The 53,507-nt window shown below is 61.4% G+C and carries 45 protein-coding genes (1 of these 45 only partly in view); 18 read left to right on the forward strand and 27 right to left on the reverse strand.

Annotation, left to right across the window (positions count from 1 at the left end; genetic code table 11):
• Together BK665_RS26495 and BK665_RS26500 are read left to right on the forward strand one after the other, a co-directional pair.
• Nucleotides 1-11,913, forward strand: partial view of a non-ribosomal peptide synthetase gene (locus tag BK665_RS26495; RefSeq protein ID WP_123409493.1) — the 3' portion only. Its footprint begins 1,071 nt before the window's first position; the window shows 11,913 of its 12,984 coding nt (coding positions 1,072-12,984); its start codon lies off the left edge, out of view; the stop codon is at nt 11,911-11,913.
• Between the two features lie 171 nt (nt 11,914-12,084).
• Nucleotides 12,085-12,897, forward strand: coding sequence for an alpha/beta fold hydrolase (locus tag BK665_RS26500; protein WP_123409494.1), 813 nt, complete (start codon nt 12,085-12,087; stop codon nt 12,895-12,897).
• Between the two features lie 127 nt (nt 12,898-13,024).
• Here the strand turns inward: BK665_RS26500 and dsbG are convergent, their stop codons facing one another.
• The 6 genes from dsbG to BK665_RS26530 all read right to left on the reverse strand — a co-directional run bounded on the left by dsbG (nt 13,025) and on the right by BK665_RS26530 (nt 19,197).
• Nucleotides 13,025-13,795, reverse strand: a complete 771-nt coding sequence (gene dsbG / locus BK665_RS26505; protein WP_123409495.1) for a thiol:disulfide interchange protein DsbG — start codon at nt 13,793-13,795, stop codon at nt 13,025-13,027.
• Nucleotides 13,771-14,622, reverse strand: a complete 852-nt coding sequence (locus tag BK665_RS26510; protein ID WP_123409496.1) for a TlpA disulfide reductase family protein — start codon at nt 14,620-14,622, stop codon at nt 13,771-13,773. Before BK665_RS26510 ends, dsbG begins: the two co-directional genes overlap by 25 nt.
• Nucleotides 14,622-16,352, reverse strand: a complete 1,731-nt coding sequence (dsbD, locus tag BK665_RS26515; protein ID WP_123409497.1) for a protein-disulfide reductase DsbD — start codon at nt 16,350-16,352, stop codon at nt 14,622-14,624. The genes BK665_RS26510 and dsbD overlap by 1 nt, the downstream gene beginning before the upstream one ends.
• A 130-nt stretch (nt 16,353-16,482) precedes the next feature.
• Nucleotides 16,483-17,424, reverse strand: a complete 942-nt coding sequence (locus BK665_RS26520; RefSeq protein WP_123409498.1) for an SEL1-like repeat protein — start codon at nt 17,422-17,424, stop codon at nt 16,483-16,485.
• Between the two features lie 103 nt (nt 17,425-17,527).
• Complete coding sequence (locus BK665_RS26525) at nt 17,528-18,235, reverse strand: hypothetical protein (protein ID WP_123409499.1); 708 nt, start codon at nt 18,233-18,235, stop codon at nt 17,528-17,530.
• 44 nt (nt 18,236-18,279) lie between these two features.
• On the reverse strand, nt 18,280-19,197 hold the full coding sequence (locus BK665_RS26530) for a hypothetical protein (RefSeq protein WP_311198556.1): 918 nt from the start codon (nt 19,195-19,197) through the stop codon (nt 18,280-18,282).
• 55 nt (nt 19,198-19,252) lie between these two features.
• Here BK665_RS26530 and BK665_RS26535 point away from each other — a divergent pair, with 55 nt between their 5' ends.
• From BK665_RS26535 to BK665_RS26555, 5 genes are all read left to right on the forward strand, one after another.
• Entirely contained in the window at nt 19,253-19,933 is a 681-nt protein-coding gene (locus BK665_RS26535) for a response regulator (protein WP_123409501.1), read from the forward strand.
• On the forward strand, nt 19,930-21,255 hold the full coding sequence (locus BK665_RS26540; protein WP_123409502.1) for an ATP-binding protein: 1,326 nt from the start codon (nt 19,930-19,932) through the stop codon (nt 21,253-21,255). The genes BK665_RS26535 and BK665_RS26540 overlap by 4 nt, the downstream gene beginning before the upstream one ends.
• 217 nt (nt 21,256-21,472) lie before the next feature.
• Nucleotides 21,473-21,958 (forward strand): GNAT family N-acetyltransferase, encoded by a 486-nt coding sequence (locus tag BK665_RS26545; RefSeq protein ID WP_123409503.1) that lies wholly within the window; start codon nt 21,473-21,475, stop codon nt 21,956-21,958.
• A 143-nt stretch (nt 21,959-22,101) separates the two neighbouring features.
• Nucleotides 22,102-23,514 carry an aspartate aminotransferase family protein gene (locus BK665_RS26550; RefSeq protein WP_123409504.1) on the forward strand — a complete coding sequence of 471 codons (1,413 nt, stop codon included), beginning with the start codon at nt 22,102-22,104 and terminating at the stop codon, nt 23,512-23,514.
• 82 nt (nt 23,515-23,596) lie between these two features.
• Nucleotides 23,597-23,824, forward strand: coding sequence for an MbtH family protein (locus BK665_RS26555; protein ID WP_123409505.1), 228 nt, complete (start codon nt 23,597-23,599; stop codon nt 23,822-23,824).
• Nucleotides 23,825-24,001: 177 nt separating this feature from the next.
• Here the strand turns inward: BK665_RS26555 and BK665_RS26560 are convergent, their stop codons facing one another.
• Genes BK665_RS26560 through BK665_RS26595 form a run of 8 tightly spaced genes read right to left on the reverse strand, consistent with a single transcriptional unit; the run spans nt 24,002 to nt 30,310 of the window.
• The gene (locus BK665_RS26560; RefSeq protein ID WP_123409506.1) at nt 24,002-24,973 is read right to left on the reverse strand and encodes a metal ABC transporter substrate-binding protein; all 972 of its coding nucleotides are present in this window, start codon (nt 24,971-24,973) and stop codon (nt 24,002-24,004) included.
• Nucleotides 24,974-25,873: a metal ABC transporter permease gene (locus BK665_RS26565; RefSeq protein WP_054052155.1), complete on the reverse strand. Its 900-nt coding sequence runs from the start codon at nt 25,871-25,873 to the stop codon at nt 24,974-24,976.
• Nucleotides 25,873-26,715 carry a metal ABC transporter ATP-binding protein gene (locus BK665_RS26570; protein WP_123409507.1) on the reverse strand — a complete coding sequence of 281 codons (843 nt, stop codon included), beginning with the start codon at nt 26,713-26,715 and terminating at the stop codon, nt 25,873-25,875. The genes BK665_RS26565 and BK665_RS26570 overlap by 1 nt, the downstream gene beginning before the upstream one ends.
• Nucleotides 26,712-27,638: a metal ABC transporter substrate-binding protein gene (locus BK665_RS26575; RefSeq protein WP_123409508.1), complete on the reverse strand. Its 927-nt coding sequence runs from the start codon at nt 27,636-27,638 to the stop codon at nt 26,712-26,714. The genes BK665_RS26570 and BK665_RS26575 overlap by 4 nt, the downstream gene beginning before the upstream one ends.
• A gap of 35 nt (nt 27,639-27,673) precedes the next feature.
• Nucleotides 27,674-28,246, reverse strand: coding sequence for a DUF6162 family protein (locus BK665_RS26580; protein ID WP_123409509.1), 573 nt, complete (start codon nt 28,244-28,246; stop codon nt 27,674-27,676).
• Between the two features lie 2 nt (nt 28,247-28,248).
• Nucleotides 28,249-28,578: a hypothetical protein gene (locus BK665_RS26585; RefSeq protein ID WP_123409510.1), complete on the reverse strand. Its 330-nt coding sequence runs from the start codon at nt 28,576-28,578 to the stop codon at nt 28,249-28,251.
• Complete coding sequence (locus tag BK665_RS26590; protein WP_123409511.1) at nt 28,575-29,117, reverse strand: PA2404 family protein; 543 nt, start codon at nt 29,115-29,117, stop codon at nt 28,575-28,577. The genes BK665_RS26585 and BK665_RS26590 overlap by 4 nt, the downstream gene beginning before the upstream one ends.
• Nucleotides 29,114-30,310 carry a PepSY-associated TM helix domain-containing protein gene (locus tag BK665_RS26595; RefSeq protein ID WP_123409512.1) on the reverse strand — a complete coding sequence of 399 codons (1,197 nt, stop codon included), beginning with the start codon at nt 30,308-30,310 and terminating at the stop codon, nt 29,114-29,116. The genes BK665_RS26590 and BK665_RS26595 overlap by 4 nt, the downstream gene beginning before the upstream one ends.
• Nucleotides 30,311-30,720: 410 nt before the next feature.
• On the opposite strand from BK665_RS26595, the gene leuC reads away from it, so the two are divergent.
• Together leuC and leuD are read left to right on the forward strand one after the other, a co-directional pair.
• Nucleotides 30,721-32,142 carry a 3-isopropylmalate dehydratase large subunit gene (gene leuC / locus BK665_RS26600; RefSeq protein ID WP_123409513.1) on the forward strand — a complete coding sequence of 474 codons (1,422 nt, stop codon included), beginning with the start codon at nt 30,721-30,723 and terminating at the stop codon, nt 32,140-32,142.
• Nucleotides 32,139-32,753 carry a 3-isopropylmalate dehydratase small subunit gene (gene leuD / locus BK665_RS26605; RefSeq protein ID WP_123409514.1) on the forward strand — a complete coding sequence of 205 codons (615 nt, stop codon included), beginning with the start codon at nt 32,139-32,141 and terminating at the stop codon, nt 32,751-32,753. The genes leuC and leuD overlap by 4 nt, the downstream gene beginning before the upstream one ends.
• A 124-nt stretch (nt 32,754-32,877) precedes the next feature.
• Here leuD and BK665_RS26610 read toward each other — a convergent pair whose 3' ends face one another.
• The 4 genes from BK665_RS26610 to BK665_RS26630 all read right to left on the reverse strand — a co-directional run bounded on the left by BK665_RS26610 (nt 32,878) and on the right by BK665_RS26630 (nt 36,795).
• Nucleotides 32,878-33,828 carry a LysR substrate-binding domain-containing protein gene (locus BK665_RS26610; protein WP_123409515.1) on the reverse strand — a complete coding sequence of 317 codons (951 nt, stop codon included), beginning with the start codon at nt 33,826-33,828 and terminating at the stop codon, nt 32,878-32,880.
• 20 nt (nt 33,829-33,848) lie between these two features.
• Entirely contained in the window at nt 33,849-35,147 is a 1,299-nt protein-coding gene (gene dctA, locus BK665_RS26615; protein ID WP_123409516.1) for a C4-dicarboxylate transporter DctA, read from the reverse strand.
• A gap of 97 nt (nt 35,148-35,244) precedes the next feature.
• Nucleotides 35,245-36,120: an alpha/beta fold hydrolase gene (locus BK665_RS26620; protein ID WP_123409517.1), complete on the reverse strand. Its 876-nt coding sequence runs from the start codon at nt 36,118-36,120 to the stop codon at nt 35,245-35,247.
• 216 nt (nt 36,121-36,336) lie between these two features.
• Nucleotides 36,337-36,795, reverse strand: a complete 459-nt coding sequence (locus tag BK665_RS26630) for a VOC family protein (RefSeq protein ID WP_123409518.1) — start codon at nt 36,793-36,795, stop codon at nt 36,337-36,339.
• A 306-nt stretch (nt 36,796-37,101) separates the two neighbouring features.
• On the opposite strand from BK665_RS26630, the gene BK665_RS26635 reads away from it, so the two are divergent.
• The 3 genes from BK665_RS26635 to BK665_RS26645 all read left to right on the forward strand — a co-directional run bounded on the left by BK665_RS26635 (nt 37,102) and on the right by BK665_RS26645 (nt 39,825).
• Nucleotides 37,102-38,316, forward strand: a complete 1,215-nt coding sequence (locus BK665_RS26635) for an SfnB family sulfur acquisition oxidoreductase (RefSeq protein ID WP_123409519.1) — start codon at nt 37,102-37,104, stop codon at nt 38,314-38,316.
• Between the two features lie 2 nt (nt 38,317-38,318).
• Nucleotides 38,319-38,984 carry a methionine ABC transporter permease gene (locus BK665_RS26640; protein ID WP_123409520.1) on the forward strand — a complete coding sequence of 222 codons (666 nt, stop codon included), beginning with the start codon at nt 38,319-38,321 and terminating at the stop codon, nt 38,982-38,984.
• Between the two features lie 70 nt (nt 38,985-39,054).
• Nucleotides 39,055-39,825, forward strand: a complete 771-nt coding sequence (locus tag BK665_RS26645) for a MetQ/NlpA family ABC transporter substrate-binding protein (RefSeq protein WP_123409521.1) — start codon at nt 39,055-39,057, stop codon at nt 39,823-39,825.
• A 109-nt stretch (nt 39,826-39,934) separates the two neighbouring features.
• On the opposite strand, the gene soxR is transcribed toward BK665_RS26645, so the two are convergent.
• Nucleotides 39,935-40,402, reverse strand: coding sequence for a redox-sensitive transcriptional activator SoxR (gene soxR, locus BK665_RS26650; RefSeq protein WP_123409522.1), 468 nt, complete (start codon nt 40,400-40,402; stop codon nt 39,935-39,937).
• A 94-nt stretch (nt 40,403-40,496) separates the two neighbouring features.
• Between soxR and BK665_RS26655 the strand changes: the two genes are divergently transcribed.
• On the forward strand, nt 40,497-40,862 hold the full coding sequence (locus tag BK665_RS26655; RefSeq protein ID WP_123409523.1) for an antibiotic biosynthesis monooxygenase: 366 nt from the start codon (nt 40,497-40,499) through the stop codon (nt 40,860-40,862).
• Here the strand turns inward: BK665_RS26655 and BK665_RS26660 are convergent.
• The 4 genes from BK665_RS26660 to msuE all read right to left on the reverse strand — a co-directional run bounded on the left by BK665_RS26660 (nt 40,859) and on the right by msuE (nt 45,030).
• Complete coding sequence (locus BK665_RS26660) at nt 40,859-41,962, reverse strand: sigma-54 interaction domain-containing protein (protein WP_123409524.1); 1,104 nt, start codon at nt 41,960-41,962, stop codon at nt 40,859-40,861. The two genes, BK665_RS26655 and BK665_RS26660, sit on opposite strands and share 4 nt — an antisense overlap.
• Before the next feature lie 22 nt (nt 41,963-41,984).
• The gene (locus BK665_RS26665; RefSeq protein ID WP_123409525.1) at nt 41,985-43,172 is read right to left on the reverse strand and encodes an acyl-CoA dehydrogenase family protein; all 1,188 of its coding nucleotides are present in this window, start codon (nt 43,170-43,172) and stop codon (nt 41,985-41,987) included.
• 138 nt (nt 43,173-43,310) lie between these two features.
• Entirely contained in the window at nt 43,311-44,456 is a 1,146-nt protein-coding gene (gene ssuD / locus BK665_RS26675; RefSeq protein WP_123409526.1) for an FMNH2-dependent alkanesulfonate monooxygenase, read from the reverse strand.
• A gap of 10 nt (nt 44,457-44,466) precedes the next feature.
• Complete coding sequence (msuE, locus tag BK665_RS26680) at nt 44,467-45,030, reverse strand: FMN reductase (RefSeq protein WP_123409527.1); 564 nt, start codon at nt 45,028-45,030, stop codon at nt 44,467-44,469.
• A gap of 389 nt (nt 45,031-45,419) precedes the next feature.
• Here msuE and BK665_RS26685 point away from each other — a divergent pair, with 389 nt between their 5' ends.
• The 4 genes from BK665_RS26685 (at nt 45,420) to BK665_RS26700 (ending at nt 49,597) form a co-directional block, all read left to right on the forward strand.
• The gene (locus BK665_RS26685; RefSeq protein WP_123409528.1) at nt 45,420-45,689 is read left to right on the forward strand and encodes a hypothetical protein; all 270 of its coding nucleotides are present in this window, start codon (nt 45,420-45,422) and stop codon (nt 45,687-45,689) included.
• Between the two features lie 101 nt (nt 45,690-45,790).
• A complete protein-coding gene (locus BK665_RS26690) occupies nt 45,791-46,402 on the forward strand; it encodes a LysE family translocator (protein ID WP_123409529.1) in 612 nt (203 codons plus the stop codon).
• Nucleotides 46,403-46,565: 163 nt separating this feature from the next.
• Entirely contained in the window at nt 46,566-47,723 is a 1,158-nt protein-coding gene (locus tag BK665_RS26695; RefSeq protein ID WP_123409530.1) for an aminotransferase class V-fold PLP-dependent enzyme, read from the forward strand.
• A 65-nt stretch (nt 47,724-47,788) separates the two neighbouring features.
• Nucleotides 47,789-49,597 carry an aminopeptidase P family protein gene (locus BK665_RS26700; protein WP_123409531.1) on the forward strand — a complete coding sequence of 603 codons (1,809 nt, stop codon included), beginning with the start codon at nt 47,789-47,791 and terminating at the stop codon, nt 49,595-49,597.
• A gap of 46 nt (nt 49,598-49,643) precedes the next feature.
• On the opposite strand, the gene BK665_RS26705 is transcribed toward BK665_RS26700, so the two are convergent.
• A complete protein-coding gene (locus BK665_RS26705; RefSeq protein ID WP_123409532.1) occupies nt 49,644-50,234 on the reverse strand; it encodes a 2-hydroxychromene-2-carboxylate isomerase in 591 nt (196 codons plus the stop codon).
• A 38-nt stretch (nt 50,235-50,272) separates the two neighbouring features.
• Nucleotides 50,273-51,001: an SDR family oxidoreductase gene (locus BK665_RS26710; RefSeq protein ID WP_123409533.1), complete on the reverse strand. Its 729-nt coding sequence runs from the start codon at nt 50,999-51,001 to the stop codon at nt 50,273-50,275.
• A 92-nt stretch (nt 51,002-51,093) separates the two neighbouring features.
• Between BK665_RS26710 and BK665_RS26715 the strand changes: the two genes are divergently transcribed.
• Nucleotides 51,094-51,672 carry a TetR/AcrR family transcriptional regulator gene (locus BK665_RS26715; RefSeq protein ID WP_123409534.1) on the forward strand — a complete coding sequence of 193 codons (579 nt, stop codon included), beginning with the start codon at nt 51,094-51,096 and terminating at the stop codon, nt 51,670-51,672.
• Here BK665_RS26715 and BK665_RS26720 read toward each other — a convergent pair.
• Entirely contained in the window at nt 51,659-51,940 is a 282-nt protein-coding gene (locus BK665_RS26720) for a hypothetical protein (RefSeq protein ID WP_123409535.1), read from the reverse strand. The genes BK665_RS26715 and BK665_RS26720 overlap by 14 nt on opposite strands.
• 171 nt (nt 51,941-52,111) lie before the next feature.
• Nucleotides 52,112-52,999: a threonine/homoserine exporter RhtA gene (gene rhtA / locus BK665_RS26725; protein WP_123409536.1), complete on the reverse strand. Its 888-nt coding sequence runs from the start codon at nt 52,997-52,999 to the stop codon at nt 52,112-52,114.
• Nucleotides 53,000-53,507 lie beyond the last annotated feature (508 nt).

The following is a 53,507-nucleotide window of genomic DNA, read 5'->3' on the forward strand; positions in this document are numbered from 1 at the left end:
GCGGGCGAGGGCGCGGCGATCATGAGTTGCGGCATCAGTCAGCCGGATCACGCCGTGCTGATCGTCGATCCGCTCGCGCTCACCGAACTGGCTGACAACACCGTCGGCGAAGTCTGGGCCAGCGGGCCGAGCATCGCCCACGGCTACTGGCGCAACCCCGAGGCGAGCGCCAAGACTTTTGTCCAGCACGCCGGCCGCACCTGGCTGCGCACCGGTGACCTGGGCTTCAAGCGTGACGGTGAATTTTTCATCACCGGGCGCCTGAAAGACATGCTGATCGTGCGCGGCCACAACCTCTATCCGCAGGACATCGAGCAAACCGTCGAGCGTGAAGTGGAAGTGGTGCGCAAGGGTCGCGTCGCGGCGTTCGCGGTCAATATCGATGGCCAGGAAGGCATTGGTATCGCCGCGGAAATCAGCCGCAGCGTGCAGAAAATCCTGCCGCCCGACGCGCTGATCAAAGCCATCCGCCAAGCCGTGGCCGAGGCGTATCAGGAAGGGCCGAGCGTGGTGGTGTTGCTCAATCCCGGCGCATTGCCGAAGACCTCCAGCGGCAAACTGCAACGTTCGGCGTGCCGCAATCGCCTGGCGGACGGCAGCCTCGACAGCTACGCGTTGTTTCCTTCGGCAGACGCCGAAAAGGCAACCGCCACGCCATCCGCTTCCGAACTGCAAACCCTGATCGCCAACATCTGGTGCGAACAGCTCAACGTCAAACAGGTCAACGCCGACGATCACTTCTTCCTGCTCGGCGGCAACTCCATCGCCGCCACCCAAGTGGTCGCGCGGTTGCGTGAAGAACTCGGTCTGGAGCTGAACCTGCGCCTGCTGTTCGAAGCGCCGACGTTGGGCGCATTTGCCGCCGCTGTGGCGCAACAGCAACACGACGGCGGTCTTGCCCAAGGCACGATCACCGCGCTGTCGCGCATTGAAGCGATGCCGCAATCCCTGGCACAAAACCGTCTGTGGATCACTTGGCAACTCGACCCCCAGAGCAGCGCCTACAACATTCCCGGCGCCCTGCGCTTGCGCGGTGAGCTGGACGAAGACGCGTTGCGCGCCAGTTTCCAACAGTTGATCGAGCGCCACGAATCCCTGCGCACGCGGTTCTTCGAACGTGACGGCGTGGCCCTGCAACGGGTCGATGCTGCGGGTGAATTCAATCTGCAACTGATCGACATCAGTGACTTGCCCGTCGACAAACGTGAAGTCCGCGCGCAACAAATCCGCGAGGACGAAGCCCACACCCAGTTCGATCTGGAGAAAGGTCCGCTGCTGTGGGTGACCCTGGTGCGCCTCGACGACGAGGACCATCAACTGCTGGTGACGATGCACCACATCATCGCCGACGGCTGGTCGCTGAACGTGCTGATCGACGAGTTTTCGCGCCTGTACGCCGCCGCTTCCCAAGGCCAGAAAGCCACGCTCGCGGCATTGCCGACCCAGTACGCCGATTACGGTAGCTGGCAGCGTCAATGGCTGGCCCAAGGCGAGGGCGAGCGGCAACTGGCCTATTGGAAAAACCAGTTGGGCGATGAGCATCCGGTGCTGAGCCTGGCTACTGATCATCCGCGCTCGGCACATCACGTCCACAGCGCTGCCCGCCACACTGTGCGTCTGGGCGTGAGCCTCAGTGAGGCCATCCGCCAGACCGCCCAGGCCCATGAAGCGACGCCGTTCATGCTGTTGCTGACCGCGTTCCAGAGCCTGCTGCACCGCTACAGCGGCCAGCGCGATATCCGCATCGGCGTGCCGAACGCCAACCGTCCACGCCTGGAAACCCAGGGGCTGATCGGCTTCTTCATCAACACCCAAGTGCTGCGTGCCGACGTTGATTCGCGCCTGCCGTTCGTTGAGCTGCTGGCGCAAACCCGTCAGGCTGCGTTGGGCGCCCAGGCCCATCAGGACCTGCCGTTCGAGCAACTGCTGGAAGCCTTCCCGCAAGCTCGCGAGTCGGGTTTGTTCCAGGTCATGTTCAACCACCAGCAGCGGGACTTGAGCGCCCTGCGCCGCTTGCCGGGGCTGCTCGCCGAAGAGCTGCCGTGGCACAGCCGCGAGGCCAAGTTCGACCTGCAATTGCACAGCGAAGAAGACCGCAACGGACGCTTGAGCCTGTCCTTCGACTACGCCAACGAGTTGTTCGACGTCACCACCATCGAGCGTCTGGCCGAGCACTTCACCAACCTGTTGCGCGAAGTCTGCGAGCAGCCACAGCAGGCCATCGGCGATCTGCAACTGTTAACCTCGGGTGAGCACGATCAACAAGCCTCATGGAGCACCGCCCCATGCACACCGGCCAGCCAATGGTTGCCGGAATTACTCAATGAACAACTGCGCCTGACCCCGGAGCGCACCGCGCTGATCTGGGACGGTGGCCAACTCGATTTCGCCGAACTGCACACCCAATCCAATCGCCTGGCCCATTACCTGCGCGACAAGGGCGTCGGCCCGGATGTGTGCGTGGCCATCGCCGCCGAACGTTCGCCGCAACTGTTGATCGGCTTGCTGGCGATCATCAAGGCCGGTGGTGCCTACGTGCCGCTGGACCCGGATTACCCGGCCGAACGCCTGGCCCACATGCTCAGCGACAGTGGCGTCGAATTACTCCTGACCCAAACCGAATTGCTCGACCGCTTGCCGACCAGCGACGGCGTCAGCGTGATCGCCATGGACGCCTTGCACCTGGAAAACTGGCCGAGCCAGGCACCCGGTCTGCACCTGCATGGCGACAACCTGGCCTACGTGATTTACACCTCGGGTTCCACCGGCCAACCGAAAGGCGTCGGCAACACCCACGCCGCCCTCGCCGAACGTTTGCAATGGATGCAGAACACCTATCGCCTGGACGAAACCGACGTGCTGATGCAAAAAGCGCCGATCAGTTTCGACGTGTCGGTGTGGGAATGCTTCTGGCCGCTGATCACTGGAGCGCGCCTGCTGATTGCCGGTCCCGGCGAACACCGCGATCCCCATCGCATTGCGCAACTGGTTCAGCAATACGGCGTGACCACACTGCACTTCGTCCCGCCACTGTTGGCGCTGTTTATCGAAGAACCGCTGACCAGCGATTGCACCAGCCTGCGCCGGGTGTTCTCCGGTGGTGAAGCCTTGCCCGCCGAGTTGCGCAACCGCGTGCTGGAGCAACTGCCCGCCGTGCAACTGCACAACCGCTACGGCCCGACGGAAACCGCGATCAACGTCACCCATTGGCATTGCACGATGGCTGATGGCGAGCGTTCGCCGATTGGCCGGCCGCTGGGCAACGTGGTTTGCCGCGTGCTCGACAGCGACCTTAACCCGGTGCCGGCCGGTGTGCCGGGTGAGCTGTGCATCAGCGGCATTGGTCTGGCGCGAGGCTACTTGGGTCGTCCGGGCCTGACCGCCGAACGCTTTGTCGTCGATCCACTGGGCGAGAACGGCGCGCGGCTGTACCGCACCGGCGACCGTGCACGCTGGACCGCAGATGGCGTGATCGAATACCTCGGACGCCTCGATCAGCAGGTCAAGTTGCGTGGCTTCCGGGTGGAGCCGGAAGAAATCGAAGCGCGTCTGCTGGCCCAGGACGGCGTTGCCCAAGCCGTGGTGCTGGTGCGCGAAACGGCCGCTGGCGGTCAGTTGATCGGTTACTACACCTCAACCGATTCTTCCGAAGACATTGATGTTCAAACCCAACGTCTGAAAGCCGCGCTGGCCGCCGAGCTGCCGGAATACATGGTCCCGGCGCAGTTGATGCGTCTGGATGAAATGCCCCTCAGCCCAAGCGGCAAACTCGACCGCCGTGCCTTGCCGGAACCGCAATGGCAGGTTCGCGAACATGTCGAACCGGTCACCGCCCTTGAGCAGCAAATCGCCGGTATCTGGCGTGAAGTGCTGGGCCTCAAGCAAATCGGTCTGCGCGATGACTTCTTCGCCCTCGGCGGCCATTCGCTGCTGGCGACACAAATCATCTCCCGCACCCGTCAGGCCTGTGACGTCGAATTGCCCCTGCGTGCGTTGTTCGAAAACAGTGAGCTGGGGGCGTTCGCCGAACAGGTGCGCTTTATCCAGGCCAGCGGCAAAACCAACCAGCAGCCACCCATCGAGAAGGTCGACCGCAGCCAACCGGTGCCGCTGTCCTATTCCCAACAACGGATGTGGTTCCTCTGGCAGATGGAGCCGGACAGCCCGGCCTACAACGTCGGTGGCATGGCGCGGCTGCGCGGGGTGCTGGATGTCGGGCGTTTCGAAGCGGCGCTGCAAGCGTTGATCATCCGCCACGAAACCCTGCGCACCACGTTCCCAAGCATCGATGGCGTGGCCCGGCAACAGGTGCATGCGGATACCGGCATGCGCATGGACTGGAAGGATTTCTCGGCGCTCGACGTCGAATTGCGCGAGCAACGGGTCCAGGCCCTGGCGGATAGCGAAGCCCACACCCCGTTCAATCTGGAAACCGGTCCGCTGCTGCGCGCCTGCCTGGTCAAGACCGCCGAGCAGGAACACTACCTGGTGCTGACCCTGCACCACATCGTCACCGAAGGCTGGGCGATGGACATCTTCGCCCGGGAACTGAGCGCGCTCTACGAAGCCTTCGTCGATGACCGCGAATCGCCGCTGGAAGCGCTGCCGGTGCAGTACCTGGATTACAGCGTCTGGCAGCGCCAGTGGCTGGAGTCCGGCGAGCGTCAACGTCAGCTCGACTACTGGACCGCGCAACTGGGCCGCGAACATCCGTTGCTGGAATTGCCCGGCGACCGTCCGCGTCCGCCGGTGCAAAGCCACCAGGGCGAGCTGTTCCGTTTCGACCTCAGCGACGACCTCGCGGCACGGGTTCGCGCCTTCAACGCGCAAAACGGCCTGACCCTGTTCATGACCATGACCGCCGCCCTGGCCGTGCTGCTTTACCGCTACAGCGGCCAGACTGACCTGCGCATCGGCGCACCGGTGGCCAACCGTATTCGCCCGGAAAGCGAAGGGCTGATCGGCGCGTTCCTCAACACCCAGGTGTTGCGTTGCCAGCTCGACGGGCAAATGTCCGTCGGCGAATTGTTCGAGCAGGTTCGTCACACTGTGATCGAGGGTCAGTCCCATCAGGACTTGCCATTCGATCATTTGGTGGAAGCCTTGCAGCCACCGCGCAGCGCTGCGTACAACCCGTTGTTCCAAGTGATGTGCAACGTGCAGCGCTGGGAATTCCAGCAGAGCCGCACCCTGGCCGGCATGACCGTCGAGTACCTGGCCAACGATGCTCGGGCGACCAAGTTTGACCTCAACCTGGAAGTCACCGACCTCGACCATCGCCTGGGTTGCTGCCTGACTTACAGCACCGACCTGTTCGATGAACCGCGCATTGCACGGATGGCTGGGCACTGGCGCAACCTGTTGGAAGCGCTGCTCGCCGATCCGCAACAACGCCTCAGCGACTTGCCGTTGCTCGAAACCTCGGAACAGCAAAACCTGCTGGACAGCCTCGGCATCGAACCGGGCGAACATCGTCTGGACCAGTGCATCCATCACCTGTTCAGCGAGCAAGCCCTGGCCCGCAAAGATGCGCCAGCCCTGACCTTTGCCGGTCAAACCCTGAGCTACGCCGAACTCGACAGCCGCGCCAATCGCCTGGCCTGGATGCTGCGCGAGCGTGGTGTCGGCCCACAGGTCCGCGTTGGTCTGGCGCTGGAACGTTCGCTGGAAATGGTCATCGGCCTGCTGGCGATCCTCAAGGCCGGTGGCGCTTACGTGCCGCTGGACCCGGAATACCCGCTCGATCGCCTGCATTACATGATCGAAGACAGCGGCATCGGTCTGCTGCTCAGTGACAAAGCCATGTTCAACGCCCTCGGTGAATTGCCCGCGACCGTGGCCCGCTGGTGCCTGGAAGACGATGCCGCCGAACTGGCCAACTACCCGGCCACCGAGCTGCCGTTTATCAGCCTGCCGCAGCATCAGGCGTACCTGATTTACACCTCTGGCTCCACCGGCAAACCGAAAGGCGTGGTGGTGTCCCACGGCGAAATCGCCATGCATTGCCAGGCTGTGATCGAGCGCTTCGGCATGCGTCCCGACGACTGCGAACTGCACTTCTATTCGATCAACTTCGACGCCGCCACCGAACGTTTGCTGGTGCCGCTGTTGAGTGGTGCGCAGGTGGTGTTGCGTGCTCAAGGGCAGTGGGACGCTGAAGAAATCTGCGACCTGATTCGCCAGCATCAGATCAACATCCTCGGCTTCACTCCGAGCTACGGCAGCCAGTTGGCGCAGTGGCTGGCGACCCAGGGCGAAACCCTGCCGGTGCGCATGATCATTACCGGCGGCGAAGCCCTGACCGGCGAACACCTGTCGCGGATTCGCGCAGCGTTCACACCGAGCCTGTTCTTTAACGCCTACGGCCCGACCGAAACCGTGGTCATGCCGCTGGCCAGTCTGGCGCCGGAAGTGTTGGATGAAGGCCTGGGCAGCGTGCCGATAGGCAGCGTGATCGGCGCCCGCGTGGCCTACATCCTCGACGCCGATCTGGCGTTGGTGCCCCAAGGCGCGACCGGCGAGTTGTACGTCGGCGGCGCCGGCCTGGCCCAGGGTTATCACGAGCGGGCGGGGATGACGGCGGAGCGCTTTGTGGCGGATCCGTTTGCCAGCAATGGCGGGCGTATCTACCGGACCGGCGACCTGGTGCGTCAGCGCGCCGATGGTTTGGTGGAATACCTTGGGCGCATCGACCATCAAGTGAAAATCCGTGGTTTCCGCATCGAGTTGGGTGAGATCGAAACCCGTCTGCTTGAACACAAATCCATCCGTGAAGCGGTGGTGCTGGCGCTGGATGCGCCGAGCGGTAAACAACTGGTCGGCTACCTCGTTACCGACGTCGCCGAACAGGACGAAGCACAGCAATCCGCCCTGCGCGAAGCCCTGAAGGCTCACCTCAAATCCCAACTGCCGGACTACATGGTGCCGACGCACCTGATCCTGCTGGCCAGCATGCCGCTGACCGCCAACGGCAAACTCGACCGCCGCGCACTGCCGGCGCCGGACCCGGAACTGAACCGCCAGCACTACGTGGCGCCGAGCAATGAACTGGAGCTGACCCTGGCTGGCATCTGGTGCGAAGTGCTGAACGTCGCTCAAGTCGGCCTCAACGACAACTTCTTCGAGCTGGGCGGCGATTCGATTCTGTCGATCCAGGTGGTCAGCCGCGCACGGCAGCAGGGCATTCACTTCAGCCCTCGCGACCTGTTCCAGCACCAGACCGTGCAGACCCTCGCCGCTGTCGCGACCCGCACCGAGCAGGTCAGCGCCGAGCAAGGTCTGCTGGTTGGCGAGTCGGGTTTGACACCGATCCAGCACTGGTTCTTCGACACCGACATTCCTGAGCGTCAGCACTGGAACCAGGCGTTGCTGTTGGAGCCGACTGTTGCGCTGGACCCCCATCGCCTGGAGCAAGCGCTGCTGGCGGTGATCGAGCAGCACGACGCCTTGCGCCTGCGCTTCACTCAAACCGAGGCGCAATGGCACGCCGAGCACCAGGCGATCAACGACACCCCGGTGCTGTGGCAGGTGCGCGTTGCGTCCATGGACAAGTGCACTGCGCTGTTCGCCGATGCCCAACGCAGTCTCGACCTCGAACAAGGCCCGTTGATCCGTGCGCTGCTGGTCGATGGTCCGGAAGGTCAGCAACGCTTGTTCATCGCCATTCACCACTTGGTGGTGGACGGGGTTTCCTGGCGGGTGCTGCTGGACGATCTGCAAACGGTCTACCGTCAACTGGATGCCGAGCAATCGGTGAAGCTGCCGGCCAAAACCAGCGCCTTCAAGGACTGGACCGCACGTTTGCAAGCCTATGCCGGCAGCGAATCCCTGCGCGAAGAGCTGGACTGGTGGCAGTCGCAACTGGCCGGGTCAAGCGCCGATTTGCCGTGTGATCGTCCGCAAGGTGGGCAGCAGAATCGGCATGCGCAAACCGTCAGCGTACGCCTGGATGCCGAGCGCACCCGGCAATTGCTGCAACAGGCGCCGAGCGCGTATCGCACCCAGGTCAACGACCTGCTGCTGACTGCGCTGGCCCGCGTGATGTGCCGCTGGAGCGGCCACGAATCGGCGTTGATTCAACTCGAAGGCCACGGCCGCGAAACCCTGTTCGACGAGATCGACCTGACCCGCACCGTGGGGTGGTTCACCAGCGCTTATCCGCTGCGCCTGGTGCCAGCGGCGGAGCAGGGCGCCTCGATCAAAGCGATCAAGGAACAACTGCGCGCCGTGCCGCACAAAGGTTTGGGTTATGGCGTGTTGCGCTACCTCGCCGATGACCTGTGTCGCCAGACCATGGCCGCGTTGCCGGTGGCGCCGATCACCTTTAACTACCTCGGCCAGTTCGACCAGAGCTTCGGCGCGGACGCGTTGTTCCGGCCCCTCGATGAACCGGTCGATGCGGCCCACGATCCCCATGCGCCGCTGCCGAATGAGCTGAGCGTCGACAGTCAGGTCTACGGCGGCGAACTGGTGCTGCGCTGGACCTTCAGCGCCGAACGCTACGAGCCGCAGACCATCAGCGACTTGGCGGACGCCTACCTGGGCGAGCTGCAAAGCCTGATCGAGCACTGCCTGCAAGACGACGCTGGAGGCCTGACACCTTCGGACTTCCCGTTGGCCAAGCTCACTCAGCCGCAACTCGACGCACTGCCGATCCCGGCCGCCGTGATCGAAGACGTCTACCCGCTGACCCCGATGCAGGAAGGCATGCTGCTGCACACCTTGCTGGAACCGGGCACCGGCCTCTACTACATGCAGGATCGCTACCGCATCAACAGCGAACTCGACCCCGAGCGTTTTGCCCAGGCCTGGCAAGCGGTGATCGCCCGTCATGAAGCCTTGCGCGCCTCGTTCTGCTGGAACGTCGGCGAAGACATGTTGCAGGTTATCCACAAACCGGGCAGCACGCCGATCGAGTATCTGGATTGGACTGCCGTCGCCGAAACCGAGCAAGAACCGAAACTGCAAACGCTGCTGAAAACCGAGCGTGAAGCCGGGTTCGATCTGCTCAATCAGGCGCCGTTCCACCTGCGTCTGATCAAGGTTGGCGCGGCGCGCTACTGGTTCATGATGAGCAACCACCACATCCTGATCGATGCCTGGTGCCGCTCGCTGCTGATGAACGATTTCTTTGAAATCTACATGGCTCTGGGCGAAGGCCGGGACGCGCAATTGGCCGTGCCGCCGCGTTATCGTGATTACATTGGCTGGCTGCAACGCCAGAGCCTGGCCGAGGCGCGGCAGTGGTGGAAAACCAACCTGCAAGGCTTCGAGCGCACCACGCCGATCCCGAGCGACCGCCCGTTCCTGCGCGAACATGCGGGCGACAGCGGCGGCATGATCGTCGGCGACCGCTACACCCGACTCGATGCCCGTGACGGTGCGCAACTGCGTGAACTGGCCCAGGCCCATCAACTGACCATCAACACCTTCGCCCAAGCGGCGTGGGCCCTGGTGCTGCGGCGCTTGAGCGGTGATCGCGACGTGCTGTTTGGCGTCACGGTGGCCGGGCGTCCGGTGGAAATGCCGGAGATGCAACGCACCGTCGGGCTGTTTATCAACAGCATCGCGCTGCGGGTGAAAATGCCCGAAGACGACCAGCGTGTCAGCGTGCGTCAGTGGCTCAGCGGTTTGCTCGACAGCAACATGCAGCTGCGCGAGTACGAATACCTGCCGCTGGTGACCATTCAGGAAAACAGCGAATTGCCCAAAGGCCAGCCGTTGTTCGACAGCCTGTTCGTGTTCGAAAACGCCCCGGTGGAAGTCTCGGTGCTGGACCGTGCGCAAAGCCTCAACGCCACCTCGGATTCGGGCCGCACCCACACCAACTTCCCGCTGACGGCGGTGTGCTATCCGGGGGATGACCTCGGGTTGCACCTGTCCTACGACCAGCGTTATTTCGACGAATCCACGGTCGAGCGCATGCTCGGCGAGTTCAAGCGTTTGCTGCTGGCCTTGGTCGAAGGTTTCCATGGCGACATGGCCGACTTGCCGCTGCTGGGCGCCGAGGAGCAGGACTTCCTGGTCCATGGCTGCAATCAGAGCGAACACGACTACCCGTTGGAAAAAAGCTACGTCGAGCTGTTCGAAGCCCAGGTCGCCCAGCACCCGCAGCGCATCGCCGCCAGTTGCCTCGACCGCTTGCACAGCTACGTCGATCTGAACCAGCGCAGCAACCGCCTCGGTCATGCGTTGATCGCGGCGGGTGTCGGGCTCGATCAACCGGTGGCGTTGCTGGCGGAACGTAATCTCGATCTGCTGGGTATGATCATCGGCAGCTTCAAGGCTGGCGCCGGTTACCTGCCGTTGGACCCGGGCCTGCCGAGTCAGCGTCTGAGCCGGATCATCGACTTGAGCCGCACGCCGTTGCTGGTTTGCACCCAAGCTTGCCGTGAACAAGCGGTGGCGTTGCTGGAGGAGTTCGGTTGCGCCCATCGGCCGAAGTTGTTGGTTTGGGAAGAGGTGCAAGCGAGTGATACGTCGGTGCAAAACCCGGGCATCTACAGCGCCCCGGATAACCTGGCCTACGTGATCTACACCTCGGGTTCCACCGGGTTGCCGAAAGGCGTGATGGTGGAACAGCGCGGCATGCTCAATAACCAGTTGAGCAAAGTGCCGTATTTGAACCTGAGCGCCGCCGATGTGATCGCGCAAACCGCTTCGCAGAGCTTCGATATTTCGGTCTGGCAGTTCCTCGCCGCACCGCTGTTCGGGGCGCGGGTGGACATTGTGCCGAACACCATCGCCCACGATCCGCAGGGCTTGCTGGCCCACGTGCAGAGCCAGGGCATCACCGTGCTGGAAAGCGTGCCGTCGTTGATCCAGGGCATGCTCGCCCAGGAGCGTATGAGCCTCGACGGCTTGCGCTGGATGCTGCCGACCGGTGAAGCGATGCCGCCGGAACTGGCGCACCAATGGCTGCTGCGCTACCCGGACATCGGGCTGGTCAACGCCTATGGCCCGGCCGAATGCTCGGACGACGTGGCGTTCTTCCGTGTCGACATGGCCTCGACCCGCGGCAGCTATTTGCCGATTGGTACGCCGACCGACAACAACCGTTTGTACCTGCTCGATGGCGCACTGGAACTGGTGCCGCTGGGGGCGGTGGGTGAGTTGTGTGTCGCCGGCACCGGTGTTGGTCGCGGTTACGTCAGCGATCCGCTGCGCACCGCCCAGGTGTTTGTGCCGAACCCGTTCGGTGAGCCGGGAGATCGTCTGTATCGCACTGGCGACCTGGCCCGTCGGCGCAGTGACGGCGTGCTGGAATACGTTGGCCGGATTGACCATCAAGTGAAGATTCGCGGCTACCGCATCGAGTTGGGGGAAATCGAGGCACGTCTGCACGAACAACCGGAAGTCCGTGACGCAGCGGTCGGCGTGCAGGAAGGCGTCAACGGCAAGCACTTGGTGGGTTATCTGGTGGCGGCGGATTCGGCGCTCAACCCGAGCGAACGACTGGAGCGCATCAAGCAACGCCTGCGCGCCGAGCTACCGGAATACATGGTGCCACTGCACTGGTTGTGGCTCGACAAATTGCCGCTCAATGCCAACGGCAAACTGGATCGCAAGGCCCTGCCGGCGCTGGAGATCGGTCAGTTGCAGAGCCAGGACTACCTGGCGCCGCGCAATGAACTGGAACAGACCCTGGCGGATATCTGGGCCGAGGTGTTGAAGGTCGAGCAGGTCGGCGTGCGCGACAACTTCTTCGAACTGGGCGGGCATTCGCTGCTGGCGACACAGATTGCCTCGCGGGTGCAAAAAGCCCTGCAACGCAACGTGCCGCTGCGGGCGATGTTCGAGTGCAGTTCGGTGGAGGAGTTGGCGCAGTACATCGAGGGCTTGGCGGCGAGTGATATCACCGAGGAGAAGGTGGATCGGTTGAATGACCTGATGGCGGAGTTGGAGGGGTTTTGATTCTTTAGCGTCTGTAAGGGCCTCTTCGCGAGCAAGCCCGCTCCCACATTGGAACGCGTTCCCCTGTGGGAGCGGGCTTGCTCGCGAAAGGGCCGTAACAGCCACAGCAAGGTTGACTGCCAGGCCACACCAGCCCAGTCTTCCTCCTCCATTTTGGTGAGGAGACAGCTAATGCCCTTCGCAACAATAGACGGACAACCCCTGCACTACACCGACCAAGGCACCGGCCCCGCCGTGCTGCTGGCGGGCAGTTACCTGTGGGACCAGGCCATGTGGGCACCGCAGATTGCCGCGTTGTCCCAGCATTACCGGGTGATTGCCCTGGACCTCTGGGGCCACGGTCAATCCGCAAAACTCCCCGAAGGCACCACGTCCCTGGATGACATCGCGCGCCAGGCCCTGGCATTGCTCGATCATCTGGACATCGACCGCGTCACCCTGGTCGGGTTGTCGGTCGGCGGCATGTGGGGCGTGCGCCTGGCGCTGTCGGCACCGCAACGGCTCAACGGCCTGGTGCTGATGGACACCTACGTCGGCGTCGAGCCGGAACCGACTCGCCAATACTATTTCTCGCTGTTCAAACAGATTGAAGACAGCGGCGTGATCGCCCCGCAGTTGCTGGACATCGTGGTGCCGATCTTCTTCCGGCCGGGCATCGATCCGCAGTCGGCGCTGTATCAGGATTTCCGCGCAGCATTGGCAGCGCTGCCAGCGGAGCGTCTGCGCGAGAGCATCGTGCCGATGGGGCGGATTACCTTTGGACGGGATGATCTGTTGCCGCGTCTGGGTGAGTTGAATCCTGACACCACCTTGGTGATGTGTGGCGATCAGGACAAACCGCGTCCGCCGAGCGAGGCTCGGGAAATGGCTGAGTTGATTGGTTGTTCGTGTGTGCTGGTGCCGGAGGCGGGGCATATCTCCAATCTGGAGAGTGCGGGGTTTGTCACTGAGGCGTTGTTGAAGTTTTTGGCTGAAAGGAATTAGCCGACTGTTCAAGATCGTTCCCACGCTCTGCGTGGGAATGCCGCCCGGGACGCTCCGCGTCCCTTCGCAGGCGTGACGCAGAGCGTCACAGGATGCATTCCCACGCAGAGCGTGGGAACGATCAAAACTACTTCGGCCCAAGAATCTTCAACAACTTGTCCGGCGACGGCGCGCCTTGCTGTTGCTGCAACTCGCCCTTGTCGTCCATGTAGAAAATCGCCGGGGTTGCCTGCAGCTCCAGGTCTTCCATCAACTGCATGTTCGCCGCCAGTTTCGCCTGGATCGCCGGGGGGACGTCCTTCATGGCTTTGAGCGAACTTTGCTTGCCGGACTTCTCGTGGTCTTCCAGGGCTTTGCTCGGGTCTTTGGCCGCCAGCAGCGCGGCGGATTTGCCGGGGCTGTCTTCGCGGATGATGCCGACCATGATGTGGCGCAACTGCACCTTGCCGGACTTGACCCACGGCCGCGCCTGTTCCCAGAACATGTTGCAGTAAGGGCAGTTCGGGTCGCTGAACAGGTAGACGACACGCGGGGCGTCCTTGTTGCCGTCGCCGATCCAGTTGCTCGCTTCCATCTTGCCCCAGACTTCCTTGGACATCGGCGCGTACACCAGTTTCTGCAACGGTGCGCTGCTCAGGTCATTGCCGTCGGCGTCGTACAGGTTGCCGAGCAAGACGTGCTTGCCATCCGGGGTCAGGTACAGCGCCATGCCACGGTTCTGGTATTGCGCCGCATAGCCGCGCAAACCGTCTGGCGCATCGAACTGGCCGACGATTTTTGCGCCCTTGGCTTCGATCTTCTTGATCGCCTCGGGCAGTTCTTCAACAGCCTGCGCCGACGGCAGGTGCAGCAGGGCTGCGCCCAGGGTCAGCGTCAGCAGGTGGCGGAGGCGGGGCATGGCAATTTCCTTGTGGCGGGAGTGGGGGCGTCGAAGTTTTCCAGGGCGCGGGCCAGGCTGGCTTCGGACAATTCGCCCAGATGGCTGCCCAGCAGGCGACCGTCGTTGCTATAGAACAGCGTAGTCGGCAATGCCATGGACCCGACCGCTTGACCCAAGCGGCCACTGCCGTCGAACAACACGTTGGACAGGCTCAGGCCCTGGGTTTCCAGGAAGGTACTGACGCTTTGCATGCTCTCAGCCTGGTTGACGAACAGGAAGGTCAGGTCCGGGCGCTGTTGCTGGGCGTTTTCCAGCACCGGCATCTCCCGGCGACATGGCGGGCACCAGGTGGCCCAGAGGTTGATCACCAGCGGGCCGCCCTGATAGTCGGCCAGTTGCACGGTTTCTCCGGCGGCGTTGCGCAAGGTGATGTCCGGCAGGCGCGTGCCTTGTTCGTAGATACTCAGGGAGAAGGTCGCCAGCAGCCAAAACAACAGGCCAGTGCCCACCCCAAAACCCAGTGGCCGACGCAACCCCGGTCGACGCCAGCCGCGATACAACGCCGCGAGCACCAGCACGATCACGCCGGGCCAGGCGAGAAAACCGCCATCGCGCAGGTCGATGATCTGCCACGGATCGTTGCGATACTGCGCCCAATAGGCGATCACGAAACTGACCCGCGCCGCCAGCAGGCCCAGCAGGAACAGGCTGAACAGCACCGACTCGGGGTTCTCGCCGCCACGCTTGGCCACCCGCCAGCCAACGAATGTAGCCAGCGCCAGGGCACTGATCAGCAGCAGGTGGTTAAGCGCGATGGCAAAGGTGCCGAGGGTAAAGGTCAGCATTAACGGGCTTCTCGGGTAGTGTTCCAGCGTTGCAGGAAAGTCTCGGCATCCACCTCGCCGGTGATGCGCTGGCTGCGGCGCTCGCTGCCATCGGCATCGATCCACAACAGGCTTGGCGGTCCCGGCACTTTATAGCGGCCGAGTAGCTCGCGGCTGGCGGCATTGTCGGCGGTGACGTCCAGCCGTAGCAAGCGCACGTCTTTTAATGCATCCAATACCTGCGGCTTGGCGAAAACCTGTTTTTCCATGACCTTGCACGCCACGCACCAGTCGGCGTAGTAATCCAGCAGCACCCACTGGCCTTGAGCCTGGGCGGCGTCGAGTTCCCGTTGCAGGGCGGCGGGATCTTTAATCGTCGTGAAAGCGTCGTGGCCGACGGTTGCACCGGATGGGCGAGCCGCGCTGTAGACCTGCAACGGCTTGAACAAGTCATCACTGCCACCCGCCGCACCGACCATCAGCAGACTGCCCCACACGCCGAGCAGCAGTGAACTGGCGCCAAACACCTGGGCCACTCGACCGAAACCTTCCGATTGCTTCCAGGCGCTGTAGGCCGCGATCAGCAACAGCGCACCGCACAGGCCGACCCACAACGATTGATCCAGCACCGGCCGCAACATCAGCAGCGCGGTGGCGAGGAACAGGAAACCGAACACGCCTTTGAGCAGGTTCATCCAGGCACCGGGCTTGGGCAGGAACCGGTTGCCGACGGTCACCAGCAACAGCAGCGGGATGCCCATGCCGATGCCCATGGCAAACAGAATCAGCCCACCGTGCAGCGCGTTGCCGCTCTGGGCGATGTAGAGCAGGGCGCCGGCCAGGGGCGCGGTCATGCACGGGCCGACCAACAGACCGGACAAGGCTCCGAGCACGCCAGCACCGATCAGGCTGCCGCCGCGTTGATTGCGCGAGACGTTTTCCAGTCGATCACGTAGCGCCACTGGCAATTGCAATTCGAAGAAGCCGAACATCGGCAACGCCAGCAGCACGAACACCGCCGCAAAACTGCCGAGCAACCACGGATTTTGCAGCAACGCCTGGAGGTTCGCTCCCAGCAACGACGCCAAAACCCCCATCGCCGCATACACCAGCGCCATGCAAATCACATAACTGCTGGCCAAGGCGAAACCGCGCTTTGGCGTGGCGCCGCTGCCGACGATCAGACCGGCGAGGATCGGCAGCATCGGCAGGGTGCAAGGAGTAAATGCCAGCAACAGCCCAAGGCCGAAGAACACCAACAGGCTCCAGCCCAGCGCCCGCTGTTGCAGGTTGCTGGCCAAGGCTTGATCCGGTGCCTCATTGGTCGCTGTGGTTGGCGCAGCGCCCCCCAGGTCGACCACTTGGGTTTGCGGCGGATAACACAGGCCCGCATCGGCACAGCCCTGGAAACCGACCTTGATCTGGCCAGTGGCCTCGGCCGGGATTTTCAGCTCCAGGCCTTGGCGATAGACCGGTTGTTCACCGAAGAACTCATCACTGTGGGACTCGCCCTCAGGCAAAACAGGCATGTTTTGCGGGGCCAGGCCATCGAATTTCAGACGCTTCTGATACAGGTAATAGCCGTCGGCAATCTGCCAGAACAGCTGGGTTTCACCGCTTTCCAGACGTTCGGAGGTAAAGATGAACGCTTTCGCCACAGGGAGAAATTCAGGTTTGGTGTCGAACGGATTCGAGCCTGCGTGGGCGATACCCGAGAGCAAGAGAATAAAGAGTAAGAAAAAACGCCGCATGAGCCATCCAGTGCCGGTACAAGTCAGGGCAAGATGCTGGTCGCCGATTAACCGGTGATTAATGGGGTGTTGCCGGTCTGAGGGACCCGACCGACAACACCCCGCAAAGGCGAGTGCGCCGTCGCGAGGGTCAGACCCCGTGATAGGTCAGCCGATGTTCCGACAGGGGCGGGTGCGAGTCCTTCCAGGTCTGGGCAACCTTCAGGGCCAGAGCGATTTCTTGCGGGCTCATGGCCTTGCCGAGGTCGTCGAGGAACAGGGCTGCGCTGTTATGCAGTTGGTATTCCGGAGCCGAATTCACCACCAGCCAGACGAGGGCGTAGCTGAGGGGATAATTTTTTTTGTAGCCATACTCGGGATCACCGCCCGATTCACCGTGGCCAAGGGCGAACCCATATTTGAGCACGCCGTAGAGATCATTCAGCGCCGCGGTTTTTTCCAGCCATTCGCGCCTTAGGGATGGGAACGTGGTCACTTTCTGACGGTTGGTGTACCAGTTCATCGCCAGGGGGAAGTTGACATGGGCCGCCCGTTCCAGCAGCAGATCGATAACATCCGTTGGGTTTTGGCCCTCCGGGACCAGACTTCTATCCCGGTCGTACTGCAGCGCCAGGATGTACAAGGCTTCGGGGAATCGCGTGTTCGCCGATTTTTTCAGCCACGTGATCTCCTTGGTCAGTTCGTACATTTGCAGCATCGCTTCGCCATCGCCCTGCTCGATACGTGGCGGCAGGAGTTCTCGGACCTTGTCCAGCGATTCGCTGTCACCCAGTCGCAACAAGGCGTAGACATCCTCTTGGGCGGCGGCCAGTCGATACCACTTTTTGGCCTCTTCGGTGATGCTGCCTTGCCGGCGCCTGAGCACTTCAGCCAGGGCATATTGCGCTGGCCGGTCACCGGCGGAGGCAGCGATGGTCAGGTAGGGCTCCGACGCCCTGAAGCTGCCCAGATTGTAGAGTTCCAGGCCTTTTTTCCGGGCATTTTCCTGGTGCACGTTCAGTTCGGCGATCAGGGCGGACAAGCTGTTGATCAGGTTGAAAAAGGTGGTCAAGTCATCTGTATGCGCTTGCATGGTCAATACCTTCGTAAGAGTTGATTAAGCTCGTCTAGGGTATTGAGCGGTGAAGGGCAGGAGGCGTTACATATGTATCGCATCCCGCGAATAGCGCTTTTTTTCAGTCTCGCAATAATCCGGGCCAACTCACCTCGTCCACTTTGATCGGACCTGCCTCCATTTCGTTTTTTGGAATGTTGTAGCGAATGTATTCGTTATCGGTCAGGAAAATGTAGTAGCAGCTATCAGTGAAGGATCGATCATTTTGTACCGCTGTAATGATCCGATGCTTATAACGCCCAAGTCCCGGCCAACTGGTTTCGTTAATGGCTTCGCGGGTGAGTTTTTGCGTGGGCAAGTCGAGGTAAAGAGAATGTCCGTCATTCAGCAGAAAGCGGAACAATTGAACGTCGCGGTTATTTTGCCACCAGGTGCCGGCGACAATGCGATTGAAATAAGGCCTTAACAAACGCCAGGGTGAATCTGCCAAGCGGTCAAGACTGTGCATTTTGTCGCTGTCTTGATCGTAACGGCACACCATCGGTACGCCGGCGTCTTCATAGAAGAACCATAAAATATCCGAATCAACACCCGAGATTCCCGAACGAGCGGGTCTGATGCCGGTGGTGGTGAAACCGAACCGCAGATGCTTGAAATAAGGGTAGAAGCCGTGCCAATTGTTGTCGGTGATCGTGGCCGGGTAGCCGTCTGGAACCTTGTTGTCACAAATATCAAATCGGGTGTATTGGTTGCTGTCCTTGAAAAAGAAATAACAACGATCTGCTCCGGCGCGCCAATCGACGGCGACTACGTTTGTAAGCTCAGGCATGCTTTGAATCCTTTCAATTTGAAGTGGGGGACTGCGCGGCGTTGTCAGTCTCGCAATAGTCCTGGCCAGGACACATCGTCAACCTTGATCGGCCCGGAATCCAGTTCGTTATCATCCATGTTGTAGCGCAGGTATTCATGGTTAGTTAAAAAGATGTAGAGGTAATTATCTCTGGCCGCTCGATCGTTCTGCGCCGCGGTAATGATTCGGTCTTTATAACGAGCCAGTCCTGGCCAGGTTTTTTCATTAATGGTTTCTACGATCAGCCGGTTGTAGTCATAATCGAAGCGAAGTGCCCGACCGTCATTGAGCAGGAAGCGAAACAGATGAGCCCTACCTTCTTGTTCCCACCACGTGCCCGCGACAATATTATTGAAGTACGGCGCCAGTATCTTCCAGCGAGTTTTCTCCAGTGGCTCATAGCTGATTAAGGTATCGCTATCTTGATCGTATTTGCGAACGCCCGGAATCGTGCTGCCGTCGTAAGTGTAGTAATCAAACAGCCATAAGATATCACCGTCTATTCTGTCCGTATCGAAGCCGGTGGTGGTGAATCCGAAACGCATGTTTCGCGCGTTATTAAACTCACCCCAGTTGGAAGTAACAGGTCGGGGGTAATCCAATGGCACACGATTTTCACCAATGTCGAAACGTGAGTAAGTATTGGTATCTTTGAAAAAGAAATAGATCTGGTCAGGGCCGGAGCGCCAATCGACGGCGACAAAATTTTTGAGTTCGGGCATGTGAAGTTCCTTCTTTGTATGTTCAGTTGTTGGGTGACGTTTGCGCAGGTTAATGAGGTGGCCTGGAGGTGTATAGTTGCGAAGTGTTGATGTTTGTTTCTTTTGAAAGTTAGGGGCTGCGATGTTTTTATATTGAATGATGAGGGTTGTTTGCTGCAGCTTCTGTGCAGATTCACCAGGATTGAAATCCCGCCACCCGGTCGGTTGTCGCCCTGCCATAATTGCGGCTTAATCCTGTTCTGTTTGACTCGCCTTTTTGGCTCAGGGAGCTCCCATGCACGTACTGGTTTGCGAAGACGACGAGCTGATCGCCAGCGGTATCGTCGCCGGCCTCACCGCCCAGGGCCTGACCGTGGAGCATGTCGCTACGGCGTCTTCGGCGCGGGCAATGCTCAAGGTCGCCGAGTTCGACGTCATGGTGCTCGACCTCGGCTTGCCGGATGAAGACGGCCTCAAGCTGCTTCAGCAATTGCGCCATAACGGTCTGGAGATTCCGGTGCTGATCCTCACCGCACGGGATTCGGTCACCGATCGCGTCGATGGCCTGCAGGCCGGTGCTGACGATTACCTGCTTAAACCTTTCGACCTGCGCGAACTCGCCGCGCGCCTGCACACGTTGTTGCGACGGGTGGCCGGGCGCAGCGTCAACCTGATCGAGCATGGCGCCCTGACGTATGACCCAAGCAGCCGCGAAACCCTGCTCGCCGGCCAACCGGTGGACCTGTCGCGCCGCGAGCAATCGCTGTTGCAAGCCCTGCTGCACAACCGTGGCCGGGTGCTGTCCACCGAACAGTTGAAGGACAGCGTCTACGGCTTCAACGATGAGCTGGAAAGCAACGCGCTCAACGTTCATATCCATCACCTGCGGCGTAAACTCGGCAATGGCATCGTCGAAACGGTGCGCGGCCTGGGTTATCGCCTCGGGCCTGCGGATGGCGGAGATCAATCGAAGTGATGAGCCTGCGTTTGCGCCTGAGCCTGACCCTCGGCGCCGCGTTTGCGCTGATTTGGGCGCTGGCGGCAGCCTGGATGCTCAGCGACCTGCGTAACCAGATGATGTTTTCCCTCGACCAGCGCCTGGTCGCATCGGCACGAATGGTCGCCGGGCTGATGGAACAATTACCGGCGCTGCCGACCAAGGGTGAAGGCACGCATTTCAGCGCCGAACAATTGAATGTCCCCGGTGGCATGGCCTGTCAGGTCAGTTCATTGCGCGGCGAAATCCTGGCGCGCAGTCACACCGACCCGCAGCAAACCCTCGAAGCCGAGAAAATGGGCTTCCACGACCAGATGATCGACGGCGCGCCGTGGCGCAGTTTCACGTTGGCTCGCGGTGATCTGCGCATTACCACGGCGGATCGGCAGACCGAGCGCGAGGCCTTGAATATGTCGATCCTGCTGGCCGCTTCGGTGCCGGTGGGTGTGGCGCTGCTCGGGTGTCTGTGCCTGCTCTGGCTGGGCATCGGCCAGGGGCTGGCGCCGCTTAATCGCATGCGCGATGCCTTGATGCGCCGCAGCGCCGACTCCCTCGAACCGTTGCAGATTCAGCCGTTGCCCAGCGAGTTGCAACCGTTGCTCGATACGCAGAATCAACTGTTCCAGCGCATCGGCCGCACCATCGAGCGCGAACGACGCCTGACCGGCGATGCCGCCCACGAACTGCGCAGCCCGCTGACCGCGATCAAGACCCACCTGCAAGTGGCGCGCATGACCGACGGCGCGGCCCGGGATCAATCCCTGGCCCGGGCCGAAGAGGGCGCCGACCGTCTGCACCGCACCCTTGAACAATTGCTCCTGCTGGCGCGGGTCGAGGGCAGCCTGTCGTTCGATGACGGCGTGCAGTGCAGCGCCGAGCAGGTGGCGAAACTGGCCATCCAGGATGCCGCCAGCGGTGATCGCCAGCGCATCAAGTTTCAACCGCCGATCAAATGTTCGGCCGCCCCGGTGCAAATGCCCGCAGTGCTGTCGATTGCCGCGCTACGCAACCTGCTGGACAACGCCTTGCGCCATACCCCGAGCGACGGCGCCGTGGAACTGAGCCTGGAAACCACCGGCAACCGTGTTCGTTTTGTGGTCCGCGACCATGGGCCGGGTATTGCCGAAGACGATTTGCAACACCTGACCCAGCGCTTCTGGCGCAATGGCCAGAGCACCGGTTGCGGATTGGGGCTGGCGATTGTCCAGGCGATTGTTCAGCGCTGTGCCTGCACGTTGCATTTCGACAGCCGGCCGGATGGGTTGCGGGTCGAATTGACCATGCCGCTGCAAACGGTCTGACCAACACCCGATAACCCTGTGGGAGCGGGCTTGCTCGCGAATGCGGTGTGTCAGCCAATACATGCGGCGACTGACACACCGCATTCGCGAGCAAGCCCGCTCCCACAAGGGGATCTCGGTTGCACATCAAATGTAACTTCTCTCCATTAGCCATCCTGCCGCCCCCGGCGCTATCTTCCCCGGCAGCTTTGACTCAATGGATTGAGGGAACAGCGCCATGGATGCACCCCTGCACATCGGCCAGGCAACCCGGGCCGACGCCGGCATTATCAGCCGCATCGTCGAACGTTCGATCCGCGTCGGTTGCGCGCTCGATCACCGCAACGACGCGAAAATCGTCGCCGCCTGGACTCACAACAAAACCGCTGCACACATTCACGCCTGGCTCATCGACCCAAGGTTTTACCTGAGCATCGCCCTGCTTCAAGACAAACCTATCGGCGTCGCCATGGCCACGAGCAGTGGCCGGATTGCCTTCTGCTATGTGCTACCGGAGTGGTTTCGTCGCGGCGCCGGGCACGCCTTGATTCTTGACCTGGAAACCTGGTTGCTCGGACAGGGTTCGCGCCAGGCGCACCTCAACAGCACCCGCACCAGCGAAGCCTTTTATCGGCGCCTGGGTTATCGCGAGTGCGCGCAAACCTTCAGCGTGGCGGGGCTGTACGCCATTCCCATGCACAAGGCACTGACGCCACCTTCATAGAAAGCTGAACGCGGGTCTAAATCCTTAAGCCCCTGATGCGTTTCCAGAACAGGAAAACCTGCAAGTGCGCACCCTGACCGGAACGCGCACCTGCCCGGTGTGCAGTTTTGGTCACTATCCACAGCGTATTGAGGGGTCGAGAGATGTCAGTCGCTACCAGCCTTATCGAAGATCAGCCGGCCCGGGTCGCCCCGTCGCCTGCCGAGACGCTTTACCAGTTCAACGAATCGCCGTTGCTGGCCCGTCAGAGCCAGCAGGAATCCAATGCCCGCAGCTACCCGCGACGGATTCCCCTGGCGCTCAAGCGCGCCAAGGGTATTTATGTGGAAGACGTCGAGGGCCGCCGTTTCATCGATTGCCTGGCCGGCGCCGGCACCCTGGCACTGGGTCACAACCATGCGGTGGTGATCGAAGCGATCCAGCAAGTGCTGACCGATGAACTGCCGCTGCACACCCTCGACCTGACCACGCCGGTCAAGGATCAATTCGTCCAGGACCTGTTCGGCTTGCTGCCACCGGCCCTGGCCGCCGAAGCGAAGATCCAGTTCTGCGGCCCCACCGGCACCGACGCCGTGGAAGCGGCGTTGAAACTGGTGCGCACCGCCACCGGGCGCAGCACCGTGTTGTCGTTCCAGGGCGGTTACCACGGCATGAGCCAGGGCGCGCTGAGCCTGATGGGCAGCCTGGGGCCGAAAAAACCCTTGGGCGCCTTGCTCAGCAGCGGCGTGCAGTTCATGCCGTACCCTTACGACTACCGCTGCCCGTTCGGCCTTGGTGGCGCCCAGGGCGTGCAGGTCAACCTCAACTACCTGGAAAACCTGCTCAACGATCCCGAGGCCGGCGTGCAATTGCCGGCGGCGGTGATCGTCGAAGTGGTGCAGGGCGAGGGCGGGGTGATTCCGGCGGATCTCGATTGGTTGCGCGGCTTGCGCCGTATTACCGAGCAGGCCGGCGTAGCGCTGATCGTCGATGAAATCCAGAGCGGTTTCGCCCGCACCGGCAAGATGTTTGCCTTCGAACACGCCGGGATCATTCCGGATGTGGTGGTGTTGTCCAAGGCCATCGGCGGTAGCCTGCCGTTGGCGGTGGTGGTCTATCGCGACTGGCTCGACACCTGGCTGCCGGGCGCCCATGCCGGGACCTTCCGTGGCAATCAGATGGCCATGGCCGCCGGTTCGGCGGTGATGCGTTACCTGAAGGACAACGATGTCTGCGCCCACGCCGCTGCCATGGGCGAGCGCTTGAGCGAACACCTGCGCATCCTGCAACGGGATTTCCCGCAAATGGGGGATATTCGCGGTCGTGGCTTGATGCTCGGCGTCGAACTGGTCGACCCGAGCGGCAACCCGGACGTGCAAGGCCATCCGCCAGCGTTCGGGCGCCTGGCGCCGCTGGTGCAGCGCGAATGCCTCAAGCGTGGCTTGATCCTTGAGCTGGGCGGCCGCCATGGTGCGGTGGTGCGATTCCTGCCGCCGCTGGTGATTACCGCTGCGGAAATTGACCGGGTCGCGGAGATTTTCGGCCGGGCGTTGGCGGCGGCCACCACCAGCCTCTAAATTTTCCGGCACCCCGAACGTTCCTTCTACATACCGGCTGCACACGCCGTGCAGCCCACCCCTACAGCGATGGAGACACAGCATGACGTCAGTATTCGACCGCGAGGACATCCTCTTTCAGGTCGTGGTCAACCACGAAGAGCAATACTCGATCTGGCCCGACTACAAAGCCGTGCCACAAGGCTGGCGCACCGTGGGCAAGAGCGGCCTGAAGAAAGAATGCCTGGCCTACATCGAAGAAACCTGGACCGACATGCGACCGCTGAGCTTGCGCCAGAAGATGGACGAGCAGGCGGCAGTGGCTCCCTAAAGCCACCGCGCATAAAAAACCGCTGAACCGGTAACGGTCAGCGGTTTTTTTTGGGGCTGGAATTTGAGTCGTCCGTGAGGCCGTCTTCGCGAGCAAGCCCGCTCCCACATTGGAATTTCGTCGTGCCGTAGATCCAATGTGGGAGCGGGCCTGCTCGCGAAGAACGATGACGCGGTCTCAAGCCCCACTCAACCCCTTGATCACCAAATCCACATTCCCCTCCAACTCCGCCACCGGATCCACCCCGTCGGTACTCAACACCACCAACCGACTCCCGGCTTCGCTGATTACCGCTTTCAGCGCCTCCGATGGCTGGCGATGATGCAACACCACCGCCACGCCATTGTCTTTCAGCGTTGCGCCCAGTTGTTTCAAGGCTTCCGGCGTCCACTCGGCATCCGGCCGGGCATCGAGGCCGATCAGCTCGAGGTTGAGGCCGCCGATCAGATAACCGAAGTGATCGCTCAGGCTCATCACCGTGAGATTGTCGGCACTGGCCAGGCGCGCTTCGCTGTCGGCGCTGAGTTTGAGCAGGCGCTGCTTGAGCGCGGCGAGGTTGGCTTCGATCTTCGGCTTGGACTCAGGCGCCAGGCGCACCAGGTCGGCCGCCATCACGTCCGCCATGCGCCCCATGTTGTTGCTGGAAAACCACGGCTGGCTGTTCAAGCCATCGACCTTGTTGCCCGGCTGCACGGCGATGCCGGGCAGGGCGCCGTCTACCGGGCGGGCGGCGTCGATTTCAATGATGCGGATATTGCTGCGACGCGCATTCGGGTACAGCGGATCGTCCGGCCACAACGAGCGCAGGCCAATCACCGCATCAGCGTCGGATGCCAGTTTGCTCAGTTCCGCCGCGCCACGCCCGGTGAAGTAAGCGGTCTGGCGTGTACCGGGCAGGTTGGCCGGCGCTGCACGCTCAATGGCGACATCGGTGCCTTCCAGCAGCACGGTGCCCAGGCCATAGGTCACTGGCAGCGAGGCCAGGACCAGGATTTTGTGCGCAGACGACGAAGCGAAAAGGACCGTATTGCCGACGCCGTGATTGGCCACCAGGCGAATCGGTTCGAAGGTGTCGCCAGCCAACGCATTGAAGGAGGCTGTCCCGCACAGGGCCATGGCCAGGGTCAATTGACGCAGAGAAAAAGTCATTTATCCGAGATTCCCTTTCAGACTTGGAACGACACCGCGTGCAATGGCGGAGAGGGCGAAGGCGATACCGGCTACCAGAATGATCGCGGCACCGGACGGGATCGGCAGGTCGAAGACAATCGGCGCCAGAATCCCGCACAACGTGCTGACCGTGGCAATCGCCACCGAGCACCAGAAGAACCCCTTCAGCGACTGGCTGAGTAGCCGCGCCGCTGCCGCCGGAATCACCAGCAATGCACCCACCAGAATCGCGCCGATGACTTTCACGGCGGCGACGGTGATCAGGGTCACCAGAATCACGAACAGATAATCCAGGGTCTTCACCGCCACCCCGCGCACCGCCGCCAGTTGCGGGTTGAAACTGGCGAGCATGATGCGGTTGTACAGCGGCAGGGCCAGGGCCATCACCAGCGAACCGACAATCGCCAGTACCAGCAAATCATTGCCGTTGACCGTCAGCACCGAACCGAACAGCACGTTTTCCAGAATGTGCACGTTGATCTTGCCCGCCAGAATCAACAACAGGCTTGCGCCCAACGCCAGGGACACGGAAAGGAACACGCCAATCAGTGTGTCCGGCGCCAGGCCGGTGCGGTTGCGCAAGTAATTGAGCAGGATGCCGAACAACAGGCAGTAACCGAACAGGCTGCCATAGGGCCCGGTATAGGGTTCGCCGAGCAGGATGCCGATGGCCACGCCGGTCAGCGCCGCGTGACCCACCGCTTCGGAGAAAAACGCGAAGCGCTTGACCACCACCAGCGTACCCAAGCCGCCGAGCACCGGGCCGATCAATAGCCCGGCGAGCAGGGCGTTGACCACAAATCCATAGGCCAGTGCCTCCGGCAGATAACCGGAAGAGGCCCAGCCCTGGACCATCAAGCGAAAGGCTTCATAACTCATCAGGCAGCGCTCCGTGGATGGGTCGAGAACAGGGTCAACAAACGTTCCGGGGTCAGCGCCTGTTTCGGCGTGGCGTCGAACAGCACCCGGCGATTGAGCCCGGTGACCCGGTCCGCCAGGCGCCCGACCGCTTCCAGATCGTGCTCGATCCACAGCACCGTGATGCCGCTCTGGCGCCAGTCACCGAGCAGGCGTTCGAACACTTGAATCCCGGCTTCATCGAGGGCCGACATCGGTTCGTCGAGCACCAGCAGCTGCGGCGCCGGGATCAGCCCCTGGGCCAGCAATACCCGCTGGCGCTCACCACCGGACAGTGCGCCCATGCGCCGTTTGCGTTTGTCCTGCATGCCGACCCGCTCCAGCGCCTCGCCAATCGCCGCCGCGTAATGTTTGCTCAGGCCGAGAAACGCCGGGCGTCGCTGGCACATGGCGGCCATGAAATCGTCGACGGTCATCGGCAAGCCACGGTCGAATTCCAGCGCCTGGGGCACGTAGCCAATGGTGCCGGGCTCGCCGGGCCATTGCAGGCTCAGGCGACCCTGATGGGGCATCTGCCCGAGCAAGGTCTTGATCAGCGAGCTCTTGCCGCCGCCGTTGGGGCCGACCAGCGCGTGGACGCTGCCGGGTTGAACGGTAAAGGTGACCTTATCGAGGATCGTCGTGCGCCCCAGGGTCAAACTGACTTCCGCAAACTCCAGCGTCGGCCCCAAACCCTGTGGGAGCGGGCTTGCTCGCGAATGCGGTGTGTCATTTAGTGATGATGTCGACTGGCCGGACGCCTTCGCGAGCAAGCCCGCTCCCACAGGGGATTGCGGTGTGCTGAGGGTTTCTTTCGCGGTCATGCGCCGGACTCCTGTATCGCCCGCACCACGGTGTTGAGGTTGCCGGTCATTTCTTTTTCGTATTTGTCGGCGGTGTATTCGCCGTAGGAGATGTGCGACAGCGGATACAGCTTCACCCCGGATTCACGCTGGATGGTCTCGACGTAGGTGGACGGGAAATCCATCTCCGAGAAGATCACCTTCACGTCCAGTTCCCGCAGTTGATCGATGGTTTTCTTCAACTGGCTCGGGCTCGGTTCGATGCCGTGGGCCGGCTCGACCACGGCGGTGACTTCCAGGCCGAATTCCCGCAGCAGGTAGTCATAAGCCGCGTGGACCGTGGCCACCCGCAGTTCGGCGTTGGGTGCCTGGGTCAGTTTGGCCAGGGCGTCGGCGCGCATCTGCCGCAGGCGTTTGCCGTAGGCGCGGGCGTTCTGGGTGTAGGTCTTGGCGTTGTCCGGGTCGAGCTTGCCCAGTTCCCGGGCGATGTTGTTGACCTGGGCAATCGAGGCGCTGATCGACAGGAAGGTGTGCGGGTTGACCACCTTGCCGGCGCCCCGAGCGGCGGTGCCGGTGGCGGCCAGCAGTGGCACGTTTTCGTTGGCTTCGATCACCGGGATGTTCGGGGTTTCGCTGGCGGCGATCATGCGGTCGGCGAAGTCGTCATGGCCGACGCCATTGAGCACGATCACATCGAGCCCGCTGATGCGCTTGATGTCTTCGGCCCGGGGTTCGTAGGCGTGGGGATTGAAACCGGCCGGAATCAGCGGCACCACTTCGGCCTTGTCGCCGACGATATTGGCCACGTAGCTGTAATAAGGGTGCAGGGTGATGCCGATGCGCAGGCGCTTGGCCTGATCGGCACTGGCCAGCGGCGCCAGCAGGCAGGCCAACAGGCCGACCACGATCAGGCGCGAGAACGAACGTAGCGATGAAATAGGCATGGGCAAGCGGTCTTCTCTCGGGTGAAGGCGAGGGTTCAGTGCCGGTGCTGGCGGGTCACGCCGGCATCGAATTGCGCGACGATCTGCTGCCAGCCAGCGCTTTCCAGCGCGGCATCAGTCAGGTCGGTCGGCGTCGTGAGGGCTTTGCCGCGATTGAGCCAGACGTCCGGCGCATCGTCGGCGGCGGTCAGGCGCATCAGGAAAGAACCGGCAACGCTCGGCACCTGGCTCTGGCCGAAATACGCCTTGGCGTCGAGCAACTGCCAGGCATGGCCGCCGCGACTGACGGAACTGGCGTCCTGGGCAAACGGGGCAAAACCCTCATCGGCCAATGCTTCAGGCGTGGGCAGGGTGGTTTGCTCCTGGCGCAACAAGTGGATCTCGTCCAGGGTCACCCGCAGGTCGGCGTAGATGCCTTGTTCGGCGGCGCTGAGGTCGCGACGGGCATCCAGTTGATGACTGTTAACGCTGCTCACTGCCTGGGATTCATGGCGCCAGGCGACCACCGAACCAGCGACTGCAAGGATCATCAGGCACAACAACAGCACATAGAGGGTTTCATGGCCGGCGCCGGCCGGGCGCACGATTTGGGTGGTGGGCGTACTCATGTTCAGGGCGCCTCGATGTCGGCTTGGTCGATTTCGACCACGTGGCCTGGACCGGCGTCGAACAGCACATAAAACTCGGCGGCAGGTTTTTTGAAGACCACGGTCGAATCGGCGCCGAGCTTGCCCGGCAGCAGGATGGTTTCGTCATAGCCGATCACGTCCAGGGTCACCCCCGGCGCGCCGCTGCCATCGGAAAAGCCGCCGGTGCATTTGATTTGCTCGGCATCGATAGCCTTGCACTCGCACATCGGGTTGTGGGCCAGGGCGCTGGCGCTGAAACCGGCGCACAGCACCAGCAGAACGGCGCGCAGCGGGCGAATGGCGTTGATCATGGTTTGCCTCCTTGTTTGTTCAGCCAGGCGAGGGTGGCCGGGGACGCCTGGCTCAGGGGAATCGAGGCCTGGTGCATGGAACCGTCCCAACCTTCCATGGTTATCCACAGCTCGGCGTCGGCCGTGGTTTTGACCGGCACCGGCAATGACGCGCCCATGCGGTAGGGCGTGCCGAAGAAAATCACCCCGGCGGCGCGCAGGCTGCGGGGTTTGCCGATGCGCAGGTAAGTGGCCTTGACCTGTTCGACACAGGTGCTGCACAGCGCGGCATTGAAGCCCTTGAGGTAACCGGCCGGGCCATCCGGGCGCGGCGCTTCATCGCGTAACTCGGCCAGGCGCAGGCTCCAGGGCCCGACCTTGATCTCGCCGATTTCATGCTCGCCCAGGCCAATGTCACCGCGAAACAGCGCGGCTTCACTGAAGTACTTGGGCATGAAGCCCAACGGGATCAGCAGCAACAAAATGTTCAAGTGGAAACGCCATGTGTGCCACAGCACGCTCAGGCGCGACGGTGGTGGGGCGGCGGTGATTTTGCTCACAGGCTGGCCTCCGAGGTTTCGCGATTCAATTGCGCCGTGGTGCTGCGGTCTTTCTTGTGGCTGCGCTTGAGGGCGTTGGCGGTGGCGAGGGCGGTGCGCTTGGTCCAGATCAGCAGCCCGCTCAGCACCATCATGCTCAGCACCAGGCCGAAGAAGAACCAGATCAGCTTGATCCACAAACCGCCGAAATCCCCGGTGTGCAGAGGACGCATGGACTCGGTGACGAACTCCAGGGCATTGCGGTCCGAGAGCAGGCGCGAGGCGGCGATTTCACCGTTGTACGGGTTGAGGGTCGCGGTCTGGTACATCAGCGGATACCAACCACGGCCGCCGATATCCAGGTGGCTGTAGCCATTGCCCGGCAGGCTGACAAAACTCGCTTCCAGCCCTGGAATTTTTTGCCGGGCGATTTCAATCGCCTGGTCCAGGTCGATCCGTGGCGGCGGCGTGCCGTCGGGCGACAACGGCACCGCTTCCCGGGCCATGGCCGGAATGATCGGCGCGCTGGAGATGGAAATCTGGTTGTCCGACAGCAGGGCTTCAATCAGGAACCAGGTGCCGGTGATGGAAATGACCGCGATAAACCAGATCGACCAGATTCCGCTGAGGCGGTGAAAGTCGCCCCAGAAAATCCGCGCGCCGTGGCGCAGGCGCAGCGTCGGCTTGAGGAAGCCCTTCCAGAATTTCTTGTAGACCACCAGCCCGGTAATCAGCGAAACCAGCAGCGGCAGGCCAAGGAACGACACCAGATACCAGCCCCAACTGAAACCATTGGTAAACGGCACCAGCCACCAGCCATGCAGGGCGCGGGTGAAGGCCTTGAAGTTGAATTCCGGCGCCACACCCTGGATCACCCCGGTGTACGGGTTGACGTAGACCGTCACTGAACGCCCGTCGGGGTAGCTGACGTCCACGTCGAGGGCGAAGTGCGATTCGTCGGGGCGGTTGATGGTCTGGACCAGGGTCTGGGGTTCGGCTTTCTTGATCGCCGCCAGGACTTGGTCGTAGCTGAGCAACGGCGCATCGTCCGAGGGCTGGCTGGCGCGCATTTGTGGGTTGGCCAACCAGACGATTTCCTGGCTGACGACGGCGAGGGTGCCAGTCACGCAGACGATCAATACAAAAAACCAGATCGGCAGTGCCAGCCAGCTATGCACCAGAAACCAGAGTTTGGAACGGGATTTCTTCGACATGATTAAAGGTCTTGTTTCGATGGAAGGACCTCTGCTGCGGGCTTCGCAGCGCGGTGATCCCTGAAAAGCCCGGCCGTGGCTTTTGCCTACGCGGCCTGACTGCATCTAGATAAGACGGATGAGCAATGAAAATCCCGAAGGCTGATATGAAAGTAAATGTTTCGTATTGCAGTTGGGGAATGTGGATGACCATGGAAAAGATCGCAGCCTTCGGCAGCTCCTACAGGATTGATGTCCATCCCCACCCTTGTGGCGAACACGGTCCCTGTAGGAGCTGCCGAAGGCTGCGATCTTTTGACTTTGTCCTCGATCCAACACGATCCATGTTCCAAGCCATCACTCTGCGGCCATTGATGCCCACCCCCCGCTCCTTAAGATGGAACCCAGACGTCCCCCGAGCGAGCACCTCCATGACCCCAGCCAGAACCCTCTACGAAAAACACATCGATGCCCACACGGTGTGTCGCCTCGATGACCAGGGCCATGTCCTGTTGTACATCGATCGCCAGGTCATCAACGAATACACCAGCCCGCAAGCCTTCAGCGGTTTGCGCGAGGCCAAACGCGAGGTCTGGCGCCCGGAAACCGCGCTGGCCGTGGTCGATCACGTCAACCCCACCGCGCCGCTGCGCATCGCTGCCATGCCGGATGCTGGCGGGGCGCGGCAGGTATCGTATCTGGCGGAGAACTGCCGGGATTTCGGCATCGAGTTGCTGGACATCCTCGACAAACGCCAGGGCATCGAACACGTGATCGCCCCGGAGCAGGGCTTCATCCTGCCGGGCATGGTCATCGCCGCCGGCGACAGCCACACCACCACCTACGGCGCCCTCGGGGCCTTCGGTTTCGGCATCGGCACCTCGGAGATCGAACACCTGCTGGCGTCCCAGACCCTGGTCTACAAACGCCTGAAAAGTATGCGCGTGACCGTCGAAGGCGAATTGGGCGCCGGCCTGACCTCCAAGGACGTGATCATGGCCCTGATCAGCCAGATCGGCGCGTCGGGCGCCACCGGCTACGCCATCGAATTTCGCGGCTCGACTATCGATGCCTTGAGCGTCGAAGCGCGCATGACCATCTGCAACATGGCGGTGGAGGCGGGCGCCCGAGGCGCATTCATGGCCCCGGACGAAAAAGTCTTCGCCTACCTCAAGAACAAACCTCGGGCACCGAAGGGTGAGTTGTGGGAGCGCGCCGTGGAGAAGTGGCGCAGCCTGCACAGCGACCCGCACGCGCAGTTCGACCGGGAGGTTTCAGTCGATGCCAGTGCGTTGGAGCCGATGGTCACCTGGGGCACCAGTCCTGATCAGGCTTCGCCGATTGGCGCCAGGGTCCCGGACCCGCAAGACGTCAGCGACCTGATCCTGCGCCAGGACATGCGCCGCGCCCTGAACTACATGGGCCTGGAAGCGGGCATGCCCCTGAGCGAAATCGTCATCAGCCATGCCTTTATCGGTTCCTGCACCAACGCGCGCATCGAAGACCTGCGCGATGCCGCCAGCGTGGTGCGCGGCAAACACGTGGCCGGGCATGTGCGGGCGATGATCGTGCCCGGCTCCACCGAAGTCCGTGATCAGGCCGAAGCCGAAGGCCTGGCGGCGATCTTTATCGACGCCGGGTTCGAATGGCGCCAGTCCGGCTGCTCGATGTGCCTGGCGATGAACGACGACGTACTGGCCCCCGGCGACCGCTGCGCCTCCAGCACCAACCGTAATTTCGAAGGCCGACAGGGCGCCGGTGCACGTACCCACCTGATGAGCCCGGCGATGGTCGCCGCCGCCGCGATCACCGGTCGCCTGACCGACATCCGCCACTTTGGAGACCGCGCATGAGCCAGCAACCCTTCACCCACGTCAGCGGCAAAGCCGCGCCGATGCTCGCGGCCAACATCGACACCGACGTGATCATGCCCAAGCAATTCCTCAAGGGCATCGACCGCGCCGGGCTGGATCGCGGGTTGTTTTTCGATTTGCGGTTCTTGCCGGACGGTTCGCTCAATCCTGAATTCGTGCTCAACCAACCGGCGTGGCAAGGCGCGAGTTTTATGGTGGTCGGGCCGAACTTCGGCTGCGGATCGAGTCGCGAGCATGCGGTGTGGGGTTTGAAGCAGATGGGGATTCGCGCATTGATCGGCTCAAGCTTCGCCGGGATTTTTTATGACAACTGTCAGCGTAATGGGGTGTTGCTGATTACCTTGGACGAGGCGGTATCGCAGCGGCTGGGGCAGGTTGTCAGCCAGCCTGAAAGCGCGGAAATCAGCGTTGATCTGGAGGCGCAGCAGATTCGTCTACAGGATGGCCAGGTCATCCCGTTCGAGATCGATACCTTGCGTAAAACCGCATTGTTGCTGGGGCTTGATGCCATCGGCAGCACCTTGCAACGCGCCGAACAGATCAAAGCCTTCGAACGCGAACATCTAACTGCCAATCCCTGGCTCTCCTGAACACACCATCCCCTGTGGGAGCGGGCTTGCTCGCGAAGGCGTCGTGTCAGTCGAGATCAATTTTGACTGACACGACGCCTTCGCGAGCAAGCCCGCTCCCACAGGTTGTGCTGTGTTGTTCGGGCTAAACCGACAACCCCTTGAAATGCTCCTGCAAAAACTCCACACACGCGCGCAACTTCCCGGAATACGCCAACCGCGTCGGATACACCGCCCACACATTCGCACTCTGGGTGTAATCCCCCAGCACCTGCACCAGCCGCCCTTGCTCCAGCAACGGCTTCACATCCCACAATGACCGCAGCAACACCCCGCGCCCATCCAGGGCCCACTGCAGGACAATCTCGCCATTATTGGACGACAACGGCCCGCTGACCCGCACGCTTTCCTGAACCCCGTCGCGCTCCAGGTTCCAGATGCCGAAGGCGTTGTCGCGCTCCTTGATCACCAGGCAATGGTGCTGTTCCAGTTCCGCCAGGGTCTGCGGCGTGCCGTGGCGTTGCAGATACGCGGGGGCGGCGCACAGCACGCGCCGGTTGCTCACCAGGCGCCGGCCGATGTGCTGGCCGGGGATGTCATCGCCGACGCGGATCTCCAGGTCGAAACCTTCGCTAACGATGTCCACCACCCGGTCGAACAGGTCCAGGCGAATCTCCAGTTCCGGATAACGCTCGGCCAGCAGCGATACCGCCGGGGCCACGTGATTGCGGCCGAAACCGAAACTGCTGCACAAATGCAGACGCCCGCGAGGGCTGTCGTGAGCGTCGGAGAGTTCGTCGTGCAGTTGCTGGAAGTCATCGAGAATGCGTAACGCCCAGCGCTGCACACGCTCGCCGTCCTCGGTCAGCGCAATACGCCGACTGGTGCGATGCAGCAGGCGCGTGCCGAGGGTGGTTTCGAGAATCTGGATGCGTTTGCTGACATAAGCAGGGGACAGCCCCAGCTCATCGGCGGCCGCGGCGAAACCGTTTTTGCGGATGACGGTGAGCAGGACTCGCAGGTCTTCGGGTAGGGGCACGGTGTCTTTCTTGAGGGTCATGGCAGAACGAGCACTGGCGGCATGAGCCGCCAGCATAGCATCGCCGCTTTCAGAATTTATTCGGCGCTCAGCTTGGCTGCGGCCCGGGCATGTCGGCCATGTTTGAGGGCAATCGGCGCCATTTTTCTGCGGTCCAGTTCACCTTCCCACGCAGCTATCACCAACGCTGCGACGGCGTTGCCGATGATGTTGGTCAGCGACCGGCATTCGGCCATGAAACGGTCAACGCCGAGGATCAACACCATCGCCGCCACCGGCACGGTCGGCACCACTGCCAGGCTCGCCGCCAATGCAACGAAACCGGCACCGACCACTGCGCCCGCGCCTTTGGACGTGAGCATCGCCACGGCGAGCAAGGTCAGTTGCTGCTCCAGCGTCAGATCGATATTGGTCGCCTGGGCCAGAAACAGCACCGCCAGGGTCATATAGATGTTGGTGCCGTCGAGGTTAAAGGTGTAACCGGTCGGGACCACGATCCCCACCACGCCTTTCGATGCGCCGAGGCTTTCCAGTTTCTGGATCAGTTGTGGCAGCGCCGATTCCGAAGAACTGGTGCCGAGCACGATCAGCAGCTCAGCCTTGATATACGCCAGCAGTTTGAAAATGCTGAACCCGGCATAACGGGCGATGCTGCCCAGCACGCAGGCGACGAAAATAAACGCGGTCAGGTAGAAGGTGCCGATCAGCTTCAGCAGTGGCAGCAACGAGCCGAGGCCGTACTTGCCGATGGTGAACGCAATCGCGCCGGACGCACCGATGGGCGCCACGCGACTGATGATGCCGACAATGCGGAAAAACACCTCGCTGGCCTGGTTGATGATGCCCACCAATGGCCGGCCCTTTTCCCCGACCATCACCAGCGCGATTCCGAACAGCACCGACACAAAAAGCACCGGCAGGATTTCCCCTTGGGAGAACGCCTCGAAGAACGTCGTCGGAATCACATGCAACAGAAACCCGGTCACCCCTTCGCCGTGCTGGGCCTGGCCGACGAAACCGGCAATGGCCGAGGTGTCGAGGGTCTTCACATCAATATTGAAACCCGCGCCCGGATGCAGCGCATGGGCCGCGAGCAAGCCGATCAACAGCGCGATGCTGGACACCACTTCGAAATACAGCAACGCCTTGCCACCGACCCGGCCCACCTGTTTCACGTCGTGCATGCTGGTGATCCCGGAGACCACTGTGCAGAAGATGATCGGGCCGATGATCATCTTGATCAGCTTGATGAACCCGTCGCCCAACGGCTTGAGATCGATGCCGACCTGGGGCCAGTAATGCCCGATCACAATGCCTAGGGCGATGGCGATAAGCACCTGCACATAGAGGGTTCCCAGCAGTTTTCTGATTGTCATTTTTATTATCTCGAGACGGTTTTTGGGCATGACGATCCCGCGCAGGCCAGTGACGGCCCGCGACGGGAGGTGGATTCAGGTCAGGCTGTAACGGGTGTCAGCGCAGGAAACCTAGTACTTCGGCGAGCAGCAGCTCGGGAGCTTCTTCGGCGATGTAATGCCCGGCTGGCAGCGCTTTGCCCCGCACGTCGGTGGCCACCCGTTGCCATTCCTTCAGCGGCTCGAAGCAGCGGCCAACCGTGCCTTCGGCGCCCCACAACACCAGCAAGGGCAGGTTCAAATGACGGCCGGCGTCGAGGTCGGCGCGGTCATGATCAAGGTCGATGCTGGCGCTGGCGCGGTAGTCCTCGCAGATCCCCCGGGCGGTGCCGGGCAGTTTCAGGCAGCGCAGGTATTCGCCGAAGGCTTCGGCGGTGAACGGCTTGAGCCCGGCGCTGCGGCTGCCCATCACACTGCGCAGGTAGGATTCGGGATCGGCCTCGATCAGGGTTTCCGGCAATGGCGCCGGGCGGATCAGGAAGAACCAGTGCCAATAGGCACGGGCGAAGGCTTCGTTGGTTTGGGCGTACATCGACAAGGTCGGGGCGATGTCCAGCAGCACCATGCGTTGCACGACGGCAGGGTGATCCAGTGCCAGACGATGGGCAACCCTTGCGCCACGGTCGTGGGCCAGCACCGAGAATTGCTCGAAGCCCAGGGACTTCATCAGCTCGACGCCGTCCTTGGCCATTTCCCGTTTCGAATAGTTGGTGTGGTGATCGTTGGCCGGCGGTTTGCCGCTGTCGCCGTAGCCCCGCAGGTCGGCGGCGACCACGGTGAAATGCGCGGCCAGTTGCTCGGCGATCTTGTGCCAGATGACGTGGGTTTGCGGGTGACCGTGGAGCAACAGCAGGCCGGGGCCAGTGCCGCCGATGCGGTAGGCAATGTCCACGCCGTTGACGTGGCGCTGGTCTTTCAGGAATCCGGCGAACATGGGGATGACTCCTTGTTGTAGTGGCCTGCATCCTGAAATTGTTCGGCGGCTACGGCAAGGCGCAAAGCGTGGGGTGGTTGTTCATGAAGTGTGTTCAAGGGATATGTGTTGTCTGATAGGCCGCCTTCGCGAGCAAGCCCGCTCCCACAGGGGGAACGCATTCCAAATGTGGGAGCGGGCTTGCTCGCGAAGAGGCCGGTCCAGGCACTACAAGATTCAAGCCTGACTAAACATCTCCTTCGCCCGCTGCTCAATCTGTTCCTGAGTCAGATCCTCCTTGCGCGTCGCCAGGAACCACAAATGCCCATAGGGATCCTTCAACGTCCCCGAACGATCGCCATAAAACTGATCCTTGACCTCGGACACCACCGTGCCCCCGGCGGCAATCGCTTGTGCATAGGACTTGTCGACATCGGTCACATACAGGTGCAGGCCCACGGACGGTGATCTGTCCGGATTGCTCAACGGCCCTTGATCGCACGGCGTGCCGAGCATGATCGGGCAGTCGCCGATGCGCAGTTCGGCGTGGCCGATGCCGCCGTCGGGCATGCTCAGGCGCATCACTTCAATGGCGTTGAAGGCTTTTTTGTAGAACTCGATGGCCTCGGCGGCTTTCTGGATGCCGAGGTAGGGGGTGATGCTGTGATAACCCTCTGGAATGGGTTGGACGCTCATAACGGTTCTCCCTGTTTTTGTTGTGGGACGGAGCGAACAAATATAGTAGGAGCTGTCGAAGGCTGCGATCTTTTGACCTTGGCGCCGTCGAGGGCAACAAAAAATCAAGATCAAAAGATCGCAGCCTTCGGCAGCTCCTACGGGGAATCAGGCATAACAACGCCACTGTTCAGCCATCAACAGCGAAGCAGCAGATTGCTCGGGTTTGTCACCTTCAACGCCGTTAAAACCCCCGCAAACATTGAGCCTCGCAGTCGGCACAGAAGCTGCAATGACCTCTCGAAACACTGTTGTCGAGAGTCTTGTATGCCTGAATCTGCCGTTTATCCGATCAACCCGCCGGCCGCCCATCGGATCGCCGACGAAGCCGAAGCCCTGCGGGTCGCCGAGCGTGTCGCTGCGGTTTTGTTGGAACAGGATGCCGAGCGCGACCGCAGTCGCCAGGTGCCGGCCGAGATCGTCGATCTGTATTCCAACAGCGGTTTGTGGGGCATCAGCGTGCCGAAGGCATTCGGCGGCGCGCAGGTGTCCTACGCGGTGCTGACCCAGGTGATTGCGATTATTTCGGCGGCCGACCCATCCCTCGGGCAAGTCCCGCAAAACCACTATTGCCTGCTCGAAGACATCCGCCTGCAAGGCACGCCCGAGCAGCAAGCGCACTTCTTCAGCCTGGCGCTGCAAGGGCATCGCTTTGCCAATGCGCTGTCGGAAACCGGCGGCAAGAACGTGCAGGATATTCAGGCGACGATCCGCCGCTACGGTGACGGCCATGTGATCAATGGGCGCAAGGGTTACTGCACCGGTTCGCTCTACGCCCATTGGCTGGCGGTGCTGGCCGTGGATGAGGAACAGAAGGGCCAGTTGTCGTTCGTCGAACGCGGCACCCAGGGGCTGGTGATCGTCGATGATTGGGACAGCATCGGCCAGCGCACTACGTCCAGCGGCACGGTGTTGGCCGAAGACCTGCACGTCCCGGCGTTCAACGTGTTCCCGACGTATCGCTCCTATGAAAGCCCGACCCTGGCCGGCCCGTTCGCGCAATTGACCACCGCCGCCATCGACGCCGGCATCGCCCGCGCCGCCCTGCGCGACACCATCGCCTTCGTCCAGCAATTCGCCCGGCCATGGATCGACGCCGGGGTGGAAAAGGCCAGCGAAGACCCGTTGACCATCATTCAAGTCGGGGGCCTGGAGATTCGCCTCGAAGCCGCCGAAGCCTTGCTCGAACGGGCCGGTCGCGCACTGGATGCAGCGCGCCCGGCACCGGATGAAGACAACGTCGCCCGCGCCTCCCTGGCCGTGGCCAAGGCCAAAGTGCTGACCACCGAAATCGCCATTGAAGCCAGCAACAAACTCTTCGAACTCGGCGGCACCCGCTCGACCCTGAAAACACACAACTTCGACCGCCACTGGCGCAACGCCCGGGTCCACACCCTGCACGATCCGGTGCGCTGGAAGTACCACGTGGTCGGCAACTGGCTGCTCAACGGCGTCAAACCGCCACGCCACGACTGGTCCTGACCATGGCCGAATGGTTCAAGAACATCTACTGGGCCGACATCGCCCAGGCCTGTCTCGACACCCTGAGCATGCTCGGTGCCGCCCTCGGTTTTACCGTGTTGCTGGGGTTGCCGTTGGGGGTGGTGCTGTTCCTCACCGGCAAGCGCCAGTTGCATCAAGCGGTGGGGATTTACCGGGTGCTGTCGGTGATCGTCAACACCCTGCGTTCGCTGCCGTTCATCATTTTGCTGATCGTGTTGATTCCCGTGACCACGCTGCTGGTGGGCACCTCGCTGGGGGTGCCGGGGACGATTCCGCCGCTGGTGGTGGGCTGCACGCCGTTCTTCGCGCGACTGGTGGAAACCGCGTTGCGCGAAGTGGATCGCGGGGTGGTGGAAGCGACCCAGGCCATGGGCGGTACGACGTGGCAGATCATCCGCCACACCCTGGTGCCGGAAGCCCGGGGCGGGTTGCTGGCGGCGGTCACCGTCACCGCGATTGTGCTGGTGGATTACACGGCGATGGCCGGGGTGATCGGTGGCGGCGGGCTCGGCGACCTTGCGATTAGATACGGCTATCAGCGGTTTCAGACCGATGTGATGGTGGTCACCGTGGTGCTGCTGTTGATTCTGGTGCAGGCCCTGCAAATGACTGGCGACCGCCTCGTTGCGCGTTACAGCCGTCGCTAAATGTTTACTCAAAAAAATCAGGCCCCACGTCCACCCCACGACGGCCACTCAATCTGCCTTGGAGCACAGCATGAAAAAGACCCTGGCCATTCTGGCTGCCGTCCTGTCGTTCAGCGTTCACGCCAACGAAAAACTCATCGTCGGCGCCACCCCGGTGCCGCACGCGGAAATCCTCGAATTCGTCAAACCGACCCTGGCTAAGGAGGGCGTGGACCTGGACATCAAGGTCTTCACCGACTTTATCCAGCCCAACCAGCAACTGGCCCTGAAAAACCTCGACGCCAACTATTACCAGTACCGACCGTTCCTCGATGATTTCAACAAGACCCGCCACACCGACCTGGTGCCGGTGGTTGGCGTGCACATCGAACCGTTCGGCGCGTATTCGACCAAGATCAAAAACATCAGCGAATTGAAGGACGGCGCCAGCGTGTCGATCCCCAACGACCCGGTGAACACCGGTCGCGCGTTGGTGCTGCTGCACGAAGCGGGGCTGATCAAACTCAAGGACCCGAGCAACACCCTGGCCACGCAACGAGACATTATCGACAACCCGAAACACTTGAAGATTCGTGAACTGGAAGGTGCGCTGCTGGCGCGGTCGGTGAGCCAGGTGGATCTGGCGTTTGTGTTTGCCAACTATGCGTTGGAGGCGGGGATCGATACCAACAGCGCGTTGATCGTGGAGAAGGGCAAGAGCCTGTACATCGAGTTTTTGGTTGCTCGGCCGGATAATATCAACGACCCACGGATTCAGAAATTGGCCAAGGCGTTGAATTCCGATGAGGTTCGGCAGTTCATCTTGACCCGTTACAAAGGGCAGATTGCGCCGGGGTTCTAAGCTTCGGTTTGCCTTGAGGACGCCTTCGCGAGCAAGCCCGCTCCCACACTGGATCTGTGGCGCTCACAAATACCCTGTGGGAGCGGGCTTGCTCGCGAAGGCCGCACCGCTATTCCGGAGCAGAACCCGATTCCAGGAGCCGCGCCCCCGGCCCACGCTCCCCGAGCACATCGCCAAAATTACGCAACGGACACGCCTCCATCGACAAGCACCCACACCCGATACAGCCATTGAGCCGATCCCGCAACAGCGTCAACTGATGAATCCGCTGATCCAGATCCCGGCTCCACTGCGCGGACAACACCTGCCAGTCCGCCGCCGTCGGTGCGCGGTTGTCCGGCAGCGACTTCAAGGCTTCGGCAATCTCCGCCAACGGAATCCCCAATCGCTGCGCGACCTTGATCAACGCCACCCGTCGCAACACTTCCCGTGGATAGCGGCGCTGGTTGCCCTGGTTGCGATGGCTTTTGATCAAGCCCTTGGTTTCATAGAAGTGCAGGGCGGTGACGGCCACGCCGCTGCGAGCGGCCACCTGGCCGACGGTGAGTTCTTTGTGCAGGTTCTGCGCGGTGACCATTTGGAAAAAGCCCCTTGACCTCTAGTTAACTTGAGGTTTTACCCTGCAGGCCTTCGGATCGCAAGATCCGGTTACAAGGTGAGTGGGGACTACTATGCAAACGTCAGCGAAAAACCGCAGTTTCACCCAATTGATCGAATTCGAGATCGAGCCTCATCAGCAACCCGCACTGGTGTCGGCGCTGTCGGCGCAGACCGAACGCCTGGCCCAGGATTTCAGCGGTTTTCTGAGCGCGAGCATCCAGGCCAGCGACGATGGCCGGCGGGTGCTCAACTACCTGCAATGGCAATCCCGCGAGGCCGGGGAAGCCGCGTTCCAGTGCTTCGAAAGCGGCGAGCAGGATTTCTGGCAACTGATCCGCGCCCACCAGGCGAAAACCGTAACCTTCGGGTCCTTCCAGGTATTGCACAGTTTGGAGCGCAGCCATGACGACGCGCTGCACTGCAACTTAGTCAGTTAGATCGACAACTGCATCAAGCGCTCGCCCTGCACGTTTTCCGTGGGCCGGCGCTTGTTCACTGCCAGTTCGCCGATCTTGATCAGGCGCGTGCGGGTCACGTTGCGGCTCAACCCCAGCAACGCGGCGGTGTGCACCTGGTTGTAATGGCTGAAGCGATAAGCCGCGCGCAACAATGCGTCTTCGACTTTCTCATGCAGCGCCCCGGCCTGTTCTTCGAAGAGCTTTTGGAAGGCGCGGTCGAGCAACGCTTCCGGTGAATCGTCGACCGTGCCGTGATGATCGTCCTGACGCTCGATGCGCATGTTCGACAGGCGCAGGTCATCCCGTTCGATCACACCGTTACGGCAGATCAGCAGGGTGTGGTGAATGACGTTTTCCAGCTCGCGGATATTGCCAGGCCAACTGTAGCTGCGCAGTTTCAGTTCGGCCTCTTTGCTGATGGTGATCGTGCCGTAGCCGAGGCGTTGGCTGTAGGCTTCGACGAAGTGCCGGGTCAGGGGCAGGATGTCGCCGGGGCGGTCGCGCAATGGGCTCAACTCCAGGCTGACCACGTCGAGACGGTAATACAGGTCCTCGCGAAAATGCCCGGCGTTGATGGCTTTCTCCAGTTGCACATTGGTCGCGGCCAGCACCCGCACATCGATCGGGATACTCTTGCGCGAGCCCAGGCGCACCACTTCACGCTCCTGCAACACCCGCAGTAACTTGACCTGGATCGCCATCGGCAAATCGCCGATTTCATCGAGGAACAAGGTGCCGCCATCGGCCTCTTCGAACCACCCGGCCTTGGCACTCAGGGCGCCGGTGAAGGCGCCTTTTTCATGGCCGAACAGCTCGGCTTCCACCAGGGATTCGGAGAACGCGCCGCAGTTCACCGCCACGAACGGCCGGTTGCGCCGGGCGCTGAGGTTGTGGATGTGCCGCGCCACCAACTCTTTGCCGGTGCCGGTTTCACCGATGATCAGCACGCTGGCCTCACTCGGTGCGACCTGTTGCAAATGCGCGAGCAAGGCCTGGGATTTCGGGTCTTCGAACACTTGCGCGGTGGCGCGGATCGACGTGGCCAGGGCGGGTGAGGGCGGTAGGGTCAGCAGTTGCATGGCAGGCTCCATGAAGAGAAGGTCAGGAATAGAAAGTCGGAATCGGCAGGGATTGGTTCAGCGCCCAATCACCCAGTTCATGGAGTTTGTAATCCACCGGGTCGTGCAGGGTTTGCGTGCGCAGGTTGCGCCAGTGACGGTCCAGGCGCAGCGAGGCGTGGGTCGAACGCGCGCCAGTCACTTCGAACAAACGGCTACACAGCTCCAGGCCATTGCGGGTGGCGGCGACCTTGGCCGTGGCAATCGCCGTGGCCAGATGCCCGCGCTCTTCGGCGCTGAGATTCGGGCCTTTGGCCCACGCCTTGTCCAGCAGGTCGGCGGCCCGTTCCACCAGCAGTCGAACGCCTTCGAGGGCGACCCAGAATTCGCCGTAATGGCTGAGCACATACGGGTCTTCGCGCACATCCTGAGTGCTGGATTTATGCCAGGGCCGGGTTTCGATGAGGGTGTATTGCCGCGCTTCTTCGAAGGCGCCTTCGGCGATGCCGAGGAACATGTGGGTGAAGGTCAGTTGCGCGATCAACGGCCGCAAACAGGCGAACGGTGTGCTCAACGGACCGGGATCGAGCAGCAATTCCGACTCTTCGACCCGCACCCGTTCGAAGGTGGCGCTGCCGCTGTCGGTCTGGCGCTGGCCCATGTTGTTCCAGTCGTCGTGCAGGGTGATGCCGCTGCGACCGCTGGGGATCGCGGCGATCAACAACTTGCCGCCGGCGCTTTCGTCCACCGCCGAGGCAATCAGCATTTGCGAATCGGTGGCGCCGGAGCAGAAGCTCTTTTTGCCGGAAAACTCGCGCCAGCCGCCGAGATTTTTCACCACGGTGCGGGTGTCCAGCGGGTTGAGGGCATTGCCCCAGAACCAGTTCTTGCGTGCGGTTTGCTCGAACCACGGCTGCCACTGTTCGGGTTTGGCGAACAGGCGCACGGTGGCGAGCATCAGGTGATGAAAACCGAAAACATGCGCGATGGAGCTGTCGACCTTGGCGAACTCGCGCACGATGGTCAGGGTTTCACTCCAACTCGCGCCGAGGCCGCCGTACTGGGTGGGAATGCTCAGCGCCAGCAAACCGCTGTGGCGCAGGGCATCACGCTCAGCCTTGGGCGTGCCACCGCGCTCGTCGCGCTCGACGGCGGTCAGGGCAAACTCCGCCGCCAACTGGCGGGCGGTGTGCAAGGGGGAGAGCAGGGTGCTTTGGGGTTTGGCCGTCACGCAGGGGATTCCTTATTGAGTCAGACACCGATCCCCTGTGGGAGCGGGCTTGCTCGCGAAAGCGTCGTGTCAGTCGACATTAATGTTGACTGACCCACCGTCTTCGCGAGCAAGCCCGCTCCCACAGGAGTATCGGGGTCAGGCCGTGGCTTTGGTGGGCAGCACGTCATTGGCGATCATTTCGCCAAACGGCCCGGTGAGGTTGGTCACGCCACGTCCGGCCAGGCTGGCATAAGGTTCCGGCAACAGCGGGAACACCAGCTCGGCAAAGCGATACGCCTCTTCAAGGTGCGGATAGCCGGAGAAAATAAAGCTCTCGATCCCCAGGTCCGCGTACTCCTTGATCCGCGCCGCCACTTGCTGCGGATCGCCCACCAGCGCGGTCCCGGCACCGCCACGCACCAGGCCGACACCGGCCCACAGGTTGGGGGCAATTTCCAGGTTGTCGCGACGTCCGTCGTGCAGCGCAGCCATGCGCCGCTGACCTTCGGAATCAAAGCGCGAAAACGATTTCTGCGCGGCGGCGATGGTTTCGTCACTGATGTGCTCGATCAGCTTGTCGGCGGCTTTCCATGCCTCTTCGGCGGTCTCGCGCACGATCACATGCAAGCGAATGCCGAACTTCACCGTGCGCCCGTTACGCGCAGCACGCTCACGCACATCGGCGAGTTTTTCCGCCACGGCGGCCGGTGGCTCGCCCCAGGTCAGGTACACGTCCACCTGCTCGGCGGCGAGTTCATGGGCCGCTTCCGACGAACCGCCGAAGTACAGCGGCGGATAAGGCTTCTGTACCGGCGGATACAACGCCTTGGCGTTCTGCACTTGCAAATGTTTGCCTTCGAAATCGACGGACTCGCCTTGCAGCACGCGACGCCAAATCTGCAGGAATTCGTCGGTGACTTCGTAGCGTTCGCTGTGATCGAGGAAGATCCCGTCGCCCCGGTTCTCATCCGGGTCACCGCCGGTCACCACGTTGATCAGCAGGCGGCCGTTGGACAGTCGATCCAAAGTTGCGGCCATGCGCGCCGAAACGGTCGGCGAGATGATCCCGGGACGAATCGCCACCAGGTATTTCAGGCGTTCAGTCAACGGCACCAGCGCCGAGGCGATTACCCATGAGTCTTCGCAGGAGCGGCCGGTGGGAATCAGTACACCGTGGTAGCCCAGGCTGTCGGCGGCCTGGGCCACTTGTTTCAAATAGTTGAGCGTCACCGGGCGGGCGCCCTGGGTGGTGCCCAGGTAATGGCCGTCGCCGTGGGTCGGCAGAAACCAGAAAACATCCATGAAGAGATCCTTAAGCGATTTTCAGCAGATTTTTGGGGTGCACGCCAAACAACGGCGCGGCGCGTTCTGCAGCAAGACGAATGCGGGCCTTCAAGGGCTCACTGGTTATTTGGTAATTCGAGAAATCGGCTTCGGTGGCGTACACGCCAATCGGCAAGGTCAGGGCCTGGAAGAAACTGAACAGTGGGCGCAGTTGATGATCGAGCACCAGTGCATGCCGCTCGCTGCCACCGGTGGCGGCCAGCAAAACCGGGGTGTTGATCAGCGCATTGAGGTCGATCAGGTCGAACAGGTGCTTGAGCAGGCCAGGGTAGGAACCGCGATAAACCGGCGCGGCGACGATCAGCAGATCAGCGCCTTCGATGGCTTGCAGCTCGGCTTCGACCTCGGCGCTCAATTCCTGGCGGGCCAGAGCGGCGCCGAGAGGGCGGGCGATGTCGCCCAGTTCGATCAGCTTGCTCTCGATCGGCAACTGTTCACCAAGTTCAGCCAACAGCGCTTGGGTCAGCACCAATGTGCGGGACGGACGCCAGGTGCCGCCGGAGAGGGCAACGACTTTCAATGGACGCGACATGATCAGTTCCTTTTTAAACAGTTGCTCGGGGAGCAGTGAAGAGTCACTGGGCTTGAGCAAGACCTGTACCAATCCTTAGAAGGCCCGTTTTCCGAGGCTTGCAGCGCCGTGTTCAAGGCCAACTGTGTGATTGGCGGGGCTGTTTGTTGAATGACTGTTGCCAGGCAAACAGTTGCGTGGGCAACAGTGGATGCAGCGATGCCGTTGTTATAAAGGCTCGTTGTTATTCCGTAAAAGATCATTAATGGATATTTATAGACCGTTATTGAATATGTGGGCGGCGAGCGTTCGATCCTGATACCCACTATCGAGAGCGTTGATTTCTGCCAGACCCGGGCCGGGCGTAGCCTTCACCCATCGCCAAACACAACTTTGTCAGGACGCTCCCCATGAACCGCTTACTCACTGTTTCCTTGCTGCTCGCCGTTTCCGTTCTCGCCGGTTGTGCCAGCCATGTTTCGCCCGAGTTGCGGCCCTACACCGCTGAAGAAACCAAGGAGCTGGCGCTGGAAGCCTTGAACCGCCAAGGGTTGTCCTTCGAGGAATACCACGCGAAAAAAGCCGCGTTGCTCGGCCAACCGCAGAAATCCTTCGGCTTTGATAGCCAAGGCGAAATGAACGCCGAACGTGCCGTACACCTTCACGGTCGCCCAAGCTAATTCCAGACTGTACTGCTCGAACTTTTACCCAACTGTCCGTGGGTTTCGGGCAAGGCGTGCGATAGGGTCAATACCTGACTGACCCTGACGGACTGCCACCCATGCTCTCGCTCGATCTGCTGCTGGGCTTCGCCCTGTTTGCCCTTGTGACCTCGATCACCCCCGGCCCAAACAACACCATGTTGCTGGCATCGGGCGTGAACTTCGGCTTTAACCGCACCATCCCCCATATGCTCGGCATCACCTGCGGTTTCTTCGTTTTGGTGGTCGCGGTGGGTTTTGGCCTGGGCGCGGTATTTCAAACCTATCCGTTGCTCTACACCGTCCTGCGTTACGTCGGCGCGGCGTATCTGCTGTACCTGGCCTGGAAAATCGCCCACTCCGGGCCGGTTTCCGAAAGCGAAAAGGGCGAAAGCAAACCGATCAGTTACCTCGGCGCCGCGGCGTTTCAGTGGGTCAACCCCAAGGCCTGGATCATGGCCATTGGCGCCATCAGCACTTACACGCCGATGCAGGGTTATTTCACCAATGTGATCGTGATCGCTGCGGTTTTTGCCCTGATCAACCTGCCGAGCGTCGGTGTCTGGGCCGGTTGCGGCACTTTGTTGCGCAATGTGTTGAAGGATCGCCGCTGGTTGCGCATCTTCAACTGGGGCATGGCCTTGCTGCTGGTGGCTTCGCTGTATCCGTTGTTGATCGAAAGCTTTAGCTGACGCATTGCTTCAACCGGTTGCCCGATGCCTGTTAAGCTCGACTTCAGGAGCGTTCCTACGCACTTTGAAATGAAGTCGTATTTCTTTAACAGCATCCGATCAGGTATTGCTGGTGTCCTTACCCCGCGCACCTGATCCCGGAACACGCTCTGCGAGCCTTTTTATGAATAAACGTCCGTTGTATTTCGACTACGCCGCCACCACACCGGTGGACGAGCGGGTCATCAAGGTCATGGTCGAGTGTCTGGGTTTCAACGGCAACTTCGGCAACCCGGCGTCCAGCTCCCATGCGTTTGGCCAGCAAGCCCGGCAATCGGTCGAGCTGGCGCGCCAGCAAGTGGCCGAACTGGTGGGTGCCCAAGCCGAGCAGATCGTCTGGACCTCCGGCGCCACCGAATCCAATAACCTCGCGCTCAAGGGCGTCGCCCAGGCCCGGGGTGTGTCCGGCGGTCACATCATCACCAGCCAGATTGAACACAAGGCGATCCTCGACACCGCGAAACAATTGCAGGACGCCGGTGTGGCGGTGACCTATCTGGTCCCGGACGCCGAAGGCCTGATTACCCCGCAAGCGGTCAGCGAAGCCATGCGCGACGACACGTTTCTGGTGTCATTGATGCTGGTGAATAACGAATTGGGCACGGTCAACGACATCCCGGCCATCGGCCAGGTGGTGCGTAATCGTGACGCGTTGTTTCATGTCGACGCCGCTCAAGGCGCAGGAAAAGTCGCGATCGACCTGGCCGAATGGCCGGTGGACCTGATGTCATTCTCTGCGCACAAGATCTACGGTCCCAAAGGGATCGGCGCGTTGTACGTCGGCCCTCGTGCGCAACAGCGTTTGCAGGCGCAGATCCACGGCGGCGGGCATGAGGGCGGGTTGCGTTCCGGCACCCTGGCCACGCACCAGATCGTGGCCATGGGCGAAGCGTTTGCGTTGGCGGCGACTTTGTTCGAGGACGAGAAAGCCACCATCGTTCACCTGCGCGAGCGCTTGCTCGAACAGCTCTTGAGCATCCCCGGCGTGCGCCTTAATGGCAGCGCGGCACAGCGTATCCCTCATACCCTGAGCCTGACCTTCGGCGAAGGCGAGTTCAATGTCGCGTCGTTGGGCCATTCGATCGCGTTTTCCGCGACCTCGGCCTGCAACTCCGCGAGCAATGCGCCATCCCACGTGCTGCTGGCCTTGGGGCATGACGCCCGTTCGGCCGGTCGCACCATCCGCTTGAGCCTGGGCCGGTTCACCACCGAGCAGGATATCGACCAGGCGGTTCAACTGATTAAAGCGGCCTGTGCCAGCGCGCCGGCGTTCTGGCAATAGGCCGTCAAAGCGCCGACTCAGATCGGCACTCAACAATAATGATGAAGTGGTTAGCAGGAGAGATGATGAGTACGCAGCCTTTGACCAATGGATTGGTATCCCAGCGCCTGGCGCAAACCCGCGAGCTGATGAACCGGGAGGGCATTCACGCCCTGCTGGTGCCGTCGGCCGACCCGCACCTGTCCGAATACCTGCCGGGTTACTGGCAAGGGCGGCAGTGGCTGTCGGGTTTCCATGGCTCGGTGGGTACTCTGATTGTTACCCCGGATTTCGCCGGTGTCTGGGCCGACAGCCGTTACTGGGAGCAAGCGACCAAGGAACTCAAGGGCAGCGGCATCGAACTGGTCAAGCTGCAACCGGGTCAACCAAGCCCGCTGGACTGGCTGGCTGAGCAAACCCCTGAAGGCGGCGTGGTCGCGGTCGATGGTGCGGTGATGGCAGTGGCCTCGGCACGCACCCTGGGCGGCAAACTCGAAGAGCGCGGTGCGCGTCTGCGTACTGATATCGACTTGCTGAGCGAAGTCTGGAGCGACCGCCCAAGCCTGCCGAACGAGCCGATCTATCAACACTTGCCGCCGCAAGCGACCGTGAGCCGTGGCGAGAAACTGGCCAATCTGCGTGAAGTCTTGCAAGAGCGCGGTGCCGATTGGCATTTCATCGCCACCCTCGACGACATCGCGTGGCTGTTCAACCTGCGTGGCGGCGATGTGTCGTTCAACCCGGTGTTCGTCTCCTTCGCCTTGATCAGTCAGCAGCAGGCAACCCTGTTTGTGGCCCTGAGCAAAGTCAGCGCCGAACTGCGCGCCATCCTCGAAGCAGACGGTGTGACCCTGCGCGATTACAGCGAAGTGGCCGATGCGTTGGGCGCCGTGCCGAGTGGGGCGAGCCTGCAGGTCGATCCGGCCCGCGTCACCGCCGGGTTGCTGGATAACCTGAACAGCGGCGTCAAACTGTTGGAAGGTTTGAACCCGACCACCCTGGCCAAATCCCGGAAAAGCCTGGACGACGCTGCACACATCCGCCAAGCCATGGAGCAGGACGGCGCGGCGTTGTGCGAATTCTTCGCCTGGCTGGAATCGGCCTGGGGCCGTGAGCGCATTACCGAACTGACCATCGACGAGCACCTGACCGCAGCGCGCATGCGGCGCCCGGATTATGTGTCGCTGAGTTTCAATACCATTGCCGCGTTCAACGCCAATGGCGCCATGCCGCACTACCACGCCACGGAAGAAGAACACGCGGTGATCGAGGGCGACGGTTTGTTGCTGATCGACTCCGGTGGCCAGTACCTGGGCGGCACTACGGACATCACACGGATGGTGCCGGTTGGCACGCCAACCGACGAGCAGAAGCGCGATTGCACGCGGGTGCTCAAGGGTGTAATCGCCTTGTCCCGGGCGCAGTTTCCAAAAGGGATTTTGTCGCCGTTGCTGGATTCCATCGCCCGTGCGCCGATCTGGGCGGAGAGCGTCGATTACGGTCACGGCACCGGTCACGGCGTCGGCTATTTCCTGAACGTTCACGAAGGCCCGCAAGTGATTGCCTATCAAGCCGCAGCCGCGCCGCAAACCGCGATGCAGGCGGGGATGATCACCTCTATCGAGCCGGGGACTTATCGTCCGGGTCGTTGGGGTGTGCGGATCGAAAACCTGGTATTGAACCGTGAAGCCGGGAAAAGCGAATTCGGTGAGTTCCTGAAATTCGAAACCCTGACTCTGTGCCCGATCGACACGCGCTGCCTGGAGCCGTCGCTGCTGACCCAGGACGAGAAAGAGTGGTTCAACGCTTATCACGCTGAAGTGCGCGAACGCTTGAGCCCGTTGCTCGATGGTGCTGCCCTTGAGTGGCTGAACACCCGTACTGCCGCTATTTGATCGATCTGAGCCCAGGCGCCTTATCTGGCGCCTGAGCTACGGGGATCTAACTCAGGGCTTCAACCACAAAGTCCAGGCGGTCCTGGCCGAAGAACAACCGATTATCGATAAACATGCTCGGCGCACCGAAGACGCCGCGCTTCACTGCCTTCTCGGTATTGGCCTTGAGGGCGGCTTTGACTTCCTCGTCGGCGGTCAGGGCCAGCACCTCATTCGGGTCAAAACCATTCTGTGTCAACACCGCTGCCACAGTCGCCGGGTCATCGAGGCTACGACCCTCAACCCACAACGCCGTAAACAGACAATCGATAAACGCCTTGAAACGCTCGGGATGGCGCAGTTGCATGCCCATGACGGCGCGCATCAGCATCAGCGTGTTGATCGGGAAATGCGGATTGAATTTGAGTGGCACGCCGTAGCGCGTGGCGTAGCGGTCCAGGTCCTCAAACATGTAGCGACCCTTGGCCGGGATGGTCGCCGGTGAGGCATTGCCAGTGGCTTTGAAGACGCCACCCAGCAGCAGAGGAATGTAGATCAGCTCACTACCGGTCTGCGCGCAGATCTTCGGCAGTTGGGTGTAGGCCAGGTACGTGGCGGGGCTGCCGAGGTCGAAGTAGAACTCCACGGTTTTGCTCATGGTCAATCACTCTGCTTATTGTTGTTGTGGGGGAGGGCTTACCAGCGTTCGTTCCAGGGGCGCAGGTCGAGCTCGAAGGTCCAGGCGTCCCGTGGCTGGCTGTGCAGATACCAGTAATTTTCCGCAATGTGCTCGGGGTTGAGGATGCCGTCCTGATCCTTGGTCGCGTACTTTTCCGGGAAGCTGTCGCGGATGAAGTCGGTATCGATGGCGCCGTCGACCACGACATGGGCGACATGGATGTTCATCGGCCCCAGTTCCCTGGCCATGCTTTGGGCCAAGGCGCGAATGCCATGCTTGGCGCCGGCGAAAGCGGCAAACCCGGCGGCGCCGCGCATACCAGCGGTGGCGCCGGTAAACAGGATCGTCCCGCGCTGACGCTTGGCCATGCGCTTGGCCACTTCCCGGGCATTGAGAAATCCTGAGAAACAGGCCATTTCCCAGATCTTGAAATACTTGCGAGCGGTTTCTTCGAGAATGCTGCACGGCACGTTGGCGCCGATATTGAAGACGAAGGCTTCGATCGGGCCGATCTCGGTTTCGATCTGTTCCACCAGCGCAATCACATCCTCTTCCTTGCGCGCATCACAGGCAAAACCGTGAGCCTCGCCACCGCTGGCCTTGATCGCATCCACCAGCGGTTGGAGTTTGTCGGCGCTGCGGCGGGTGACACAGGCAATGAAACCTTCCCGGGCAAAGCGTTTTGCGATGGCGCCACCGGTAGCATCCCCAGCACCGACAACCAGTACGACCTTCTTGTTATTCATGGGTGGATCCCTTTAGTAAACGATCGTTAACTGAACGAACGTTATGCTACGATCCGGCCAGCGTCAAGGTGATCAATCCTGAGGACAAGGCAATGCGTTACTCGCCCAATCACAAGCTGGAAACCAAAGAGAAGTTGCTCGAAAGCAGTGCGGTGTCGGCCAAGAAGTCTGGTTTTGCAACGGTCGGCGTCGACGGGCTGATGAAAGCGATCGGCTTGAGTGGCGCGGCGTTCTACAGTCATTTTTCGTCGAAGGATGAGCTGTTCGCGGCGATCGTCGAGCGAGAGCTATGTCAGAGCCTGGCCCGGTTGGGTGGGCATGGCGAGCAGGATCACGCCAGGCTTGAGCGTTGCCTCAAGCATTACTTGAGCATGGCCCATGTCGAGCAGCCGGAGTCTGGCTGTGCTTTGCCGGCGTTGGGGGCCGAGATTGCCCGTTCGGACCTGGTGGTACGCCAGCAGGCAGAGCTCTGGATTTGTCGGCTTCAGGAGAGCTGGGCGCGGATTCTGGACAGCGACAGCCTGGCATGGGCGATTCTGTCGCAGTGCATCGGTGCGCTGGTGGTGGCGCGTATGTTGGCCACTGCGGATATCCAGCGAACCGTGTTGCAATCCAGCCAGCAAGAGATTGGCCGCCAGATTGCCGGGCGGCATCAAGCTATTTGCAAATGACGATCATGCTGCGACTGGTGTAGCCGGCGGGGTTGAGGCCGAATGGATAGTCGCCGGGCTCTTCCACCGCGTCCCCCGACTTGGCGATGACCTTGTAGCCTTTGGGCGCGCACGAATTGGCGGCGCTGGTGTAGCACTTGTCCCAGGAAGACGAGAGGCCCGAACAGTTGATATGCAGGCCTTTCTTGCCGTGCTTGACCTGGGTCTTCGAGGTCGCCGCGCAGCCCGCAACTGCAATTACGGCGATCAGGAGCAAAATTCGTTTCATTACTGTCCTTAAGCGGCCCGGATCTTGTGTCCGGGTCTGGCTGCATTCGCTTTCACTTTCGTTTGGCGCTCGGATATCCCTATCTGTAGAAGTCCATGGGTGGCACCGGGTTGCGGGCCTAAACATGGCCTAAATGAGCGGCAAATACCAGACCTTCGTTAAATCCCCCCATCAATCGGCCGCGACCGCAGGCTTGGCGGCGCTGCCCATGGTCATGGTTGCGCCAACGGAGGCCAGGATGATGCACAGGATGGCCATCCATTGAGACAAGGAAAGGTACTCGTGCAGGAACAGCAAGCCAGAGAGCGCGCCGATCGCCGGTTCGATGCTCATCAGCGTGCCGAAGGTTCGGGCTGGCATCCGGGTCAGGGCGACCATCTCCAGGGTATAGGGCAGGGCGGTGGAAAGAATCGCGACGCCGATGGCCACGGGGATCAGCGAGGGCGTAAGCAACGCGGCGCCTGCGTGAACAATGCCGATAGGGGCGACGAACAGCGCAGCGATCATCACGCCCAGGGCGGCGGTCGTTACACCGTTGTCGGCTCCGGCCTTCTGGCCGAACAGAATGTACAGCGCCCAGCAGACGCCGGCGCCGAGCGCATAGCCAGCCCCCACCAGATCGATGCCGGTAGAGGTGGCGCCGGTGGGTATCAAGAGCAGCAAGCCGACAGCGGCAAGCGCGATCCAGAGAAAGTCGATGGCGCGACGCGAAGCATAGATAGCGACCGCCAACGGGCCGGTGAACTCCAGCGCCACGGCAATGCCCAGAGGCACAGTACGCAAGGACATATAGAAGAGGAAGTTCATACCGCCCAACGCCATTCCGTAGATGATCACGGTACGCAGGGATTTTGCGGTGAGCTTTGCTCGCCATGGGCGCAGTAGCAGCAGCATGATCACGCTGGCGAAGACCAGTCGCAGGGTGGTGGTCCCTTGGGCGCCAACAATGGGGAACATACTCTTGGCCAGGGAGGCGCCGGACTGGATCGATGCCATGGCTATTATCAGCAGGCCAACCGAAAAGAGGGTTGAGGCAAGGCTGCGGGGCTGGTCATTCATTACAAGGCATCGTCCAAGGCAGGAAACAAAAGTGTTGTTGTAGGCGTTGGGCAATATACTGCGCATTCATTGCGGTTGCGTCTATATATAAGCGGTGATTTTCAGCGTCATGATAGAAAAGCCAAATCAGGGGTTGACGGCAGATTCTGGACGTCTATAATTCGCCCCACTTCCGGCGCAGTCGAAACGGAAAACTCCTTGGTAAACAAAGAGTTACGCAGGTTTCGGCAGTGAGTTGCTTCAGGTCATCGAAGCGCGAAAGGGGTTGAAAAAGAGGTGTTGACAGCAGCGAGTAACGCTGTAGAATTCGCCTCCCGCTAACGAGAGATCGAAAGCGCAAGTGGTTGAAGTTGCAAAGGAAACTTTGAAAACTTCGGAAAATAACCGCTTGACAGTAACCGGTGCTGCTGTAGAATGCGCGCCTCGGTTGAGACGAAAGGTCTTAACCAACCGCTCTTTAACAACTGAATCAAGCAATTCGTGTGGGTGCTTGTGGAGTCAGACTGAT

The organism is Pseudomonas frederiksbergensis (genome assembly GCF_003732665.1).
Classification (GTDB): Bacteria; Pseudomonadota; Gammaproteobacteria; order Pseudomonadales; family Pseudomonadaceae; genus Aquipseudomonas; species Aquipseudomonas frederiksbergensis_G.

Excerpts from the sequence above, each read along its gene's own strand:
- BK665_RS26570 (WP_123409507.1), bottom strand. The coding sequence starts at position 26,715 with ATGACCGCGAAAGAAACCCTCAGCACACCGCAATCCCCTGTGGGAGCG.
- BK665_RS26580 (WP_123409509.1), bottom strand. The coding sequence starts at position 28,246 with ATGAGTACGCCCACCACCCAAATCGTGCGCCCGGCCGGCGCCGGCCAT.
- BK665_RS26530 (WP_311198556.1), bottom strand. The coding sequence starts at position 19,197 with ATGGCAGGGCGACAACCGACCGGGTGGCGGGATTTCAATCCTGGTGAA.
- dsbG (WP_123409495.1), bottom strand. The coding sequence starts at position 13,795 with ATGCCCCGCCTCCGCCACCTGCTGACGCTGACCCTGGGCGCAGCCCTG.
- BK665_RS26585 (WP_123409510.1), bottom strand. The coding sequence starts at position 28,578 with ATGATCAACGCCATTCGCCCGCTGCGCGCCGTTCTGCTGGTGCTGTGC.
- BK665_RS26690 (WP_123409529.1), top strand. The coding sequence starts at position 45,791 with ATGCTCTCGCTCGATCTGCTGCTGGGCTTCGCCCTGTTTGCCCTTGTG.
- BK665_RS26660 (WP_123409524.1), bottom strand. The coding sequence starts at position 41,962 with ATGCAACTGCTGACCCTACCGCCCTCACCCGCCCTGGCCACGTCGATC.
- BK665_RS26635 (WP_123409519.1), top strand. The coding sequence starts at position 37,102 with ATGCCTGAATCTGCCGTTTATCCGATCAACCCGCCGGCCGCCCATCGG.
- BK665_RS26695 (WP_123409530.1), top strand. The coding sequence starts at position 46,566 with ATGAATAAACGTCCGTTGTATTTCGACTACGCCGCCACCACACCGGTG.
- BK665_RS26545 (WP_123409503.1), top strand. The coding sequence starts at position 21,473 with ATGGATGCACCCCTGCACATCGGCCAGGCAACCCGGGCCGACGCCGGC.
- BK665_RS26630 (WP_123409518.1), bottom strand. The coding sequence starts at position 36,795 with ATGAGCGTCCAACCCATTCCAGAGGGTTATCACAGCATCACCCCCTAC.
- BK665_RS26525 (WP_123409499.1), bottom strand. The coding sequence starts at position 18,235 with ATGCCTGAGCTTACAAACGTAGTCGCCGTCGATTGGCGCGCCGGAGCA.
- BK665_RS26595 (WP_123409512.1), bottom strand. The coding sequence starts at position 30,310 with ATGTCGAAGAAATCCCGTTCCAAACTCTGGTTTCTGGTGCATAGCTGG.
- dctA (WP_123409516.1), bottom strand. The coding sequence starts at position 35,147 with ATGACAATCAGAAAACTGCTGGGAACCCTCTATGTGCAGGTGCTTATC.
- BK665_RS26500 (WP_123409494.1), top strand. The coding sequence starts at position 12,085 with ATGCCCTTCGCAACAATAGACGGACAACCCCTGCACTACACCGACCAA.
- soxR (WP_123409522.1), bottom strand. The coding sequence starts at position 40,402 with ATGGTCACCGCGCAGAACCTGCACAAAGAACTCACCGTCGGCCAGGTG.
- BK665_RS26520 (WP_123409498.1), bottom strand. The coding sequence starts at position 17,424 with ATGCAAGCGCATACAGATGACTTGACCACCTTTTTCAACCTGATCAAC.
- BK665_RS26575 (WP_123409508.1), bottom strand. The coding sequence starts at position 27,638 with ATGCCTATTTCATCGCTACGTTCGTTCTCGCGCCTGATCGTGGTCGGC.
- BK665_RS26710 (WP_123409533.1), bottom strand. The coding sequence starts at position 51,001 with ATGAATAACAAGAAGGTCGTACTGGTTGTCGGTGCTGGGGATGCTACC.
- BK665_RS26700 (WP_123409531.1), top strand. The coding sequence starts at position 47,789 with ATGAGTACGCAGCCTTTGACCAATGGATTGGTATCCCAGCGCCTGGCG.
- BK665_RS26715 (WP_123409534.1), top strand. The coding sequence starts at position 51,094 with ATGCGTTACTCGCCCAATCACAAGCTGGAAACCAAAGAGAAGTTGCTC.
- BK665_RS26550 (WP_123409504.1), top strand. The coding sequence starts at position 22,102 with ATGTCAGTCGCTACCAGCCTTATCGAAGATCAGCCGGCCCGGGTCGCC.
- rhtA (WP_123409536.1), bottom strand. The coding sequence starts at position 52,999 with ATGAATGACCAGCCCCGCAGCCTTGCCTCAACCCTCTTTTCGGTTGGC.
- BK665_RS26565 (WP_054052155.1), bottom strand. The coding sequence starts at position 25,873 with ATGAGTTATGAAGCCTTTCGCTTGATGGTCCAGGGCTGGGCCTCTTCC.
- ssuD (WP_123409526.1), bottom strand. The coding sequence starts at position 44,456 with ATGGATGTTTTCTGGTTTCTGCCGACCCACGGCGACGGCCATTACCTG.
- msuE (WP_123409527.1), bottom strand. The coding sequence starts at position 45,030 with ATGTCGCGTCCATTGAAAGTCGTTGCCCTCTCCGGCGGCACCTGGCGT.
- BK665_RS26655 (WP_123409523.1), top strand. The coding sequence starts at position 40,497 with ATGCAAACGTCAGCGAAAAACCGCAGTTTCACCCAATTGATCGAATTC.
- leuC (WP_123409513.1), top strand. The coding sequence starts at position 30,721 with ATGACCCCAGCCAGAACCCTCTACGAAAAACACATCGATGCCCACACG.
- BK665_RS26640 (WP_123409520.1), top strand. The coding sequence starts at position 38,319 with ATGGCCGAATGGTTCAAGAACATCTACTGGGCCGACATCGCCCAGGCC.
- BK665_RS26720 (WP_123409535.1), bottom strand. The coding sequence starts at position 51,940 with ATGAAACGAATTTTGCTCCTGATCGCCGTAATTGCAGTTGCGGGCTGC.
- BK665_RS26620 (WP_123409517.1), bottom strand. The coding sequence starts at position 36,120 with ATGTTCGCCGGATTCCTGAAAGACCAGCGCCACGTCAACGGCGTGGAC.
- BK665_RS26705 (WP_123409532.1), bottom strand. The coding sequence starts at position 50,234 with ATGAGCAAAACCGTGGAGTTCTACTTCGACCTCGGCAGCCCCGCCACG.
- BK665_RS26535 (WP_123409501.1), top strand. The coding sequence starts at position 19,253 with ATGCACGTACTGGTTTGCGAAGACGACGAGCTGATCGCCAGCGGTATC.
- BK665_RS26610 (WP_123409515.1), bottom strand. The coding sequence starts at position 33,828 with ATGCTGGCGGCTCATGCCGCCAGTGCTCGTTCTGCCATGACCCTCAAG.
- BK665_RS26510 (WP_123409496.1), bottom strand. The coding sequence starts at position 14,622 with ATGCTGACCTTTACCCTCGGCACCTTTGCCATCGCGCTTAACCACCTG.
- BK665_RS26685 (WP_123409528.1), top strand. The coding sequence starts at position 45,420 with ATGAACCGCTTACTCACTGTTTCCTTGCTGCTCGCCGTTTCCGTTCTC.
- BK665_RS26560 (WP_123409506.1), bottom strand. The coding sequence starts at position 24,973 with ATGACTTTTTCTCTGCGTCAATTGACCCTGGCCATGGCCCTGTGCGGG.
- dsbD (WP_123409497.1), bottom strand. The coding sequence starts at position 16,352 with ATGCGGCGTTTTTTCTTACTCTTTATTCTCTTGCTCTCGGGTATCGCC.
- BK665_RS26555 (WP_123409505.1), top strand. The coding sequence starts at position 23,597 with ATGACGTCAGTATTCGACCGCGAGGACATCCTCTTTCAGGTCGTGGTC.
- leuD (WP_123409514.1), top strand. The coding sequence starts at position 32,139 with ATGAGCCAGCAACCCTTCACCCACGTCAGCGGCAAAGCCGCGCCGATG.
- BK665_RS26645 (WP_123409521.1), top strand. The coding sequence starts at position 39,055 with ATGAAAAAGACCCTGGCCATTCTGGCTGCCGTCCTGTCGTTCAGCGTT.